Here is a 56,752-nt window from a genome sequence, read left to right on the forward strand (position 1 = left end):
CAGGTGCAGGAGCTTTCCCGAAGCGTCCGCGCCTGCGGTCAGCCGCCACGCCTGCCCGAACTTGGTGGCGAACAGCGCGACGAACAGATACGGCAGATTCATCAGGAGCAGCTTTTTCGTTTTTTCACTCATCGCGCCCGCTCCTGTTCCTTATGCCTCACCCGGTCAACGGTATTCGCCTTGACCAGATCCTTGAACTGCCGGAGCCGCGAGAGGACGGAGGCCTTTTCGTCCGGTTTACCGTTTTCGCCGTAAACTCGGTGAAAGCGGCGGTGAGCGCGTCCGCGTCCCGCGCCTTGAAAAAGACGAGATATTTGGGCGGCGACACGCTGCGGTCTTTTTTGACGGCGTAGTCCACGCCGTATTTTCGCGCCACGCGATCAAAGGAACGGATGTTGCTGTCGGTAATTTCAATGTTGGAAACGCCCGCATTCTGCCCGACGAGCTGCTTCACCGTCTGCCTGCCGTGAGGGACCACGGGACCGGCGCGGGCCTTCGCAATTTTCTTCTCCTTCCGGTGGGTCAGATATTTGGCAATCGCCGCTTTGAGCACCCGGCCCGTGAGCTTCGTGCCGCTGATGATGAGCGTCACGGAGCGGTTTTCGATTTCTTCCTGCAAATAGAACACCTCCTGTCATGGCAAAGCCGCCCCGTTACCGTTCATCTTGGGAAGGCGGCTTTTTCTTTGCCGGAGCCGGTTTCCCGTCGGACCGACTGTCCGGCCTTTTTTTCTCACCCTTTTTCAGGAACGGTGTGAGGACGGTTTCTTTGCTGTCCATGTACATTTCCTCGGTTTTCTGCTGCGCCTGCTGGAGCTTTGAGATGGCGTCGGTCACGTCGTTGAACAGCGAGTGGTACATTTTCTGATAGTCCGGCACGTTACCTCCGCTCCTTTTCCGCGTCCTTTTCCCGGCCCTGTCCCTTGACGGTGAGAATGCCGTCCAGCGTGGTGGCGGTGATGTGCAGCCGTTCCGCCGTGGCAATATCGTTTTTTACAGTTTCGTCCACATTCCTGCCGCAGACCACCAATACATGGGCGCGGCGCAGAAAGTTGCAGGCAATGTCGATGCCGTCCTTGTGTTCCTGCGGGATGGCGTCGTTGAGAAAAAGCGGCAGGAACAGGATCGGGCAGATTGGCGAAAAGCCCGCGTCGTAAATTTTGCGGCAATACCGCGCCGCGTCCTCGGTGTTTTCTATTTCGTCCGCACTCCACGGGGCGGTGATGTATGCGAGGGGTCGTTTCATGATAAAATTACTCCTTTCCGGTTTTTGTTGGGTACAAAAACAGCCCGCGCGGGACGTTTACCGTCCGGGTGGGCCGCTTCCGTACATGTCGTGATTGACCAGCGCCGAGTAGTAGCTGCTGATGGTGGTCGGTGCTTGATACAGCGCGGTCAGGATGTAGCTTCGGATGTTGCAGACGTCGGTGGTGTTTTTATCCAGACACTCCAGCACATATTCGATATGGCTGTCGTCGAGCTTCAAAAGCCTGCTTTTCACCGTTTCGGCGGGCATATCCTCACCGGCGATCCGGATTTCCTTTTTCCGGCTGCACACAGTATCGAGCATGATGCCCACGATTTCATCCAGCCGTTCCGGATCGCACCTCTGCTGCAGAACGTCGTAGGAAATATTCTCTTTGATGATTTCGCGGTAGGTATCTGTCGCATCCATCGAATTAGCCGGGGCAACGGCCTCCGGTTTTTGATCTGCCGGATTGGATTGATAAGGATTTACTCCATACGTATTTGATTTTTTAGGAATATTAGTTCCCTTAGTATTTAATTGCGCGGGGTTTTCCGTATCCGGTTTTCCCATATCCGGGTTATCCAGATACGGCTTTTCCGTATCTGGTAAATCCGTATCCGGCGGCTTGCGCGGCTGTTCGTAGATGGTGTACTCGGTGTCTGTGATGCGCCCGTCCTTTCCGCGAAGCTGGCGGCGCTCCATATAGCCCGCGTTTTCCAGTTCCTTGAGCGCTTTTCCGATGGCGTCCACTCCCTCGCGGCAGATGGAGGCAAGGCCCCGCGTGGTGTAATCCCAATCGTCCGGAAGGGAGAGCATCATGGACAGCAGCCCTTTTGCTTTCAGGGACAAGGCCCTGTTTTTCAGGTGATGGTTGCTCATAACTGTGTAATCCCGCGTCCGTTCAACACGAAAAACCGCCATTTGTATCACTCCCTTCCTCAAACGACTGGCTTAGTTGGTAATCGTGAAATTCAGCGTCAGCTCATGTGACACATTCGTTGTCTTTACCCACGCCAAACCGAATTTAGCGGTAAGCGCCAGATTTCCCGATGCTCCGTTCGCGCCAAGCGTTCCCAGCGGCACTTCCGACGCGAGATCGCCCGTGTAAACGGGAGTTCCCCGATCAACCGCCGTCCAGCCCGAACCGGCTGTGTTACTGATTCCCACGCCGAGCGCGATTCCACTTCCGGTTTGCGCCGCCGTCAGGCTGCTCCAATCCGAGTAGGACGTGGGGGCGCCGGAAGTCGCTTTCAGCCCCGCGACGGAAACCCGGACGGGAAAAGTGGAGTGGTTGGTGATTGGAATGTCCGGCGCGGTGAACGGTGTACTGCTGTTCGGGTCAATCGCGTAACTGACACTGACCGGATGCGTCACGGAGGCGAGTTCATCCGTATGGTAGTGCGTGACAGCCGAGATATTCCCGGCGTTGTCCACGGCGGCTATATGGATGTAAAAGCTGCTGCCGGATGGCCGGGAAAAAGTGAAACTGTCCGATGTGGTTGTAATGCTCCCGTCCGGAACGGTATCAGGGTTGTTGTCCACCACGATGGAGTAGCCCTTTATCCCGGTTTTCAAAGAAGTGGAAATAACCGGGGAATCGTATTTCGCGCCGTCGTTCTGGCCGGTGGCCTCCACATAGTATTGATAGCCGGTGGCGTTGTCCTGCGAGGAATAATTGACGGTATACCGCGTCCAGCCGGAATTGTGCGTAACGCCGGAAATAGCCGGTTTGTCCGGCGCGTCCAAGTCCTGCCCCTTATGATCGTTCCAGCTTGTGTCGGTCGTGATCTGAGCAAGGTAAAACAGGGTATTAGCGGTAACGCGCTGTTCGTCCGGCGTCGCCTCGCCGTTGGAATGGCCAGTCTGAATCATGGCGCAATTCGACCAGCTTGTTAGATAAAAGGTGTTGGTGCCCTGCCCACCGGAGCCGGTGGCCTCCGCGCTTCCGCTATAGGTGTAGGGCGGCTGATACGTCATCCAGACATCCCCGAAAGCAAGCTGATTGGAATGGGACATCGGAACGTTCAAAACCGTACCCACGTCCCCGATTTTCCACGGGTAATTGGTGAGCAGACCCTTTTTGGAAACCTTGATCTGCGAACTGCCGAGAACGGTATAATGCGGGATAGTCTGAATATCGCAGTAGTGGGCGAGTTTGAAGAAGTTCGGCATGGAGATACCGTCGTTCTCCACCATCGTGTCATGCCCGAACAGAACGCCGCGCCCGGTCTTGATAAAGGCGTCGGTTTTACTTTCTGCCGCAGCGGACAAATCCTGACTTGCAAAAGCATCCCACGCGCCGAAATACAGCACGTCGTATTTATAAGTTCCGTCCGGGTTTTTCAGATAAGCGTCAGGGTTGGCGTTGAAATCGGAAATCGACACGGTGTCCACGGAAATGAGGCCCTTGCCGTAACCCTTGGAATCGTATTCGTTCGGCGTTTCCATCCACATTTTCAGAGAAGCCGATTTTGGCAGGGTGTAGCTCTTTCCCTGCCATGTCGTAAAGGAAACGGTCGGCGCAACAACGGGATAGATGTTCAGAACCTTTGCGCTGTCTTTGGATGGGATGCTCTGGGAGGTCGATTCATGCGCGGACTTTGAATAAAGCATGTAGCTGTATGGCTGGCCTTTGTCGCTGTTCGTCCAGCTCAGCGCCACATAGTTCCCAGACGGGTTCGGCGTCGCGGTCAATGTCAGAACCGATGTGGCGGAGGCCGCGAACGCGGGTGAAGCGCCGGACAGCAGAATCCCGGCGGCAAGCAACGGGACGAGAAAAAGCCGCCTGAATGATTGTCTCAAATAGAAACCCCCTTTCGGCGTGGAAGGTTGGCCGGGAAAATCCCGGCCGATTCCCACTCATGTCTTTATGCAAGCTGGAACTGGAAAACAAGCTGATGGTTGGCCGTGTATGCCCCGTCGAACGCGAGGCCGTAATCTGCCGTCAGGGACAGCGCGCCGGAAGTGTTCGGATTCAGCGTCCCGACCTGTAACGGCGAATCATTCACCGCCCAATGGGTGGACGTGCTGTACCCGCTGTTCCAGCCGGAATTGCCCTTCGCGGAAATGCCGAGCGCGATGTACTTTTTGGAATCCGCGAGGTTGAGCGAGCGCCACGCTTTTGCGGACGGATCAACGTCGGTGAAGGTAAGCGTCCCGCCCGAAGCGGCTTTCAGGGATTCCACCGTGGCGATCACCGCGACCTTGGTATTGTTGGTCACTGTGATGTCAGGCGCGGTGAAGGTTTCGGCGTCCGGGCTGATGGCGTAGGCCACGTTGATCGGATGTGTGACGGAGATGGTCAGCGGCGAAATGGAGCCGTTGATCGTCACGTTCCCCGTAATGCTGCCCGTGCCGGTGTCGGTTTTGTCGGCGGCGAGCGCCGGGACTGCCGCCGTCACGCCGAGCACGGCAAAGGTGATGATGCCCGCGAGAACCTTTCTAAACCTGTTTTTCATTTGAAAACCTCCCATAAATTTTTATATCAACCGGACCGTCCGGCTGATTACGAAACGGAAAGACGGATTTTGTAGTCGGCCATCCCGAGGTAAGCCTTAGTTGTTTTGTTATAATACTTGATTGTCGCCGTGACGCTGTAATTTCCGGGTGAAACCTGCTTGGAAAGAGAGAGGCCGTCGATGTGCTGCCCCGGATAGATCGGCGCGGATTTTGCCACGGTTTCACCGTCCAGCGTGATTTCACACTGCATAATGACGGTATTGGAAGCCGGATTTTCCACTTCCCATGTTCCGGCACCGCCTTTCGTCCCGCTGGAAAAGGACGCTTGCGCGCTTACCCTGTCGGTGACGGTGACTTCCTGCTTTTGAAGCCGGGACAGGATTTCCTGCCGGGACGGGGTGCTGCCGCTTCCCGGCTCCGCGCTCCCGGTATCGTCCAGAGACGGAGCAGACGATGATGGAACGGAACTGGAAGGTGGCGGGTTTGGTGCTGGATGCTGATTTCCGCAGCTCCGTAATAAAAGCAGCAGGAGAAGCAGCAACAACAGAAGAATTGCAAGAATGTACGGCCATTTGCGTTTTCGCTTTTCATCCTCTTTTTTACCTTTGTTTTCGTTGATTTTTTCAGTTGTCATGCGGTTTCCTCCTTCATTCAGACATGAAAAAAGGCGCTCCTTTCGGAACGCCTGAAACGACGGTTATTTTACCTTTCCTGATCCCGCTGCCGCTTTTTCTGCCATCCGTCCAGCAACCGGATGATGACCTGCTCCATCTGCTGCGGGGTGTACGATTTTGGAAAATATTTTTGGAGCTTATCAGCCTTGATGGTCAGGTCATTTTTCTCCGGCTTCTTTTCCTCAGACATGATGGCAAGAATACTGTCCTCGTTCAGATGGCCCTCCTGACTGAAGTTTTTCAGCCGTTGGGCCTGCGAGAGCGAGGGGGTGGCCTGTTCGCTTTCGATGGTGTCGAGCAAAAGCGTCTGTTCCTCCGGTTTGAGGTACGACAGCTCCACGGCGGGGGTCATGGCGATTTTTTTATCGTCTACCATCTGCTGAAGCTGCGGCGTCAGCTCGTTAAGCCGGATATACCGCTGGATAGTACGCGCACTATCCTCTGAGTTTTCCGCAATCAAATCACGGGTTTTTATCCCTCGTAAATCGTGGCCAACTTGGCCACCATTTTCAAGAGAAGGTCTACCGGCTTGACGTTTCATGGCATCCAGCTTCATTTTGTATGCCTTGGCCCGTTCGCTCGGCAGAATGTTTTCACGCTGGATGTTGCTGTCAACCATGATGATGGTCGCGGCGTCATCATCCAGATCGCGGACGATGACCGGCATGGTGGGAAGCCCAGCCAGCTCGCAGGCGTGTTTGCGCCGGTTGCCTGAAATCAGCTCATAGCCGCCGTCCGCGCGAGGATGGACGATGGCGGGAACCAACACGCCGTATTCTTTGATGCTCTCCACGGTTTCTTTCATGGAATCATCGTCCCGTACCTGAAACGGATGGTCGGGGAACGGGTGCAGTTCCGAAAGTGGCATGCCCGTGACCTTTTCCCGCTTGGCGTCCTCGCGGGTTTCCTCCGTGGAAAAAATATCATCGTAGCTGTTCAGACTTATGTTTTTGGCGCTGCTTTTCAATTTTTAGCACCTCCTTTGTCAGTTCCCGATATGCCTCGGCAACTTTGCCTTTCGGGTCATGAGTGAAAATACTCCTGCCCTCCGCGCTGATTTCGGCGGCGCGAACGGAATGAGGAATCTCTACATCAAAAACCTTAAGCTTTGAACCGTAGGTATCTCGCAGCAGGGAACTAATCTCTTTGGCGTAGTTGGTACGGCTGTCCACCATCGTCAGCAGAATGTCGTCAATTTTGAGCTTCGGATTGATCTGCCGCCGTACCTTATTGATTGTCTGCAAAAGCTGTTCGAGGCCCTTTACCGGAAGGTACTGCGCCTGAACGGGAATGAGAACGCTGTCGGCTGCGGCCAGCGCGTTGACGGTGAGCATTCCCAGCGATGGCATACAGTCCAGTAGCACGTAGTCGTATTGGCGCTTCACGCCGTCCAGATACTGTTTCAGGATTTTTTCCTGGCTCATGGCGTTGACAAGCGAAACCTCCATGCCGGAAAGCTCGATGTTGGCGGGCATCAGATCGACGCCCTCATCGTGATGCAAAAATCCCTCACCGGGGACGATGATTTCCTCGTTCAGCACCTTGCCCATGATCGTCGCCAGCGTCACGGGCAGTTGATCGGGCTGGAAACTGCCCAAACTGATGGTCAGGGAACCCTGCGGGTCACTGTCCACCAAAAGCACCTTTTTCCCTTCCTGCGCCAGCCCGATGCCGAGATTGGCGCAAGTCGTAGTCTTGCCGACGCCGCCCTTTTGATTGGCAATGGCAATTACATTGGTCATGTGATTTTTTCACCTCCCGCTGAAATCAAAACCACGCGTTGAACGCGTGGTATGCACAAGCCCTGAAAGGGCATAGTACTGGCGCGCGTCTCAAGACGCACTGAAATAGGTTACCAACCGCATTACTTTTACAGGCCGCCGCTAAAGCGGCCTTCTTTTATGCCTTTGATTCCTTGCTACCCGTAAACGGGTCAATATACTCTTTGAAACTTATTTGATCTGAGGCAATATCTTCCTGCAATTGATTTTTGATATATTCTTCAATTGCTTTCTTGTTACGACCCACTGTGTCTACAAAATAGCCACGGCACCAAAAATGTCGCGTTCCATACTTATACTTCAAATTTGCATGCCTATCGAATATCATCAGGCTGTTCTTTCCTTTGAGATAGCCCATGAATTGTGCCACACTGAGATTCGGCGGAATGCTTACCGGCATGTGAATGTGGTCTGGACACGCCTCAGCTTCGAGGATTTCCACTCCCTTCTGCTCACACAGCTTCCTTAAAATCTTGCCTATATCTGCTTTTATCTGCCCATATATTTCTCTTCTGCGATATTTTGGAGCAAATACAATATGATACTGGCATCTCCACTTTGAATGTGATAAACTTTGTATGTCTTTCATGACAAAATCTCCTTTTGTTGGTAATGCGGTTGGCAAACCTGCATCTATTCTAACAAAAGGAGATTTTCTTGTATCTAAAGATTCTTATCCCACCAGCAAAGCTGGTGGTTCTTTGCGCTGAAGCTGCAATAGAAAAAGGACGTTCCATAAGTAGGAACGTCCTAAAATGATATGCAATTCGTCATTCAGCCGGTTTTTTCAGGTTTGAGAGAGGGTTTGACTGAGAGCCACTTCGCCGCAAACCCGCATGAATACTGAGCCTTTGCCTTTTCGTTTTCACCTTCCCGAATAACGCATGTTCAACGAGTGGTACGCAAAGGATATTTCCAAAAAGCGCCGTATCGTCAATAAGCTCAAAGGAAATTCCGGCGTTCCACTTTCGCCCCCGCCCTATGGGTATCAGAAAGACCCGGACAACGCGAAACGCTGGATTGTGGACGAGGAAGCAGCCGTTGTCGTCCGCCGTATCTACCAGATGGCACTTGACGGATACGGCCTTTCTGAAACCACCACCGCGCTGGCGCGGGATGGGGTTCTCAATCCCATGTCCTATTGGCAAAGCAAGGGAATCAATCGCGGCGGGACAAAAAGCTCCGTTTTGCCCACGCAATGGGGGCATACCACAATCAAAAAGATTCTGACCATGCAGGAGTATTGCGGTGATGTGATTAACTTCAAAACCTATTCCAAATCGTATAAGATGAAAAAGCGTATTGCCAACGACGAGGAAAACCGCGTTGTATTTCCCAATGTCAATGAAGCCGTCATTGACCGGGAAACGTGGGAGAAGGTTCAGAGCTTACGCCGTGGCACCCGCCGGAAGAAACCGACGGTCAGCGGCGAACGGAGTATCTTTTCCGGTCTGCTGAAATGCCCTGAATGCGGCGGCAATCTCAACTATCACTTCAATCAGGGAAATCACGACATCAAGTTTTTTAGCTGCTGCAACCACAATACCGGATACCGGAAATGCACCTCCACCCATTACATTCGGTTGGATTTTCTGGAACAGGTGGTTTTGCAGGAAATACACCGTCTCACACAGTTTGCCGACGAGTATGAAGATGATTTCGTAAAAGAGATAATCGGACATTCGGCAAAGACGGCGGCATGTGAACGCTCGCTGCGGCAAAGGGAGCTCGACGGCCTGCTGGCGCGAGACAAGGAATTGGATGTGCTCTTTGAATGCCTCTACGAAGATAACGTGTCTGGCAAGATCGACGATGCACGGTTTTCCAAAATGGCCAAACGGTATGAGCAGGAGCAGGGCGAAAACGCCGCCAAAATCAAAGCCTTAAAGCTGGAGCTCAAAAAGTCCGGCGGCCAGCAGCTTACAACAGACTTATTCCTTGATATTGTCCGGCGCTACACAGGGGCGCAAACACTCACCCAGCGTATGGTGACGGAGCTCATTGACCATATCGACGTGTACCACGCTGAAAAGCAGGAGGACGGGATTACCACCCAGCAAGTGGTCATTCATTATAACTGCATCGGAGCCTTTGAGGTGCCGGATCGGAAGGACATTCCCGAGGTGGATGTTCTCATGGAAACAAGAAAAGGCGTAGCTGTCAGCTACACCTCGGCACAAATCGCATGATACATATTTTGAGCGTAAAAAAGCAGAGTGTCCTTATAGGATACTCAGATCCTATAAGGACACTCCGCATGGTGCGAGAGGCGGGACTTGAACCCGCATGAACGTTGAATGGTTCACAAGAACCTGAATCTTGCGCGTCTGCCAATTTCGCCACTCTCGCAACTCAGCCTGTATATCTTATCATATGAATCTATGCTTGTCAACCTTTTTCAGCCGCTTTTTATAAACTCCGCGAAAGTGATCGGATTTTCAATATTTTGGCAGAATGCAAAATTTACAATCTACGGAAAAGGAAAGGGCTCCCTTCCCTTTTCTCTCCCGGTTTGCGACTAAGTATCCTTTTTGATGGGCGATTCCTTATAGGGATCAAACAGCGCTCCGACAATTAGAATTACCGCAAATACGATTAAATAATAAACAACGGACACTCCGTGGGCAATGCAGGCCGCGACCATCATAAAGATACAACCCAATATCGCCAACAAGGGCATGACGATCCGTTTGAATGCGTTCAAGTCTTTTTCTTTGATCATCAGCATCATAAATATGGGAATATAGCCGGCATAAAGCGTGATAATCGGAAGTTCGGAGGTATCGAAACAGAAAACGCCAAACCATGGATCGGCCGCAAGATTCGCTCCATAGAAATAAAGCAGCCAAACTCCGCAGAACAAAAGTCCCAGCATGGAAGAGTTGCCAGGCATGTTTGTAACAGGATCCACTTGGCGAAATACTTCCGGCAAAGGGCCGGAACCACGGACCGCCAGCGAATACATGCCTCTGGTACAGCCGAGCATCAGGCCGTTCAGTGTGCCAAGGCAGGATATGATGACAAAAACAAAGATCAGGGAACCGCCGACAGGGCCAAAAATATTCTGAAAAGCAAGCTTTGCACCAGCCTGGCCATTTTCCATCAACGTTTTCGCCGGGACAACCCCTGCGAGGCCAATATAATAGAGAACATAAACGGCTACAACAATAAGCGAACCCCAGATCAGAGCCCTGGGCAGATTCTTTTTAGAATCTTTTAATTCCGCATTGATGGAAGTCGCAATGATCCATCCCTCATAGGCAAAGGCAACTGCGACAACGGACGCGAAAAGGCCGCCCCCGGCGCTGGAACCGGTCTCCGCCACATGGGTGAAATTCTGAACGGTCAGACCGTTTGTCAGGCCGATCAAGGTACCTGCAATCGCCATCAGAAGCAAAGGGACCAGTTTGATCACCGTAGTCGCAACCTGGAATTTGCCGGCAAGGACGGGGGACAGGGAATTCAAGGCATAGCTGCCAACCAGATAGAAACAGGAGATTGCCATGCATGCCCCTCCGGTAATGTCCCAACCAAGCAGCACACAGGTAAAGCGTGCGGATACCCACGCCAGCACGGAGGTCATAGTCGGATTGTAGATTGTTGCCATAAACCAGCCAACGTAGTAACCGTATTTTTTGCCTACCGTCATTTCCGCATAATCAACGACGCCGTTGATTTTTTCATACTTTGTGGCCATCACGGCAAACGTGTAGGAACAGACGATCATAATAAATCCGACGATCAGCCATGCGGCAATTCCCATCGGCATATTTCCGCCTGTTGCATTCAGCACCGCCTCCGCCTTAAAAAAGACGCCGCTCCCAATGACGATGCCGACTACCATGGCAATGGCTGTGAACAAGCCATATTTTTTTGTCAAACCGCTTTCCATGAAATCTGCTTCCCCCCAGAATTTCCATTATTTTTTAAATGAAGGATAAAAATGACAAAAATCCAACTTTTCTTAGTATAGCAATTGAAAACGCCGATGACAACATAAAAATTTTTTGCATTTCCAATAAACGCGGGATGTACTGCGCTTATTCCTGCGCAGCGGAAATTCTGGAAAAATCGGGAAAACTGGAGACCTTTCTTCCAGCAAAACAGATTTTTGCCAGGTTTTTTTATGAGGACATGGAAAAAAAAATACTATAATTCTCCAAAAAAATTAAATTTAAGCAATATTCCTTTCTGCGATTTCCTGCCTCTTTTTGCTTTATAAAATGGGGACACTGACCTCAATTCCCAAGAATTCGGGTTGGATGTTAACAGCAGAAAGGGAATGAAACGTGAGAAAGCAGTATCGCATCTTAAGCATGGTCCTTGCACTCACACTGGTTGTTTCAATGTTTACCGGCAACATGGCATTTGCGGAGGAAACCGGTTTATCGGTTATTTCGCTTCACGATTTCGCTTCGGTGACAACCATCGAAAAACACAGCAGAACGTTTTACGAAATCGAGATCGACCAGCCGGAGGTTACGTTGGAGGCCGCGTCCAGCGATGAATCCGTTTTGAAGACCAGCCTTACGGAGGAATCGGAGGATTCCGGGTACTACACGCTTGTTTTGGAAGCTTACAGCGAAGGAGAAGCAACCGTCACCCTGACCGCGTCCGACGGGACGGCAGCATCCCGGCAGATTACGGTTCAGGACACCGGATATGAGTGGGATTATACCGCGGACGCCGACCAGACGGGCGACTTCACCGTTCCGTCCGGAAACAGCCGCTACATAAAGATCCACTATGAAAATCTGAGCGCGGAAACCTATACCTTCCCGACTCTTGTCTCTGATCATCCGGACGACGTCGCCGTCACTCTGGAAGGGTATGAGGACAACGATTATTACTACCGTGTCGATGCGCTGGGAAACGACGGACGGACCGCGTCGCTTTACATCGGCAGTTCCGATTACGTCATCGCACGGAAACTGTGCGGTGTCTCCATCGCGAAAAATTCCGATCTCAGCATGGATACAAGATCGACTTATGTCTGCAGCGTTTTCGATACCTATCATTTTGTCGTTCATACCAAATCCGGAACCGCCCCCGAAGTGACTGCGTACAATGACAACATCACCATTACTCCGGTTGGCAAAGTCGAGGGCGGATACGAATATGTTATGGAAGCGGAGCACGAAGGAGAATCTCTGGTCCAGGCGACGCTGAACGGGGAAACGGCCGCTTTTGCCGTTTCCATCCTCTACGACGACCCGCCGTCCGTTGTTTACGATGAACCGAAAGAGGTTTCCGTTGAGCGCGGACAAACTTACACTTATAAATTTTCGATCATGGGCGGCGGAACGCCCTCCTTTGCGCCGGATCAGGCCGGTGCCTTTACCGTACAGTCGGTGCGGAAGGACGGGATCGACTACTACTGTACGGTTGCGGCCACCGGAGCCGTCGGGTCGAGCTCGTCTCTCCTGGTCTCTTTCCCGGACTCCGATGAAAGCTACACCGTAAATGCCGGAAAAGTAACCGTTGCAAAACAGGTCAGCAAGATTCTGGAATCGGACACCAACCATGATTTCTCCCTGGCCAAAGGCTCCAGCTATCTTTTCAAGATTACGGGAGCAAGCAGTTTTTACGCCGGTTCCTCCGGTATGTTCACCATCTCCAAGGAGAAAACCTCCGGCAAAGACACCTATTACCGAATTACGGCAACGGGCAAGGTTGGAGAGGCGGCCGGGTTCTATATGTACGCTCCGGGCTGCGTGCCGCTGAAGGTGTGCGCGGTCACGGTGGCACCTGTAAAAATCACTTCCGACACCAGCCATGATTTCGAACTTCCCGCAGGCGGAAGCTATCAGTTTAAAATCACCGCGCCGGGCGTCGATTCCATTCAGTTCAACGGCGGCTCCGCAGGCATTGTGCAGCCCGTTCTGGTCAAACATTCGGGGAATGACTTTTACTACAAAGTCACTGCGGTTGGCAAACCGGGGCAGCAGACCGGAATTTACGCTTCGGTCCTCGGGCAGGACGCCGTCAAGATCTGTGTTGTGACGGTTGGACAGATAAAAGTTTTATCCGACACCAACGGGGATTTCAGCCTTGCCGCCGGGGCCTCTTATCAGTTTAAGATCACAGCCCGGGGCGCGTCTTACGTCGACTTCGGAGCGGGTTCCTCCGGAGTCGTCCAGACTTCCCTTGTCAAGCACTCCGGCGACGATTTCTACTTCAAAGTCACCGGGAAGGGAGCCTCCGGCCAAAAGACGGGAATCTACGTTGCCGCTCCCAATCAGGATTCCAAAAAGGTCTGCGTGATCACAATAAAATAAAGCCGATCCCCTTTGGGCCGCCCCCCTTTCGCAATTCCGCAGGGGCGGCCCTTTTTATCCTTCCGCGATTTGTTCCGGTTATATGATTGAAATGCGATTGCTTTTTCGCCGCAAATCATGTACGATGGATACAGGCTGACAGACGAAGCACGGCGCCGGGGGACGGAGTGCGCCGCTTTCGGCTGAGGACGGCAAAAGCCGGAATTGATTACAGGGGGCATTTAAATGAGTTATCGCATTCATTCGCTCTATTTCAGCGCCACGGGAACAACGGAAAAAATCGTGTCGGAGGTTGCAGGACGGCTGTCGGAAAAAAGCGGGGGCCCCGTGGCGGGCCGCGTGGATTTTACCCTTCCGCAGGCTCGGGAAATTCCGTGTTCTTTTGGGGAAAGCGATCTCGTGGTGGCAGGGGTCCCCGTTTACGCTGGCAGGGTCCCGAACGTGCTGCTGAAATACATAAAGTCCGTCCGAGGAAACGGCGCACTGGCCGCGGCGGTCGTCCTCTACGGGAACCGGGACTACGACGACGCGCTGATCGAGCTGCGGGACCTGCTGGCGGAGGATGGGTTCCGGGTGATCGCGGGCGCCGCGTTTGTCGGAGAGCATTCCTTTTCACGCATTCTTGCCAAGGGCCGGCCCGATGAAAAGGACCTGTCGGAAGCGGACCGGTTTGCAGACCTGATTGGCAGCAGGATCGCGGAGGGAAAACTTGGCACGGTTGAAGTGAAGGGGAATACGCCTTATCGAAGCTATTATAAGCCGAAAGACCCGCAGAATAAATCGGTTGATATCAGAAAGGTCCAGCCAAAAACGACGGATGCCTGCACGCACTGCATGACCTGCGCAAAAGTCTGCCCGATGGGGTCCATCAGCGCAGACGACCCCTCCGTTCTGACGGGAATCTGCATTAAATGCGGCGCATGTGTGAAAAAATGCCCGGCCGGTGCAAAATATTTCGACGACCCCGGCTATTTGAGACATAAAACGGAGATGGAAATCGGACTGACCGCACGCAGGGAGCCGGAACTCTTCTGAAAATTTGGACCTGCCGGAAGGAAAACAATATCATGCGCTTTACAATGAAAAAAGGTCCCTGTTCTCCCTATTCAAATCTTCCCCGCGAAATTTATATTTTGTTTGCCGCGAGGATCGTCACCTGCATGGGAGGCTTTATTCAGCCGCTTCTGACCTTGATTTTAACACAGAAATTGGGGTTTTCCGCCGCGGAGGCGGGCGGATTTTCCGCCTTTCTGACCCTGACTCAGGCCCCTGCAGTGATTCTTGGCGGAAAGCTGGCAGACCGGATCGGCCGGAAGAAGATTTTGGTAGGCTGTCAGGTTCTAGGGTCGTTTTTTTATTTTCTCTGCTTCCTGTTCCCCGACCGTGCCCTGATGATCCCATGCATTACTCTTGCGGCGGACCTTTATATCGCATCCATGCCGGCCTATGACGCCATGGCAGCCGACCTTTCCACCCCGGAAAACCGGCAGTCGTCATTTTCCCTGATCTATCTGGGGATCAACATCGGCTTTACGGTCAGCCCGATCCTAGCGGGACTGCTGTTTCAATCCCACCTGCAGCTGATGTTTCTCATCGACGCCGGAACGACATTGCTTTCCACCCTGATCATCGCGATGTCCGTCCGGGAAACCCAATGGAGGGAAAATGCGGAACTCTCCGGGCTGGAGCAGACAAAGGACGATGTTTCCCTGTTCCGGCTGTTTCGGATGCTTCCCGTTCTCTTTTTCGTGATTCTATTCAGTTTTTCCTATCATTTTACCTATTCCCAATGGACTTTTTTGTTGCCGCTCCAGTTTGGGACCCTTTTCGGAAAGAACAGCGCGGTGAACTTCAGCATGATGACGGCGCTGAATTCCCTGATCGTCGTACTGTTCACGCCCATTCTGACTTGGCTGACGCATCGGCGCCGCCCGCTACGGATCATTGTAATCAGCGGCGCGGTATTCGGCACTTCCTATCTCCTGTTCGCCCTTGCAAGATCCATGCCGTTCTTTCTGCTTACCGGCGCTGTCTTCACTTTTGGAGAGATTTTAGAAAGCATCCACTTCAGGCCGTACCTGGCAGACCACGCGCCTCCGCAGTATCTCGGCAGAGTCAACTCGTTCGCAATGTTCGTTCAGGGAACCGGCAGCGCGCTGGGACCGCTGTCCTCGGGGCATATGGTCGGGCATATGGGGTATCTGCCCACATGGCTGTTTCAGGCAGCTTTCGTGTTGATTGGAACAGCAGGGATTCTGATATTGGATGAAAAGGAGAAACGGCTTGAAAACCGTGCGCACAGTCCCGCGTCCGCCGAAGATTCCATTCCGTAAGAAACGCCGCGGGCTTCCCCGCGGCGTTTCCCGTGCAAATACTGCCGTAAGTCCAATTTTTCAGAGGCCTACTCCGCAGTGCGTCGCCGTTTCTTGCCATCCGCCAGGAAACGCACCACAAAGGGAAGAAATACGGAGACCAGGGCGGCATAGCCGAGGTAGGCGTAGCCTTTTTTTACGACCGCCATCAGGCCGAACTGGGCGATGACAAACGCCACCGCGGTAAACAGCAGGGAAAATCCGACGTTCCTCAGGCGGTGTCCGGACTTCCGCTTTTCCGGCTCCCCGATCCGGCGCTCCACGGCGTTGACGCAGCGGGTGACGATCCCGGATACCATATTCACGCCGGTCGAAACGGAGCCCAGGATCATGAGGGCCGCGATGACCGGCGTCAGCACTCCGGTGCCCACGCCGTTCTGAACCAGTACCAGCATGGGGACGGAAGCGGTGGCCAGGTCGGCCGCAAATGCCACGGCCAGCAGGCCGACAATGGTCAGCATCATGGCCAGGGTATTCGTGATGAATATGTAGACGGCGGCATGATTCACCTGCTTTTCGCTGGTCAGCGGCTCCATGTGCTGATACATGACGGACACGGAGGGAAGCTGGAACAGGAAGTACAGGAACGCGCTCCACAAAGCGGCGCCGAACGAGCCGCTCTCCCCGGAGGCGACGCACATGGAGCCTCCGGCCATCTTCGAGGCGGATGCCGTGATCTCTCCCCACTGGGCGATGATATTCGGCACCAGCACCGCAACAAGGCCCGCGATGATCAGCACGGACAGAGTGGAGGCGACCCGGCGCACCATATCGGTGCCGTACAGAGCGATGAGAAAAATGAAGGCGCCCACAAGGAGCGTGCAAAGCCAATACGGAATCTGAAACAGCGTGTTCAGGGTGGAGCCGCCGGTTGCAAAAGCCGCCGCGGACGCGGTGGCGATCATGATGAGATAGGTCAGCTCAAACAGGTTGGAAAACACCGCGCGGTACCTGCCGTAGAAATGGTCGGAAAAGCTGCGGTAATCGTACAGCCTGTTGCGGTAGGCGTAGCGCATGCCGTACCAGAAAAACAGGGCGTACAGGAACTGGGTGAAAACCGGCAGGAACAGGCACCAGATGCCGTAGTTGATAAAGTAGGAATAAATTTGCGCGCCGGAGGCGAATCCTCCGCCGAACTGGGTGGTGAACGCCACAAAAGCGATTCCGACCGCCAGCGGCATCCTGCTTTTGTCGACCAGCAGGGATTTCTTCTCACTCATCGTTTTCCCTCTTTCTTTTGCTTGTCAGGCGTGGTATTCCACGATCTTGCCGGGATTCAGGACCAGCCTCTCATCGAACGCCAGCTTGATGGATTTGTAAAGCCGGATCATGCGGCCGCCGAGAAAGGGTTCCAAAAATTCCAGACGGCCGTTGCCGATGCCGTGCTCGCCGGAAAGCTGCCCGCCCAGCCGCTTCGACAGATCGTACAGCTCCGTCAGGCTGGCGTGGGTCGCCGTTTTCCACTCCTCGTCGCTCATGCCGGAGTCCCGGAGCATCTCCGTGTGGATGTTGCCGTCTCCGGCGTGGCCGCAGGGCTCCACCCGGATTCCATGGGAAAGTGCGATTCTCTTCGCCGCCTTGACGTACTCGGCAATGGCGCTGCGGGGCACGACCACGTCGCACTCCTCCTGCGACACCGAATCCGCCTTCATCCCCTCCAGAATCGCGCCCCTGACTTCCCAGACCGAGGCGATCCGCTCCGGGGTATCCGCGATCATGCAGTCCAGCGCGCCGCTTTCCAGCGCCGCGTCACACGCCGCGTCGCAGGCGGCCTCCAGTTCCCCGGGGCTGGAGGCGTCGTACATGACGATCAGCACGGCCCCGCCCCCGGGAACCGGGAAGGGCTTGTTGAGCGTGCGCTCCACGATTTCCAGCAGTTCCCGCTCCACAAACTCGATGGCGGTCGGCGTGAACGGCAGGTCGAGCACCTTCGGCACCATGTCGGCGCAAGCCTCCAGGTCCGGGAAGGGCATGACGAGCGTGCAGGTGCACTTCGGAGCGGGCAGTAGCTTGAGCGTGACCTGCGTCAGGATGCACAGCGTGCCCTCGGAGCCGATCACCAGATCTTTCACATCGTAACCGGTGGTATTCTTCACCACATTGGAGGAAAAGTTGACGATGGAGCCGTCCGGCAGCACTGCTTCCATGCAGCGGACAAAATCGCGCGTCAGGCCATACCTCACCGCTTTCATACCGCCCGCGTTCGTGATGACGTTGCCGCCGATGGTCGCCGTTTTCTCCCCCGGGTCCGGCGGATAGAACAGGCCCTCCGCCGCCGCTGCCGCCTGAACGTCCAGCAGCAGCGCGCCCGGCCCGCATGTGATGGTCTGGTTTTTCCGGTCCACCGGAAAAATGCGGTTCATCCGCATCAGGGACAGCATGATGCCGCCGTATTTGCAGGTGGAGCCCCCGGCCAATCCGGTGCCGGCGCCTCGCACCACCACCGGGATATTGTGGTCGTACCCGTATCTCATCACGGCGGATACTTCCCCTGTATTCTCGGCCTCCACATAGAGGTCGGGCGGAAAAACTCCATATTCCGGCATTTCATCATGACAGTATTCGGGCAGAATGTCGGGGCCCGCTTTCACCCGTTCGGGGGAAGTGAGGGACTTGATCGCTTCGATGCCCGCGGCATCCAGCTTCCGATAGGGGTAAGGCATTTTACTCCGCCTCCTTTCCCGCGGCGGCAAGCTGCTTCAGCAGCGCCGGAACCGCGTCAAACAGGTTGTCGACGATGCAGTAATTTGCGATGTTGAAAATCAGCGCGTTGGGGTCGGAATTGATCGCCACGACGCACTCGCTGCCGTTCATGCCGGCGGCAAACTGGATGGCGCCGGAAACGCCGCACGTGACGATCAGCTTCGGGCGGACCGTCCGGCCCGAAAGACCGATCTGATGGGCGGTGTCGCCAAAGCCGTTTTCCACCATCGGGCGGGTGAAGCAGAGCTGGCCGCCCAGGGTCTGCGCCAGACGGCGCACGAGCGCCACGCCGTCCCCGTTTTTCGCGCCGCGGCCCGCGACCACCAGAATATCCTCTTCCTCGATGGATTTTTTCCGGATCAAAGGGATGACCTCCAGCACTTCGATCCCGGAGCGCGCCATCGCGTCGCTCACCGGCATCGGGGTCACTTTTCCGTCCGGATGGTCCACTTTTCCGGCTTTGTCCATCACCCGGTAGCGGACCGTGGCGAATTGCGGCCGGGCGTCCGCGATCAGGATCTGCGCCATAATGTTGCCGCCGAAGGCGGGCCGGACCTGGACAAGGTCCGTGTTGAGCCGGATATCCAGCTTCGTGCAGTCGGCAGTCAGACCGGTGTGGAACCGAACGGACAGCCGCGGCGCCAGCGAACGGCCGAGCTCCGTGGCGCCGATCAGCACCACGGAGGGACGCAGCTGCGAGATGCAGTCCGCCGCCGCATCCGCATAGCAGTCCGCCTTGAATCCGGCAAAGCCGGGGTGTTCGTAGACAAAAGCCTCTTTAATTCCATAGGGAAGCAGTTTTTCCGCGTTTTTTTCCGTCCCATCCCCGCCGACCAGCAAGGCGGAGACCTCATACCCTACTTTGGCGGCCAGGCGGCGGGCCTCGCCGATCAGCTCATAGGTGACCGGATGAAGCTCCCCATTCTCCTGCTCCGCGTAAATCAGAATGCCCTTCCATCTGCTTTTCCCGGCGGTATCCTTCCGCGGTTTTTGCTCGAATGCGATCGCGCGGCTGGGACAGACTTTGACGCAGACGCCGCACATCCGGCATTTTTCGTTTACCCGCGGACCGTTTTCCTCCATGCTCAGCGCGTCGAATGGGCATTTTTCAATACACTGTCCGCACAGGTCGCAGGCCGCGGCGTTAAAATGGATCGCCGTCATTTCCCCGTCCCTCCCTCGATCAGTTTCTTTTCCTTCAAAACGGAAACCAGCGCGGCCGCTTTCTCTCCCGCGCTGCCCTTCAGCATCACTTTTTTTGCGTTGACCGGCGGGGCAAACATGGTTTCCACATGCGTCGGAGAGCCGGCCAGGCCGCAGCGGGAAAGATTTTTTTCCGGCAGGTCGTCAAAGCCGCAGACCCGGGGTCTCGCGCTTGAGCCGGTAGGAGGGCAGACGCGGCACGCAGATATTTTTTTCCACCGTGATGAGGCAGGGCAGCCGAAGCCGGGACCTCTGCGTGACGGTCGCCAGTGTCTGGCGCACCTCGATGCCCGTTTCATCCACCGCCAGGATCTCGCTGACCCACGCGGCGTGGGGGATTCCGAGATGCTCCGCGACGGCGGGGCCGATCTGAGCCGTGTCCCCGTCCGTGGTCTGCCGTCCGCAGAGGATCAGATCGGCCTTGCCGAGCAGGCGGATCCCCTGGGAAAGCGTGTAGGAAGTCGCAAGCACGTCGGACCCGGCGAATTTCCGGTCTGAAAGGATCACGGCGTCGTCCGCGCCCATCCGGTAGGCATCGCGCATCATCTGTTCCGCCTGCGGCGGTCCCATCGTCAGGACCGTGACCCTTCCTCCCATCCGTTCCCGAAGACGCAGGGCCGTCTCCAGCGCGCTGAGGTCATACGGGTTCGTCTTGGCCTGGGTGCCAAGGCGCTTTAACGAGCCCGTCTCCCGGTCGATTTCCACCTGCGAGGTGGCGGGGACCTGCTTCATGCAGACCAGAATATTCATTCCTGCTAGTCAACCCCTTTTGCTAATTTACTTTAAAGTTCTAAAGTGTAAACTGCTAAAATTTTAACACAGGACGGACGCGATGTCCATCCCTAATTTAAAATTCGACTTATTTTCAGAACAAAACGGATGCTCAATGCTGAAATATATCCGGGAAATCCGCACAAACTAACGTAAAATTCTCATAAAATCAGTCTTAGAAAGGACGTGCTGCAATGACCGGACCGTATTCAAAGCTCTTTGAACCCATCACGATCGGCAAGCTGACCCTTAAAAACAGGTTTTCCATGGCTCCCCTCGGCATGGTTTCCATGTCGGATTCCCAGGGAGGCTTCACTCAAAACGCCCAGGAATATTATGTCGAACGCGCAAGGGGCGGCACGGGACTGATCGTCACCGGCGTCACCAACGTGAATTATGATGAAATGGAACCGCTGGCGCTGCCCTGTGCCTCCCACAACCCGCTGTGGTTCATGAAAACCACAGCGCCCATGAACGAGCGCATCCACGCCTACGATTCCCGCATCTTTCTCCAGCTCACCGGCGGATTCGGCCGTGTGGCAATCCCCCACCTCATGAAAAACGCCATCGCCCCCTCCCCGCAGGAAAACCGGTGGGACCCTTCCATCATGCACCGAGAGATGAGCCGCGAGGAAATTCAGGAACTCATCAAATCCTTCGTCACCTGCGCCGTGGTGGCAAAGCAAAGCCATTTCGACGGAGTGGAGATCCACGCCGTGCATGAAGGCTATCTGCTCGACCAGTTTGCCATCGCGCTCTACAACAAGCGCTCCGACGAATACGGCGGAGACCTGCGCGGACGCCTGAAAGTGGCGACCGACGTGGTGAAGGGCATCAAGGCCGCCTGCGGAGACGATTTCACCGTTTCTCTCCGCTACAGCCTCAAGAGCTTTGTCAAGGGCATCCGTCACGGCGCACTGCCCGGAGAAAAATTCGTTGAACAGGGTAAAGACATCCAGGAGGGCGTGGAAGCCGCCAAAATTCTTGTGGAGGCGGGTTACGATATCCTCAACGTGGATGCCGGCACCTATGACTCCTGGTACTGGAATCATCCGCCGATGTATTTTGAAAAGGGAATGTACCGGGAATTCGGAAAAATCCTGAAAAAGGAAGTCAATGTGCCCATCATTTTGGCGGGGCGTATGGACGACCCGAAAATGGCCTGTGAAGCGCTGGGCGTCTGCTGTGACATCATCGGCCTGGGCCGCCCGCTGCTGGCCGACCCGGAGCTGCCCCTGAAAATCCGGACCGGACGGACGGACGAGATCCGGCCGTGCATCTCCTGCCAGCTGGGCTGCCTTGCCCGCCTGGCGCAGGGGCTTCCGCTGTCCTGCGCCGTCAACCCCGCCTGCGGCCGAGAGAAGGAAACGGCGCTGACGCCGGCGCTGTGCAAAAAGAACGTTTTGATTATCGGCGGCGGGCTCGCCGGCATGGAAGCGGCCCGAGTCTGCGCCCTGCGCGGCCACAAAGTGACGCTGCTTGAAAAAGGCCCAAGACTGGGCGGCAACGTGCTGCCCGGCAGCGTGCCGGATTTCAAGGAGGATGACCGCCATTTGATCGAATGGTACGAAACCGAGCTCGGAAAGCTGCCCGTGAAAATAAAACTGAACTGTGCCGCCGACAGGGAAACGGTCGAGCGCTTCAATGCCGACGCCGTCATCATCGCCATGGGCTCCACTCCCGTCCGGCTTGATTTTGGAAACAAGAACCGGATTTTCACAGCCGAAGAGATTCTTCTCTGCCCGGAAAAGGCCGGCAGCGATATCGTGGTTGTCGGCGGCGGGCTGGTAGGCTGCGAGACGGGTCTTTGGCTGAGGCGCATGGGCAACAAAAACGTCACCATCGTCGAGGCGGCACCGGAAATTCTGGGCGGTGGAGCCGACATGTGTTTCGCCAACTACGATATGCTGAAGGACCTGCTTGCCTTTGAAAAGATTTCGGTGTTTTGCTCCTCTGAAGTGACCGGTGTGGAAAACTCTTCCGTCACGGTGCGGTCAGCGGAGGGCGAAAAAAAGATCAAGGCGGATACGGTGATGCTGGCCGTCGGCTATCGGCCCGAGACGGTTCTGTACAACGAGCTGCGCGGCTGTGCGAAGGAAATTTACAACGTGGGCGATTCCCGGCACGTGCAGAACATCATGCACGCCATCTGGGACGCGTTTCAGGTCGCGCGGGAACTGTAAACTGGCGCTCCGCCAGCCGTAGCCGCAAACGGCCAACGAAAGGCCCGAACGCTGTTTGTGACAAAGAAAAATCCCCGGAAATCCTCATCTCTGCCGGATTCCTCGGGGATTTTTATTTTATAATGCTATAGGACTCGAAAGCGCGCAGCGGTAAAATCCGCCTCCGTTGTTCCCCGACCGGATTCTCATCTGGAGCAGGTCAAGCAAAAAGACCGCCTTCCGGCGGTCTTTTATTGGTGGACGTTATAGGACTCGAACCTATGACCTTTCGCACGTCAAGCGAACGCTCTAGCCAGCTGAGCTAAACATCCAAGTTTAAAGCGCTTGATCATTATAACGTATCTCCTGTCGAAAATCAAGTAAAATCATAAAAAAATCTAAATTATTTGAAAGTCTTGTTTTCGACATTCAATTATCATATAATAAATTTCAAATAGGAGGATGATCCATTATGTCGATTGGTCTTGTGCTGGAGGGCGGCGGCATGCGTGGGTGGTACACTGCCGGCGTTCTTACCGCACTGACGGAAAACGGGATCGATTTTCCCTGCGTTTATGGCATTTCCGCAGGAGCGTCCAATGCTCTCAACTACATCAGCAAACAAAACACAAGAGACTTCGGCCGTGCCATGATCCGCTATTCCGCTGAGGAGCGTTACATCAGCGTAAGCAATCTGCAGAAGACGGGATCTCTGTTCGGATTCGACTTTATATTCGGAGAGCTGTTTCATTCGCTTCTGCCCTTTGATTACGAAACTTTTTTTGATTCGCCGGTCCAGCTTAAGGTGGGCGCGACCGACCTGAAAACGGGGCAGGCCGTATTTTTCGATAAGGCGCAGCTGGATGAGGAAATGACCGCCGTGCGGGCCTCCTGCTCCCTGCCTTTTCTCTCGAACATCGTCACTTACCGCGGCTATGAACTCCTGGATGGCGGATGCACCATGCCGATTCCGATCGAACGCTCCATCTTCGACGGAAATGAGCGCAGCGTGATCGTACTTACGCGCGACTTTTCCTATCGGAAGGGGCCGAATCCGGAATTTCCAAGGTCTGTTCTCCATGTAAAATACGGAGACTACCCTCTTTTCGTCGATGCCATGATGAAGCGGCCCGAAACCTATAACAACGAACTCGACGTGTGCCGGCGGCAGGAAAAGGCAGGAAAGGCCTTCGTCATAAGGCCGAGCAGCCCGATCGTGATCAGCCGCTACGAAAAAGATCCTGAAAAGCTGAACAAAATCTATGAAATGGGTATCCATGACTGCGAAAATTCTCTCAATAATCTGAATAAATTTTTAAATTGAGGCTATTCCTAGAATTGACATCATAGGATCCGTCCGCCTGCGCATAATACATCAGGGGTGAAAACTATATGGCGGATCAATTGAGGCGCTTACTGGAATCAGACGGAAAGGCAAAGGAATACTTTGACGGACTTCCGTACTACACAAGGGACGAGGTCAAAAAGCACGCCGAAGAAATTGACTCGGCGGCATCCCTGAAGCTTTTTGTCGAGACTTTTACGCAGGACGATTCCTTCCGGGGCGCCTGAGTCCGCGAATACGCGGAGGCGCAAAAATGGGAACATTCTATGAAAACAACCCTGATCTGAGGGATTATTTTGAATCCCTCCCGATTGAAATTAAGGACCGGATTCTGGAATCCGGCGTTGAGATTTCAACGCTCGGAGAACTGATGAAGGTGGCCGAGCACTTTGAGCAGATGAATAAAATATAAGCGGACCGGGAATTCCTGAAATATCTCCGCTTGAAAAAGCCGAAGCAGCCGTACCACATGGTATTGGCTGCTCGGCTTTTTCAATTCTGATCAACGCTTTTCATACGAATATGGATTGATTGGATAAAATTGGGAAATGTAATATCTAGGATTCAGTTCCGGAGAAATCAAAAGAAATTCATTGGTGCGACGGCCTTTTACAAAGTCCTATGGGAGGAAAAAGACAAATGTTTAAATTGAGAGCCGCAGGCAAAGAGCTATTCTGCATGGCAGCTTCGTTTCTCAGCGTCACCTCCCTGACTTATGTGCTGAAGACAAGGAACGATCCTCTTCTGATCAACAACAGTGTTCTATCCGCCGTTTTTTTCTTGGCGTTCGCAGTACTGTTTTACAAAGGGGCCAATCTGGCCCGAAGGCGCCTGCTCCTATGCTCCGCAGCCCCGGGCCTCGTGCTTGGCTCCATGCTCGTTGTTGGCAGTGAAGTGGACCAAACCGGGCGGCTGAGCCTTCGCTCCCCTCATCTCTATCTTGCTTCCGCCGGAGCGGCTTTACTGCTGACGGTTCTGATTGAATTGCTTTTCGTCAAAATGGAAAAATCCTTGTCCGTCCCTCCGCGTTTCCCCATGGCGGGCACAAGATCCTTTCTGTTGCAGTGGGCGCTGATTTTTTTATGCTGGCTTCCGTGCTTTTTCGCCATCTATCCCGGAGTCTACGCCTACGACGGACCGATTCAGCTGGCTCAAAGCCTGGCCAACGATCATGTGCTGGTGGCCCAGCACCCGATTGTGCATACGCTTTATCTGGACGCCTGCTTCTCCGCCGGCCTCCGCTTCTTTGGGACAAACAATGCCGGAATGGCGATCTATTCGATTTCCCAGATGCTGATTCTTTCCGCCGCGCTCTCGTTCTGCTGCCGCGTTCTCGCCCGGCGCGGCGCTCCCCTCGTTCTCAGAGCGGCGGCGCTTCTTTATTTTGCGCTGTTCCCGATGAACCCCGTTCTGGCGATGAGCACAACAAAGGACACTCCCTTCGCCGCCGCCCTGCTGGTTTTCATCCTGGCCGTATGGGATCTTTCTGAGAACCCCGGCGCTTTTTTTTCCTCTCCCCTCCGCCCGTTTTTGTTTTTTCTCTCGGCGTGCGCCATGTTTTTGCTCCGCAACAACGGCGCCTATCTGTTCGCGCTCTCCATCCCGGTCTGGATCCTTCTCCTCCGCGGGCACCGTGTCGGCATTTCGCTCCTCTGCGCGGCCTGCCTTGCGTTTTACGCGGTGTTCACCGGCCCGGTCTATTCCCTTCTCCACGTTATCCCGGGGGATTTTCACGAGGCGCTGAGTATTCCGGCCCAGCAGCTGGCCCGCTCCGTGATCGACCACGGGGATGAGCTCACACCCGATGAGCTTCAGACCGTATTCCGGATGATTCCTGAAAAGCAGCTGCGCGGTTACGCACCCCGGTTCGCCGATCCGGTTAAGAATGCCTTCCAAACGAAATACGTCCTGAACAACAAAAAGAAATGCCTGAACACCTGGATCAGCATAGGATTGAAATGCCCCGACAGCTACACGAACGCGTTTCTGTGCAACAGCCTTGGATTCTGGGACCCCGACGTCGACTATCAGAGCGGCTGGGCGCAGAATCCCTTCCCCTATGTCGAGTTTCAGAATAAGCCGAATTTGCCTCCGGATTGGTTTCCGGTCACGCGTCACAGTTTTCTGCCGGGACTTGACCGGTTCTACGAAAGTGTCGCAACCGGCCGCGCCGTCGACCGGGTGCCCGTTCTTTCCCTGCTGATCAGCCCCGCGCTGCCGTTCTGGGTTCTTGCCTGGAGCACCGCTTTCTGCGTTTTCCGAAAGCAATACTCCAGTCTGATCGCACTCGCGCCGCTTTTCGCCTTCTGGATCACATTGCTTCTGTCGCCCGTCGTCCTGCTGCGCTATGCCTTTCCGTTTCAGATATGCATGCCCGTGATGACCGCACTGGCGCTCCGGCCGAAGCGCGGTCTAAACGACCAGCCTAATCCACAAGCCGGTACGCTCTGAGCAGGATCGGCTTCTGCCCTTCATAATCCCCCGGATAAAACAGAACCACCGGAACGCGGTCAACCGCCTGGTGGAGGTTGCAGAGGATTTTATAAGAGCGAAGAAGCTGACAGCATTTACCGACGCCGGTCAGAAACACAACGGCCTCCTTCGGGGTGTGTTCCTGAATATATCGGATCGTCAGGCTTTCCTCTTCATTGATCAGCAGCAGATTTCCGATCGCTTTGACAATCCGTTCCATTCCCTTTGTCTTTTCAAATTTAAAGCACTGCTCCAAAAGCCCTTCCCGCTCCAGCAGATCGATCAAAATGTCGTACAGATCAAATACAACCAGCTCATAACCATCAACGCTTTTGTTATTCCTCTTGATCATGCATGCAATCCGTTCCCGGACAACCAGCTCCGTTTCCGCCGGGTAGTCGAACACGTAATATCCGGCTCTGCTCCCGGATTTTCCGCCATGGCGGAAATCCGGATCCTGGATGATCTGTTCCACGGCGTCCAGCCGTTCTTCAATACCGTCCATTATCCTCCCCCGCTCAGGTATTGATAAAAGTTCATTTCTAAAATATATGCCGCATGGGAGGATGATATATGGCCCGCCGAAAGATAATTGCCAACCGGGGCAGCCCGCGGGTAATTACAATCTTTTTCGCAGAGCGGGCAAATCGCTTTTCTCTTCCGTTCCACGCGCGATTCTCCCTATGGAATCGCGGTGAAGAAGAAAAAGCAGCGAAGCTCCGGCAAGAAAAACGAACCCCGCTTCCAGGCCGCCGTACCGGAAAGCCGGAAACAGGAAGAAAACTGGAATCGCCAAAGCTCCCAGAGCCAGGTATTTCGTCACAATTACAACACACAGGCCGATGAGTTCGGCAATCATCCCCGCGACCGGTGAAAACAAGATCAAATAAGTGCAGAAAACGGCGACGCCCCTGCCGCCGCGAAATTTGTTCCAGAATGGGAATCCGTGCCCCAGGGCAGCTCCCAAGCCTGCGTACAGAATGGCCAGCCGTCCAAGCTGCGGAAAAAAAAGATACCGGCAGCTCATGCAGGGCAAAACCGTTTTCAAAACGTCGCCCAGCAAAGTCACAGCCGCCCATTTTTTTCCGAACAGTCCCAAGATATTCGCCGTGCCGGGATTTCCTGAGCCAATCCCGCAGGCGCTTTTGCCCGTTTTCCATCGGGCCACGGCTTCGGCGGTCAGAAAACAGCCGCAGAAATAGCCCGTCATAACGCAAAAGAACCTCATGCCGATCAGAATCCTTTCCAGAATAAGCTACGGTTTCCCTGTTATCATCATCTTCTATTGTATACAAAATTCCGGGTAAAATGAATACAGAGCATATCAGAAACCTAAAAATGGCGAATGAATCTTTCCATTTTACAGATTTTACCGAATATGCTCTGTCTCTTATTCCTCAAGGCAGCTGTTCAAGTCCGTCTTTGGGGTCGATTCATGCAGGCTCTTTCAAACAGCCCTCCGGATCCGGATTAAAAATCAGCTTTCCACAGCCCGTGAAGATTGCAGTATTCATAAACCGTTCCGCTCTCCGCGTTCTTGAATTCAGCGACCGGCTGCATGCCGGGCTGCAAATATTTTAATTCCACCCTGTCGCCGGAGACAAGGGCAATCCACTCAATGTGATGCTCCGGCAGCATCGGATGCAGCGTTGAGCCAACGGCGACTTTAATCTTTCCGTTCTCTCTCGTTACGACCGGCACGTGCTTCTCCTGAGCGGCATCGGTGCTGTTGGCCGTGAGTTTTGTCATATTCTGGCCGCAGCAGACAAGCGTGCCGCCGCCGTTTTTAATTTTTACAACCATATTCCCGCATATTTCACAACGATAGAATTCTACATTTGCCATAGTAATCTCTCCTTTAAATTAAATCAATTTTTATTCGAACGCCACAACGGCGTTATTGTTTTTGATGCGCGGCAGGATCGTCTCCAGCACGCGGAACCGATGGTTCAGGTCCTTTTGCTCCAGATAGGCAACCGACAGGTCCTGTCCCACGACAAGATCCATATTTGCGGGTTCGGAACAGACCAGCACGGCCTTTTCCTTTCCCAGAGCAGTGGATTGATACACCTTGCCGTCCAGCATTTTCCGGACCCGGTCAATTTCCAGCAGTCCGGTTCCCGGCTGAATCCTCTGCAGATCAAGATAAAGGTCGGGGCTGAGGGACAGCGCGTAAGTCCCGAAAATCCCGCTGGAAGCGAAATGTTCCAACCCGGCGGCAATATCCGCAAAGGCATTTTCGCCCGATTTCCAATCGGAGCGTTTGATTTTTTGAATTCCCGGCGCGGTCATAAGGCCCTCATATCCAAGGCCCGGATTCCCAAAATAGAGGAAAGTATCCTCCAACCTGGCACAAATCGAAGCCGCGCGGACCGCCTCCGTCAGATCGGTCGGGAATCCCAGCCGGGCGCTGTTTTCCAAGTCCCTCGCCAGCAGGGTAAAATCATTGTAAACGGAAGGAATTTCAACGTACTTTCTCCCGTTGGTTGAAAGAAAACCTTCACTTTCAACCTCTTCAACTTCTCCCGTGCGATCGACTGAGATACTTTCCACGCCGATCCCAAGCGGGCCGAAAATATGTAAAAAGCGCCGGCCGGTTAAAGCCTTCCGCGCCGTCTCCACCACTGCGGCATCGATTTCCTGCCAAAGTTCCGCCGAAACCGGAGAACTCTCTCTTGAAAGATAACTCATGTCTCTTCTCCCTTCACCGTTTCTATTCCAGCAGATTTCCCACCGTCGGCTTCTGGTCCGAGGCAGCCGGACCCGTCGTCGGTTCTGCAATTCCTAAATTCTCCAGCATTTCACGGACTTCCGATTCCCCTGAGGAAAAAAGCTCCGCTTCTTTCGGGTCAAGCGTTCTCAAAAGCGTCATCAATTCTCCGACATGCGCCTTTTCCTCATCCCGAATATCCGCAAGCACTGTTTGAGCCGTCACATTGTCCGTAGCCTGAACGTGCGCATCGTAAAGGTAGATCGCTTCCAGTTCGCCCGCGATATCCAATCGGATCGCCTGAACCAGTTCCTCATCGCTCAATTTTCGTTCAACATTACCCGAAAAAGGGTTTGCAAATGCAGGCATTTTAGCTATCCTCCGATCTAATTTAATAATCATTCTTTATTTCTGTCGATATTATATCATCTCCGTTTTTAAATTGCAAGCCTTTTCATCAAAAAAATAATAAATTTTTTACCCATACAAAAAACGCCGTTTAAAACGGCGCGTGAAGTGAAATTCAGCATTCGGTTCCCAGAAGCGCGGCGCCAAGAATGCCCGCATCATTGCCCAGCTGCGCTTTGCACAAAACGGTCTGCCTCTCAGCATTGCGCGCATAGTTTTCGGCGGCGACCGCTTTTCTCAGAGGTTCCATCAGGAATTCGCCCTCGTTGCTGATTCCTCCGCCGATACAGAGAATATCCGGCTGAAAAACGTTAATGCAGTTGGCCACGCCGCAGGAAAGATAAAAGAGGTATTGATCAACGACTTTCTTTCCGGTTTCATCGCCCGCCCGCACTGCTTCAAAAGCGCTTCTTCCGTCGACCTGATCCGGATCTCCGGCGATTTTCCACAGCAGCGAGCTTTTGTCTTTCCGCATGGCCTCCCGTGTCATCGCAACCAGCCCGGTTGCTGAGGCATACGCCTCCCAGCAGCCCCGCCGGCCGCAGGTGCAGAGCTTTCCACCCGCCACAATCACGGTGTGCCCGATTTCACCGCCCGCAAAATTGCTTCCGGCATAAATCTTTCCGTCGATAATAATCCCGCTGCCGATTCCTGTTCCAAGCGTGATGGCAACGGCGTTCCTAGCGCCTTTGAGAGCGCCGGCCCTGAACTCGCCGAAGGCCGCCGCATTGGCATCGTTTTCCAGAATGACATCTTTTTTCAGCCGATCCGACAAGAGCTTCCGAAGCTCCAGATTTTCAAAAAACAGATTGTTGGAGTACTCGACCACGCCGCTGTCCCGGTTGACCGTGCCCGGAGTCCCAACTCCCACATACGGGATGTCATCCACGCTCAGCCCGGCGGCCCCCAGAGCTTCCTGAACGGTCGCGGCAAGCTGCTCACAGATTTCCAGAGGTTTGCAGGGGACAGACGTTTTCCTCTTTGCCCGCGCTACGATCCGGTATCTCTGATCGACCACGCCGGTCGCGATATTGGTCCCCCCAAGATCGATTCCAAGATAATACATGAAAGTTCCTTCCCTCTTCCCGTAATATTCATTAGTATAGCATCTCTTCCGAAACATTGTAAACACGCCTTGGCGGAATACAAAAAATAATCCACTTGCTTAAAACCTGTGCTATAATGGTACAATAAGTTTGGAATAGAATTGGTAAACGGAGAAAAATGCATGACATATGAAACCCTGCCTCAGAGCATGAAAAACGAATATACCCGGAGCTATTGGGACCGTCTGCAAAAAAAGCGCGGCACGCTCGCTTTCAAACGGGCCGGGGATATTATGGCCTCCCTGGTTATTTTGCTGGTGCTTTCACCGATCCTGCTGCTGCTGGCTCTGGCGGTCAAGCTGGATTCGCCGGGACCTGTTTTTTACCGGCAGATCCGAGTCGGCCGCTATGACCGTGACTTCAAAATCTTCAAATTCCGCACAATGGTCCAGGACGCGGACAAAATCGGCCCGGCGGTCACGACCGGCGGGGATGAGCGCATCACAAGGGTGGGAAAGCTGATCCGCCGGTGCAGGCTGGATGAATTTTCCCAGCTGCTCAACGTTTTAAACGGCACCATGAGCCTGGTCGGCCCCAGGCCGGAGGTGAGACGGTATGTGGAAGCCTACACTCCGGAAGGAATGGCGACCCTTTTAATTCGGCCCGGGATCACGGCGCCGTCCAGCATCGCTTTTAAAGATGAAGACAGGCTGTTGGTTTCTTCCGGGGACCCCGACCGGATTTATATCGAGCAGATACTGCCGCCAAAAACGGAACTGAACCTGCAATATCTGCGCGGCATCAGCGTTGCGGCCGACATGAAAATCATGGTTCGGACCATAGCGGCTGTAATTTAAGCCATATTTTCAGGGAAAGTCACATATGATTGGGTAGAACAGCGGGGGATGAAAAGTTGTTTTGCCACATGGGAAAAACCCTGAAAACAGTCCTGCTTCTTTTCCTGGCGGTCATCCTTCTGACGGCTTCCGCCGGCTATGTGCACCGGGCGGTGCCGACGCAGGCACAGGAAGAAAAGAAGTCGGATCACATTAAATATGTCGAATTCAATGTTTCCTATCTCGCTCTGAAAAAGGCGATGAACCTGGATATTGAATCCCACAAAAAGGGAGGCAGCCTCAATTGGATTCAGATTCTGGCATACCTGGGCGCGAAATACGGCGGGGATTTCAAACGGTATAGAAGCTCTGACATGGACGCCTTCGTAAAGAAGCTCCAGACCTCCGGCATAGATGAAATCACAAAGGACATGAAATATTACAAATATTACTTTGAGGCCTACACTGCCGTGCTGGGCGGGCTTCTCGGAAAATACCGGGAGGACGGAGAGGAGAAGTACGGCCTGATCGGCTATTCGCCGATTGCAAAGACTTTCCCTTACACAGACTGCGATGATTTCGGCGCACAGCGCACCTACGGCTACTCAAGGCCGCATCTGGGCCACGACATGATGGCCGCCACGGGAACTCCGATCATCGCGGTGGAATCCGGGGTTGTGGAAGCCCTGGGATGGAACCAGTACGGCGGCTGGAGAATTGGGATCCGCAGCTTTGACTCCAAACGATATTACTATTATGCCCATCTGCGCCAGAACCGTCCCTATGCCGCGAATCTGGCCGTCGGCCAGACCGTCAAGGCGGGCGACGTGATTGGATATGTCGGCCGCACGGGATACAGCACCAAGGAGAACGTGAACAACATCAAAGTCAGCCACCTGCACTTTGGATTGGAACTGGTCTTCGACGAGAGTCAAAAGGAAAGCAACAACGAAATCTGGGTGGATGTCTATGCCCTGACAAAGCTGCTGCGGCAGCATCAGTCTGAGGTGTATCGCGTTGCGGAAACGAAAGAATACTACCGGGTTAAGAATATAGAAATTGAATAGCTCATGATTCTCATTGATTTTGCCGCTGTGTCATGTTATAATGAAATCTGTGACTTTGCCGCTGTGGCGAAATTGGCAGACGCAAGGGACTTAAAATCCCTCGGTAGCAATACCGTGCCGGTCCGAGTCCGGCCAGCGGCACCAGCGTAGAATCTCTCCAAACCCAGTATTCATGAGGGTTTGGAGATTTTTTTTGCCCTTTTGCGCTTCGCTGAATTTAAGGAATCCGTGGAATTTGCCGTCTTTTTCTGTAAGGGATGTGTAACCTTCGAATCAAAACTCAGGTGCGTGTAGATATTGGCGGTTGTCTCACGATCACCTTTGCGGGGCAGGCCTCAAAACAAGCAATCTGTACCTTTTCGTTTTCCAGAAGCTCACGGCAAAAGTTTTTTCCGCGCGCGGTGAAGAAGTACATGCCGTCCGGCTCGTAATGAATCGCACTGATGTTCCGGATTTGCGGGTTGCCCTGCGTGTCCACGGTTGCAAAGCTGAGCACGCCGATCAGCTTCAATTTTTCAAGACAGGTTTTCGCATCCATTATGCTCACCTCATGATAATTGGATTGGGGTATTTTCTCGGCTTCACGCCGGGAAAACCGCCGACCGGGTAACCGAGAGTGATATGCGCTTTTGCTTCAAGATGCTCTGGAACATTCCATTTGCGCAGAATCTCTTTACCGAATTCATTATCGAATATGTCTTCTACAACACCTTCAAGACATGAGCCAATTCCAAGCGAATAAGCAGCCAGGCATATATTGCTTGCCATAATATAGCAGTCCGCATCTGCGAACCAAAACCTTTTGGGGCCAAATAAAGTGACTACCGTGGGCGCGCTGTAGAACGCGCTTGCAATCGTAGGATCATCGGCAATGCTAGGCTGGTCGGTCGAAATATACCTTCCGGGGGAAGAAATGCTAACATGAGACAAGGATTTTTTAATTTTCCCCAGCTGTTCATTCATTGCGGCATCCTGACACACAACAATTTGTGTGGTCTGCCGATTGCCCGCATTGGGGCTGAAGGAAGCAGCATACAAAATCTGCTCCAGTATATCGTCCGGCACCTGCCTGTTTTCATATTTTCGGATTGAGCGGCGCTCCATCATATTCTTGATAACTTCGTTCACGCTTTGATCTCCTTCCAACACTGCGGGTCGGGCGCATATAGATTGCCGTGGTAACCGAAGGCGACGGCCGGGCAGCCCCGGCAGAACCGCAGCAGCTCGCATTTTGAGCATTTTTCAAATTTCTCATATTCACGGTATTTATCCATTTTAGCGCCCGTAAACAGGTTATAAAGATCGTCCGTCAGGGCATTTCCCACCTTGCTCTCCATCCGGCGGCAGGCATATACCGCGCCGTCCGAAAGGATTGTCAGGTGGCAGTTACCGCAGTTACAGCCGTCATAGACATATTCGTCATTGGGATAATCCGAGAGATGAAACAGTCCTTTTTCATATTGAAACAACGTCCACAGGTGATCTTTCAGGTTAAATGTTGTGCCGCTGTCTTTATACTGCTCAAATTTTTCCCAGCAGCGCTCCATCATCTCGCGATATTCCTCCGGGGAGCAGCAGTTGTCCCGGTCGGACATGGATGGGCAGTAACGGGCAAAAGCGAAAATGTCCACGTTACTTTCTACGACGACATCCACAAGATCGGGAATTTCTTTGCTGTTCCAACGGGAAACCGTTGCCATAACAGCAACATCGATTCCGGCGTTTCGAAGGATCGGAACAACCGCCAGCGTTTCATCATAGGAACCTGGGCGGCGGATACGGTCATGTGTTTCACGCAGCCCGTCAAGAGAAAGCTGGTATTTTCGGCAACCGCAATCGTGCAGGCGTTTGCAGACCACGTCGTTCAAATGAAACGGATTGCCGAGAATGGCAAAGGGGACATTCTCAGTTTTGAGCTTTTCGGCGAGCGTCCAGAACTGCGGATGCAGAATCGGGTCGCCTCCGGTGATATAAAGATATGAGAGCCGTTTTGCCTTCTGGCAGAAAGTTTTGATGTTTTCAATGACCATATCCATCTCAGGCCCTGCCATTTCCTTGAACTTGGCATGGCTGCCGAGAGCGTAAATATAGCAGTGCTTACACCGTTGATCGCAGGCCTCGGTGATGTGCCACTGAAACGCAAAATATTCCATTTGGTTTTCCTTTCTGATTCTAGTCAGGGGCAGAAAAACATCCCCGCAAGCCACGCCTGCGGGGATGCCTTGCCGGAATTATTTCTTGTCGCCGGCGCCACAGGCTGTACCGCAGGCAGCTGGTTTTTCCTCCGGCTTTTTGTCACCGGCGCCGCAGGCCGTACCGCAAGCGGCTGGTTTTTCCTCCGGTTTCTTGTCACCCGCGCCGCAGGCCGTACCGCAAGCGGCTGGTTTTTCCTCCGGTTTCTTGTCACCCGCGCCACAAGCTGTGCCGCAAGCGGCAGGAGCTTTTCCTTCGGTTTCTTTCTTGTCAAACAAATTTTTAAGAGACATCACTCAAGTCCTCCTGATCAGAATTCAGACTTTATGCCCAGTCATTGATTTGACTGCATTCTCTGTCTGTGATTCCATTGTAGCGTGCAAAAACAGGCATGAAAAGTACGCACCTTTCTATTACCCAGTTACCTTTTTATAACCTTTGCGTGTTTATGGGCTTTTTCAACTCAAAATAATTTCGGGTATTCTTCATCTTCCTGATTGGCTTGACAGGCAGGCTGCGCAACAGTATGATATGGTATATAATATTCAAATTGAAACCTGTATTTATATTGAAACTAAAGGGGGTGGAGATGTCCATATGCTTACCAAAGAAGAACTGCCCGCCTGTCCGGTTGCAACGATCGTACAGTTGATCGGAAACAAGTGGAAACTGCTCATTATCCGAAATCTTCTCGCAGGAACACAACGCTTTAATGAAATGCGCCGCACGATTCCCGGCATCAGCCAAAAGGTTCTGACAGATAACCTTCGTTCTCTTGAAGAAGACGGACTTGTCACGCGCAGGATTTTTGCGGAGGTCCCGCCCCGTGTGGAATACTCCCTCAGCGAGCTTGGCAGGACACTGAAGCCGGTCTTTGATTCTATGCAGGCCTGGGGCGAAGGTTATCAGGAACTCGTTAGAAATAGTGCGGAAAAATAAGCATGTTATGGACACGAAGGTAAGAACATAAGTTAGACACTTAGATCAAAAGTGTCCAAACCCGCGTGAATAAAGGGTCAGACATAGAAAACAGCGGCTGATATTTAGACATTCTGAAAGAAATGTTCTAAACATCAACCGCCGTTTATTTTGTGTCATTTGCTCATTTTAGATGCAGACCCTATTATTCACAATTGAACCGTCATCCCCAATGCTTTAAACAAACGGCGCTCAGTTTGTCGTATATCTTCGCGTCTTTCCACGCGGTGAACGCGTTCTTGTACACGCCGAAGCAGTCGGTATATATCTCGTGATTCTTCATGACGGGTTCCACCTTGCCGGTGATGTGAACCATGTTCTCCACACCCTCGCTCAAGCTGCCGAATATGCCCGCGCCCGTCGCGCCCAGAACCGCCGCGCCCACGAGGCCGATAGCCTGTCCGACCGGGCGCGGCAGCCGGATACCAGCTTCCCGAAGAATTTCAAACGCGAATAGCATAATTAACGCTTCCACAAAAGCGGGAAATGGCGTTCCTTCGCGTGCTTTGGCTATAGTAAACAACAACGTGGTGGGCAGCAGTTCTTGATGAAAGGCGGTCAGAGAGATGTAAACAGCGGGACCAAACACGGCGATGAGGAACGCGACAAAGCGCAAAATTCTCGTCAGACTTGCATACAACGGACGCGTATAATAATCCTCGGCCGTCTGAAAACTTTCGATAAACAGCATTGGCGCCGTCAGCACAAATGGTGTGCCGTCCACCACAATAGCAGTGCGGCCCTCCAGAATACGCGCCGCGACCACGTCCGGTTTCTCGCTGTATCCTATGGTTGCAAATGGAGAAAACGGCGCATCGTCAATATATTCCTCAATGTAACCGGATTCCAAGATCGAATCCACATCCAGGTGGCCGATGCGGTATTTGACTGTATCCACCACTTGGGGATCGGCTACGCCATCTAAATAGATCAGGCAAATATCGGTTTGGGTTTTTCGACCGACAGTCATATGGTCCACGCGAAGATGTTCGTTGCGGATCTTACGCCGGATCAGCGACGTATTGGTGCGCAGATTTTCGGTGAAACCCTCGCGTGGTCCGCGCACAACCGTCTCGGACTGGGGTTCGCTGACACTTCGTTTTTCCCAGCCCTTTGTGCTGATGACAAGTCCGGTTAATTATGCCGGGATATCATCACACGGTATTTGCATCGATTTCTGAAGAATTTGCAATGCACTCCATCACTATGACGGCAGCTTCCAAATCCTTTAACTTAGCGGGTATGCAGACGTCCTGTGTTATTATACCTAATAAAGAACTGCGCGATGCGTTCCATGCCGAGCAACTTCTGGATGAGGTAAATCCGAAGAGCAATATTCTTGGTTATGAAGCAACCAGACTGGCCTATACAGAGTGTGGAGAGTGGTTTGATCGGGCACTTGCTGTCATAGACCATAACCGTCAGACCGTTGTGGACTTCATGGCAAAGGAATTTCCGGAAGTGATTGTTACGCCGCTAGAAGGTACGTATTTACTCTGGATGGATATCCGTCCTTTGGGTATTGATTATAAACATCTGGCGGAGATTCTTCGCACGGAAGGCAAGTTATTCTTTGATGATGGCTACATATTCGGTACACCGGGAGAAGGATTTGAGCGCTGGAATCTGGCATGCCCGACCCGCTATGTGGAAGAAGCCCTTCTGAGATTAAAGGGAGTACTGAATAAGCATAGAAAAGACTGATGTGAAAATTTTAAAGGCATCTGGACAGAAAAAGGAAATGGCTGGAATATCTGTCCAGGTAAAAATAAATTTTCGGAGGAGAGTATTATGGATTCACTAATTATTTACGGGAGTCATCTTTGTCCTAATACACTGTATTCTATTATAAAGTGCAAGGATAAGGGAATACAATTTCGTTTTAAGGACATCTCAGCCAATCTTGCAGATTTGAAGGAGTTTTTGACGATTTGGTCAGAAGATTCGGATAAGTTATTTCAGCAAGCGAAAGATCAAGGAATGATCGGCCTTCCGTTATTTATTCTGCCAGATGGTACAAAAACGAGAGATCTTAATGGGGTTCTTGCCCAAAAATAATGTATAGTAAAGAAGGATGGTTAAAAATGACAAAGAATTTTTCAACAAAGAACGCACCGGCTGCAATAGGACCGTATTCACAGGCAATTCAGACAGGAGATACCGTATATGTTTCAGGTCAACTCCCAATTGATCCAACCACGGGTGAGTTTCCTTCCGATGATGTGAAGGTTCTTACACAGCAGGCGCTAGATAACATTAGAGCAATCCTGAAAGAAGCAAATATGGACCTTTCCAATATCGTAAAGACTACGGTGCTTCTCGACAGTATGAGTGATTTTGCGGCTATGAATGAAGTGTATGGAAAAAACTTTGCGAAACCGTATCCCACAAGAGCGGCATTTGAAGTGGGAAAACTCCCGAAAAATGCAAAACTGGAAATAGAGGTCATAGCTGTCAGGTAAATATCACAAGAGCTGCAACTATAATGCGAATCACGCGGGGACCTTCCGCTGCGTGGTTCGCATCTTTAATTAAAAAGACTTATTTTCTTAAAGGTACAAGGGCCCGCTTTAGGTCGTACTTTAATAAGTCGCATTGAAAACTTAATGTTCTGAAAATTTTTGAATGGACCAAATAGGTGTCAAGTAAGAAAGGTTCTTTTATGAAGCCGTTGATCACATACCTAAAATAATAAATCTTAAACTGCTTAAATTTTAAAGGACGTGAGCAGTGGCGATGGCTGTCACAATCATAAATTTTGGATGGGATCGATTGATTCATTTGCACTCTACGACTTAGGGAGCATCCCTTAAACATCCCTTAAACGTGCAAAATAAAACGCAAAATCTGATTTTGCAGAAATCGGGATGTAACCTGCATTTATCCTCCTAAAAGTTTCCGATTGTAAATAAAAGGACAACGGCAGATCTGCCTTGTCCTTTCGCATTATGCTAAAGCATATGTATTATTCGGTTTATCAGAGCATTTTTTTGACTATCAAGATAAAGTTAGGCCAAATATTCTCCACAGTCGTGATTGTTATATTGCTTCTTAATTTTGATAACGACGGATTCATCAGGCTGCGTAACTTCCTCAACAATTTTATATTTTGTACGGTTACGTTCCAACTTAACTTTATAATTATCCAATTCTTCTTTGACGCTCCGGACCGCGGCATCATGACCGACGTCCTCTTTCAACTGAAAGTGGATCGTCTGTTCTAAACAAGCGGATATAATACGCTTCATTGATATTACCTCCTCTTTCTATAAAAATGATAACACAAATTTTTTTCTGTAAGCAAGTAAAATTACGATCCGCCTTCAAAGTTTGTCAATTTTGCGCATTTAGTGTGTAAATGAAATTAGTGAAAATATCCACAACAATTAATCGGCCAAAGCAAAAGATCTGAACGGTATCTACTATAAAGAGCATGATCTATTCAAGGCGTCGGCCATGGGTTTTAATAAACTCAAACACGGGGAGATACCATGTTTTTCTGTATTACCGATAAGAAATGCAAGGATGAAATCCCCGCACGTAAAGCCGGCAGAAAAATATCATTCATCTAACATAATCCGATTACACGAGCACATATCCGTCTCTCTATGAAGCTAGGGCCTTGACATCTGGATATAGTTGGGACCTTATGTCGGGAAACGACCCCTAGTAAGAAACTCGCGCCTGGTTTCTTTAAAAAGTGTATTCTCTGCCTAACAATGCAAACTCAGGTTGAAGGACAACCGCCTTCAGATAATCCATCGATTGACTATTTTTGCATTTAATGTTATAGTAAAGCGAACTCAAATCACACTTTGATTTGAGAGTGTCATCGGAGGGCTTTGATTAAAAGGCCGGATAAGATGTCGGGTTTTGCCCGGTATTTTATCTGGCCTTTTTCATGTTTGGAGGGAAAAATCAAAGGAATGAGGAGAATTTGATTTTATGCAAGACTTGTTTCAGGAGGACTGTAATATGGAAACTCAAAACGCGAGTTTTAAGCAAATCAACAAAGAATTTGTCAGGTATGTGGTTCCATCCGTTATAGGAATGCTCGTCCAATCCCTTTACACTGTTTTAGACGGCGTTGTCGTCGGGCAGGGAATCGGCGAGATCGGGCTCGGTGCCGTCAACATCGCGTTTCCTTACGGCATGGTCACGATTGCGCTGGCGATGCTGATCGGCATAGGCGGCGCCAATATTTATTCTATTTATAAAGGCCAGGGAGAAAAGGAAAAAGCCAATAATATCTTTTGCCAGTGTCTTGTCATATCCGCCGTGATTGGCGTCGTACTGGCCCTGGTGGGATTCCTCTTCCGCGAAAATCTGGCCTTGCTGCTGGGGAGCAACGAAGTGTTTCTTCCCTCCGTCACCGCTTATCTGAAATGGCTGGCGCCTTTTTCGCTGCTGCAGATGGTAACCTTCGGTGTCTCTGTTTTTGTCCGCAACGACGGCGCTCCCAAGCTGGTCATGGCGGCTTCCGTCACGGGCGCTGTCATCAACGCGGTCCTTGACGTCATCTTTATTCTCATTCTGCATTACGGTGTTGAGGTGGCGGCGATCACAAACGGCATAGGGCTGCTGATAGAAACCTCATTCTACATAACCCATTTTGCACGGAAGAGGGGCTTGCTGCGGATCAGGAGGCCGGATTTTGATCTTGCCGATATCAGACGGATATTCAGCAACGGTCTTGCCACTTTCCTGATGGAATTCAGCCTGCCCGCCGTCACCGTTTCCTTTAACCTCGCAATCATCCACACTGTCGGGACGCTTGGTGTTGCCGCCTATTCCATCGTAGGCTATGTGTGCGCCGTTATCAACATGTTTCTTGTGGGTGTCACGCAGGGCGCACAGCCCCTGATGAGCTTTTATCATGGCAAGGGCGACCGGAATACCTTTTCCCACATATATCGCCTCGGCATACGCATCAATATCATTGCCCCGGTGCTGTTGGTCGGCCTCTGCATCGCCTTTGGAAACGGGATCGTTTTCCTGTTCCATTCGGGCAATTCCGAATTGACGGCGCTGACGGTCCATATGCTCCGCCTGTACCCGACGGCGCATATCGCAATAGGGGTTACGCTGATGAATATCCTCTTTTTCCAGACCACGGAACGGAACGCCTATGCCGCCCTGATTTCTTTTCTGCGCTGCGTCGGCTTCATACAGGTGTTTCTGCTGCTGTCCGTTTTTCTGTTTAACGGCAAAGGGCTTTACCTTTCCTTCTTAGCCGGCGAGCTGTGCCATCTGGTCATTTCGCAGATACTGGTGCGGCGGACGAAACGAGCGGAAGACAAGGCCACGGGAGTGCCGGCTGCCCTTTTGGAAACGACTGAGAACGCAGGATATTTCATTACCATCAGCCGCGAATATGGTTCGGGAGGACGCATGATCGGCCGCAGGGTGGCCCAGGCTTTGAACGTTCCTTTCTACGACAGGGAAATCATCGGGCTGGCCGCGGAACATGCGAAATTATCCGTGGGAACCGTCGAGCAGTCCGAGGAAAAAATGACGAAGGGCTTTGAATACGGGCTGTACATCGGCCGCAAATATATGCCGATTCCCGATCAGGTCTTTCTTGCACAAAGCAAAGTAATCGATGAGATCGCGGGCAAGGGTTCCTGCGTAATTGTAGGGCGGTGCGCGGACCATATTCTGCGGAATAAGGAAAACTGCATCCACATTTTTATCCATGCACCTTTCGAGCAGCGCGTCCACCGGGCCGTCGAGGAATACGGGCTGCCGGCGAAGGATGCGGAGCAGGCGGTACGGAACAACGATGCGGCCCGGGAAAGCTACTATAACCATTATACCGGTGCGGAATGGGGCGACGCGCACAACTACCATTTATCTATCGACAGCGGCATCGGAATAGACCGGTGTGCGGAATTGATTCTCTGTGCCGTAAAAGGACAAATCAGATAAATTAGCCTTGTATGTCGATAAATGAAGCTCTCGGCAAATCCCGGAAGGGACGTTGGCTAGCCGCCATCGCAGAAGAAACACCTCGCGTCCACAGGGCATTTCATAACAACGCTGAACCGAACCTGCTGCCGACGCCGAATGGTTCTGTACGAAACCAGCTGCGTAATCGACGTAAAGCAGTCGGGACCAGTCAGCAAAAAACCTGCTCTCCTGAAGGAAAACGAACTGGATAAAATCAAGTTAAGGAACTGAAGGTCGTGTCAAACTTGTCCCCCTTTTAGCGGGGCCTTTTTATTCGGCTGGGCCGCCTCCGGTTTCGCCGGCTAAGTCAGCACTTTATTTTAAATTGACAAACAAAACTAATCCGCCGGTACATTTCCGGCGGATTAGTTTATCGGCCTTCTTTCAGAAGTTGTTTATTACGGTCATGCTTTGCAATGAAATCCGCGGTGTCGTTTTAAAGGTTAAATGAGTTTTTGCCAGCTTTGCAAAGAATCCTCAACTACTTCATGAACGTGTTCAAAGTCTTTCGTTTCTATACAATCTATAATCCTCTGATGATACTGAGGGGCTTTAGAATCAATCTTTTCCAACTTGACCGTCTCGCCGATAGAGCTTTGAAAAATACTGTAAACCCCTTTGAGAATGTAACCGAAAAAAATATTATGGCAACTGTCAATCAAAGACATATGGAACTGATAATCCATTTCCTGCGCTAATTCATACTGACCTTTTTTGACAGCCTCTGCCATAGATTGAACATTTTCCTTCAGTTGAGCGACATCATCCGGAGAGGTCTTTCGAATTGCCATGCGCACGGTTGCATCATCCAGTACTTCGCGCAGCTCCAGCAGTTCAGTGTTACTGCTTAGTTTTGATATAACACTGTAGACAATAGTGTCGAATGTAGACTGATTCAACTGAGAACAAACATAAGTCCCGTCCCCGCGTCGAATTTCCATAATCCCCATCGTCGTAAGGATTTTTATAGCTTCCCGCAGCGAATTGCGGCTGACCTGCAATTCGCTGATCAGTTCATATTCATTTGGAATTTTCATTCCAGGTTTATAATAACCTTTAATAATCTGTTTTTGCATATATTCAATAATCTGACGTACGACAGTCTTTTTTTCCGAAGCGCGCACGCCGTCATGCCTATTTTCTATAGCCATTTTAATTTCCCCATTTGCAATTGTTTTTTGAATTATAACACAAAATGAAATAAAGCGATAGACTATAGAGTATTGATAATAGAAAATTTTTAGTTCCTTTCAGTCAATGAAATTCATAATCGACAACTATTCTGTGATCAATTACCTGAAATACGAATTCGCGTACCTTTAAGTGCAAGGGATGTACAAGGTACTTCTCCAATGCTTCTTTACTTTCAAATTTCTGATTCAGGCACATATCATAAAACCGCTCTTCCCGGTTGTAGTTATGTCCGGTTTCAGTCGAGATCACGCCCGGAATCTTCTCGCTAATTTTCTGAAATTTTTCAGCAAGCTCCTGGGCGTTCTCGTTTCCTGTTTTTCCAAGTGCTTCAGATTTCATTTTAAAAAAAACAACATGCGTAATCATCACGCGTCCATTTCTCCTTTTATTTTAACAAAACAGTTTCCGTCCCACTGCCGCGATATTTTCAGCAGTGATGCCATTTTTATTAAGTAAACGATTATAGGGGGCAGATTCTCCAAACCGATCCTGAATGCCGACTCTGCGCACAATTCCCTTACCCATATCGGCAACCACCTCACAGACGGCACTGCCTAACCCGTTAATGATATTATGATCCTCAACTGTGATAATTTTTCCGGTTCGCCCAACAGCAGCTCTAACTGCTTCCGTATCCAATGGTTTGATGGTATGCATGTCAATCACCGAAGCGTGGATTCCCCTGTCAGAGAGAAGGTTGGCTCCCGCCAGTGCGACACTCATGACATCTCCGTTCGCAATGATGGTAATATCGTCTCCGTCCATCAATTTTTTTGCCCGGCCGATTTCAAAGGATTCATTTTCATTATAGATTTGAGGGATGGGGTCCCGGGTAAAGCGTAAATAGACAGGGCCGTCGTATTCAGCCGCGGCGCGGATCAATCTACGGGTAGAGTTATAATCGCACCCCATAATCACTGTCATATTAGGAATCGTTCTGAGAATTCCCATATCCTCAATTCCCTGATGGCTCGCACCGTCGTTCGCCGGCGTCAGCCCACCGTGGGAACACGCAATCTTGACATTAAGCTTCGGATAGCAAATTTCCTGGCGAATCTGTTCACACATTCTCATGCTGCCGAACACGGCATAGGTGGTTATATACGGAATTTTGCCGCAGGTTGCCAGACCGGCGGCAACGCCACAGGCGTTTTGCTCCGCAATGCCAACATTTATATGCTGTTCCGGCAGCTCCTTTGCAAAATCAAGCGTTTTACAAGATTTTCCGATGTCACAGTCCACCACGTAAATATTGGAATTCTTACGACCCAGCGCCAGAATTTCATCGCCGTATGCTTCTCTGGTGGCGACGGATTTTTGGGATTCGCGCATTTAAAATCCTCCTTCCAAATCCTGCATTGCCCGAAGATACTGTTCTTCATTGGGGGCCATGCCATGCCACATCACAACGTTTTCCATATAAGAGACACCTTTACCCTTGACCGTTTCGGCAACGATGCATTTCGGTGCGCTGTTTTCGCTGTCTCGCACCTTGTCGAGAACATTCAGAATTTCCTTCATATCATGTCCGTTAATGGTATAGCTCTCAAAGCCAAAGGCTTCAAATTTTTTTTCAAGATCAAGGTTTGGCATAATTTCCGCGCATACGCCATCATTCTGAAGACGGTTCCGATCCAGAAACACAATCAGGTTATTCAACTGATATTTAGAAGCGGTTTCAGCCGCCTCCCAGATCTGGCCCTCATCGCTCTCTCCGTCGCCTAAAAGGCAGAACACACGGTAATCTTTATGGTCGCGCTTTCCCGCTATCGCCATGCCGGCCGCAACACTGAGGCCCTGCCCCAAAGAACCCGTGGAAATATCGACACCGGGGCAACGTTTCATATCCGGATGCCCCTGAAGGATTGAGCCTTCCTTCCTCAGGGTCGATAAAACGGAAAGGTCATAATAACCCCGCAGGGCAAGGCAAGTGTAAAGCACAGGGCATACATGGCCTTTTGAAAGGACAAAACGATCTCGATTCGGATCTTTCGGATTCTTAGGGTCCAAACGCAGCTCGCTGAAATATAGTGCCGTCATAATATCGGCTGCGGAAAGAGATCCGCCCGGATGGCCTGACTGCGCCTGATAAATCATGGTGATAATGTTTTTCCGCACTTCTTTTGCTCGCGCTTCCAACTCCCGGATTTTTTGCGCGTTCGCCATTCTTATCAGCTCCTTACCTCTCCATCAATTCTTTAATTTTGCTAAACCCGGATTCGCCGATCTTATAAACCGGGACATTCAGCGGATCATGAGAAAGCAGACTCATGGAAATCTGCGCAAACACAATAACATCCACTTCACTTTGGAGTTGATAGAGAGCTTCACAGACCATCTCATCATGCTTCGCGCGATCACCGGCGCAGAGTAAATCAAAGGCTCCGTCTACAACACGATTGACGAGTTCCACATCTTTACCCATCTCCGCTGCTTTTTCCAGAATGACACGTCCAATGGCAGATGGACTGGTCGGCACGGTTCCCAGAACACCGATTCGCTTACCGTTCTTTGCCGCCGTCTCCGCCACAGGTTCCTCAATATTGATCATCGGTATGCTCAGCAACGGGCGGATAATCTTTGTAGCTTCATTCACTGAGGTACAGGTAACAAGAATTCCGTCAGCTCCGCTGGCTTCCGCCGCCTTTGCATAATTCAACATGCGGGAAGCCGTTTTCGGGGTCATCCCATTGTCGTCACGCGTCGCTTTCAGCAGACTGTCATCCATAATATTATAAATTTCGATATTCGGATTTTTCTGTGCAAACGGTTTGCCAAATGGATTAAAAATAATTTCCATGAAATTGTTAACGGTATTAATGGTATAAAGTTTCTTCATTTATATTTCTCTCCAATAAAATTATTTTTCAGCTTTGCTTTCCTCAACCATAATCATTATTGTGCAGCTGAATTATCCGGCTTTTTCCTGATTTGAAATGCGATGGTAAGCACAATGATACAGAAAAACAGCAAAGCGATAGGGCGGGTGAAGAAAACAGCGGGATTGCCAGAACTGACCGTCAGAGCTCTGCGGAAATTGGAGTCAATCATATTGCCCAAAATGATTCCCAAAATAATTGGTGCAGGTGAATACCGCATCTTATCTAAAAAGTATCCGAAAACGCCGAAAATCAGGACAATCAAAATATCAAAGGATCTATTGTTGATCGCATACGCTCCGACAATTGAAAGGACCCCTACGATCGGCATCAGATAAACTTTCGGCACCTTTAGAATCTTTGACATGGGTTTTGCCAGAAACATTCCCGCGATCCACAATGTCAGAACGGAAAGAAAAAGCAGAGCGGAAATATAGTTTATAAAAGTCGGATTGTCGCGCATAAGCATTGGCCCGGGACGGATATTGTGAATCATTAGCGCACCCAGCAGCACGGCTGCCGGCGGAGAGCCTGGAACCGCAAGGGTCAGCATGGGGATCAAAGCGCCGCCAATCGCCGCGTTATTTCCAACCTCAGGCGCAATAATGCCTTCAAAAGAACCATGCGTATATTCTTCAGGATGTTTGCTTGTTCTTTGGGCGGTATTATAAGAAACCCAGGCCGCTACATCTTCTCCTACCCCTGGCAGGGCTCCAATGCCGACACCGATCAAAGAAGACTGGATGACTACGCGGATATGTTTGATAACCACCTTTAGGCTGTTTAGCTTTTCTTGCGCAGTATCCCTTGCCAAACTCACCTCAGCTTCTTCCTTATGAGGAACGAATGCCTTAATAATTTCCGGTATGCTATAAAAACCGATCATGGCAGGAACCATGCTGACGCCGCTCAGTAAATCACTGTTGCCGAAATTAAACCGAGGAGCACCCTGCATGCTGTCCGTTCCTATCATAGCAATTAATAAACCCAGCATACCTCCAAGCCAACCTTTCAGCGGAATGTCATCTGTTACAATCGATCCGCAGATCATGACGCCGAAAAGTGCCAGCATGAAATACTCAGGGCTAGTAAATTTTAACGCAATTTGGGTCATGGGCGGAGAAATTAGGGCTAGAACCAAAACGCCGACAAAAGTACCAATAATAGAGGCGGTCCGCGTCACCTTAATTGCGGTTTCCGCTTTTCCTTGCAGTGCCAAGGGGTGTCCTTCCAAAGCTGTTGCGGCCGCTGAAGCGGTACCGGGAATATTTAGAAGAATTGCAGACATGCTGCCCCCATAAATTGCTCCTACATAAATGCCCATCAGCACCGCAAAAGTATAGGAAATGGGGAATTGGTAGGTAAGACCTGTTAAAAGTGCGATCCCCATGGTAGCGGAGAGACCCGGTAATGCTCCGATAATCACGCCGAGAAATGTAGACAGCAACAGAGTAAGCAGGAGCCGAATGTCCATCAGTGTGATAAACTGCTGAAATAGTCCAACCAAATTCTGCAAAGAGATATCCTCCTCATAAATATATTTACGGTGATTCCGAGAAGGGCACCGTAAGGACCTTGTAACTCCGAGAGTCATTTGGGGAAGGGGTGTACTATCATTCGGCGATAGTCGGATGCAAAAAGCACCGGTTTTACGGCAGAGGAATCATTGCCAGAGTTCCAAAACAATAAGTGACCGCTGCTGAGGAAACCGCTGCTACAAGAAGAGATATCATTATTTTTTTAAGGCTTTTCTCGTTTAAGACTACCATCTGCACCGCCAAAAGAATAAAGGTGGCAATCATAAACGGAAATCCTTGAAAGTGCGGAAAAACATCAAACATCTGACGGCAAGCAGGAATCAGACACAGAATATAAACGGCTATCGTTCCAATGACGAAAACCGCAATCGCTGTCTCCGGGTTTTTAATAAATTCCACTGCTTTTTCTTTTGTAAAAAAGTCGAATTTCGCCCCGGATTTACGCGCAAGCCGAAACAGCATTATTGCACAGAACATGATAGCTATCGCAATAATAACGGGAAGAAACGCGGGAGACGTATACCAGTACAGAATGGCATCCTTTACGTCATTCCCACTTACTTCATTTGCAAAATCTTTTTCAAACGGATTAAAAAACATCCGGACGCATTCCAGCATCGTCCCCACGGAGACGATAATCAATATTAAGCTGAAAACCAGATCGACTTTACGTAAGGTCTCTTTTTTCATGCGATCTACACTCCCGTCAAAAGGTTACCATAATCGGGGGAGCGGAAAGCCAAAGTATCCGCTCCCACTAATAAACCAGGAAAAAGCAGGTCAGGGCTTCGGAATATTATATTTTTCAGGACTGAACTTGGCCTGTCCCATGTTATAAAGATCCCAGCAGAGCTTACTTTCTGTGTCGGCCGCCATTTTGCTGGCTTCGTCGCCGGTCAGCCCATACAACGTACACAGCTGCTCATCAGCAAACTTTTTAATCTCGTCACTTTTCATTGCCTTGTCAAAAGCGTCTGTTAAAACGTCAACAACCGCGGAATCCGTGTCGGCTGGAACCATGAAGCCCAGGAACTGTTTCAGAGGCAGGTATTGCTTGAGAGCTGGAACATAGGAAGAAACTGCTTTCACTGTTCCAAATTCAGGGAAATTCCAGTCATCGTTATCCATAACCGCAATCGGGATCAAATCGCCGCTGCGGACAAACTCCTTTACCTCGCCCGCGGAAGCGCAAACGCAGTCAGCTTCATATGAAACCGAACCTTTAATGGCATCCCCCGAGCCATTGTAGGGGACCCACTTAAATGGCACATCGCCGTAAGAATCGAACAATTTTGCAAGCGCAAACCACAGCCCTCCAGTTGTTCCGGCAATAGAAACGCTTTGGGGCTTATCTTTCAGAGCATTTAGAATTTCGTCCATGCTTTTATATTTGGATTTTCTGTTGACACAAAGTACACCCGGCGAGCCAGCCGCAATAAAGAATTTCCAGTCTTTCGAAGTCTGATCGGAAGTCGTCATAATCGGAATTGTCAGAGGAGTTTCAGATGTTCCGCAAAGCGTGTAGCCGTCATGCTTGGCTTTCCAGGCATAATCCACACCGATGGAGCCCGCGCTGCCACCCGTCATATTTGTGGAGACGATTGTTTGTCCGAGCGCTTTGCTCATTTGGTTCATCAAAGCCCGGTTCCAAACATCCGTACCGCCGCCCGCGCTAAACGGGATAATATTCTGCAGTGACCGAACCGGGAAATCCGCCTTTGCGGCCTGCGAATTTTGGTTTGTTTGAGAACCCGCTGAATTTCCACCGCTATTTGATGTTGAGCAGGCTCCCATAGAAAGTGCCATGGAAATCGCAAGAACCGTCGCCAGTGCTTTTTTCATGTAACTGCCTCCCTAAACAATCTTTAAATTTTCTCTTACTTTCTCCAGGTCTTGCAGCATCTCACAAATTTGTTCAAAGCGGATACGGGTTGGGGTGATGCCTATTCCTATCTTCAGAAAAACGGGTAGGCAAAGCCGGCATCATACCGCCACCACACCACGGAAAAATCAAATCTCAGCCGTTTCGAACCATGTGTCCTGCAAATAATCAACCGATTTTCGCTGTTCTTGCTACATCGCCTCCTATTCATACTACGTAGTATGTATTATATTTCAATTCAATTGTGAATGATGTGATGTGAACGATGTAAAAAAACAAGTAAAATACATAGTACGTAGTACCAATTTTGTAATTTTTAGTATATCAGACGTTCTGTAGAAAGTCAATATATTTTATTTAATTTTAATAAAATATTATGATATCGGCAGCTCTTTTTTAATCAGAAATAAAATGCCCAAAATAAAAAGACGGCTGTATTTTTACGGAAAACACAGCCGCCAAAGGCTAATTTGCAGGGCATTATGCGAAAGAAGTTTCTATTATACCCGCCAAACTATTTTATACAAAAAGTGCAATAAATCGCGCGACACCAATCATTACCTTACCCCGAAGGCTCTGTGAATCAAGCCGGCCCTCCCCCGTGAAAATAAAATCTGCACCGGCGGCCAAACTCTCAAAATTCACCGTATCCAAAACAGTGTCAATTCATGGCTGAAGGCTCGCCCCGAAAAAAGTTACCATGCCCCCATACCGTCAGCAGCACCGGTACCGGAAAGCTGTGAAATATCCCGCTCCAGCTGTTCGCAAATGACTTGCGGCAGATGCCTGAGTCCGGAATCCAGGAACTTTACCATCGTTTTGTCAGTCCCCTTCTGAGGACCAAACACATATGCCGCGCCGTTTTTTTCAAACAACGGATTGTCGACATCGCACATGGCCACAATCCTCACCTTTCGAAGCAAGGGAGAAAGCCCCGAAAGGTCGATCTTGAAAATTTGAGAAAGCGTACCTCCCACTGGATAAACGCAGTCAAAAAGTCGTTCACACTTCCCTCTCGCCGCCTGCAACGGGAATGGAAACAATCTGTGCAGCCGTGTCTGCGGCTTTGACGGAACGCCCACGATCTCACAGATTTCCGACGAACTCATCGTCCCTCTAAAGGAATCCGGGATTAGAATATTTCCTCATAAACTGATTTTCCACTTAAAGCATATCACGCGCATTCACAACATTAATGGGTTTTCCTTCCTGAAATGCTTTTAGATTCGCGACAGCAGCATCCATTAAGCGTTGGCGGCTTTCCTTCGGTGCCCAAGAGATATGGGGTGTAATCAGGCAGTTTTTAGCTTTCAGAAGAGGGTTGTTCTCTTGAATCGGCTCTACTGAAACAACATCCAGGCCGGCAGCATACACCTTGCCGGAGTTTAGCGCTTCTGCCAGGTCTTCCTCTACGATCAGCGGACCACGTGAATTATTGAGGAGAATCACGCCATCTTTCATTTTCGCAATGGTGTTTTTATTGATGATGCCCTGCGTGGAAGGAAATAGCGGGCAGTGCAGGACAACCACATCCGAAGTGCTCAGAAGTATGTCCAGTGAGACATATTCGGCAAGGCTCTTCCCTTGCGGGTTGGGATATTCGTCGTACGCGATGACCTTCATACCCATTGCTTTAGCAATTTTTCCTGTCGTCTGCCCGATCTTCCCAAAGCCGATAATACCCATGGTCTTATTGGCAAGCTCAATTAGAGGATAATCCCAGAAGCACCAGTCAGGGCATTGGCTCCAGCGGCCTTGATGCACCTCCTTATCGTGATGTGCGACATGGTGGCAGATTTCCAACAGCATGGCAATAGCGAACTGTCCAACTGCGGCCGTCCCATAAGTTGGAATATTACACACCGGAATACCACGTTTTTGTGCCGCCGCCGTATCTACGACATTGTAGCCGGTAGCCAGAACACCAATGTATTTCAGGTTGGGGCAGGCCGCCAGCGTCTGTTCCGAAATAGGGGTTTTGTTTGTAATTACGGCCTCCGCGTCGCCAAGGCGGGAAACGGTCTTCTCGGGCTGCGTGCGGTCGTAAACTGTAAGCTCGCCCAACTTTTCAAATTCTTCCCAGCTTAAATCACCAGGATTTTCAGTATATCCGTCCAAAACAACGATTTTCATATGGTTCCTCCTGATTGAATCAATCTTATCACACGTTTTTTAACCCAGTCTGCCTATGAGCCCGTTTAATTCAGACTTTCTGCATTAGTCAGACCTTCACAAACTGTTGTGCGTATTCCTTATTCCTGTAAATGTCGAAAAAAAGGAATATGTCTCTCACCGATTCACTTTTCAATTGAAACCGTTCACATCCTGCACAGTATAACATTTAGAACTCATCAGTTCAATGCTTAACTTAATAATTCTCTTCAACCACCGCAGTATAATTGACCTAAAACATCGGAGAAAATTGATTTCTTCAAAACCGCTATAATGACGCAGAGAAATGCGCTACCCTAGGCTCTTTATCTTACGGACAGTTATGCGTGTCTTCTTTCCGAGCCGGGAACCCTAAAACGAAAATTAAAGAAAAAGGACCTCCTGTTGCAAATATAGAAAATACGACAGGAGGTTTATTAAATGACGGAAAAAAGGGAACAAAGGAATGCCGTAGGCGCGAAAGACGCTTCGAAACAATTTTGCAATAGGCGATTGTTCAAAGCAACTGCCGGAAAGGCAAAGGAATACGCCCTGAAACGGCTTAGAAAGCCCAATCAAGGCGTATTTTTTGCATTATTTGGGAATAGGTTGTTTCGCAACAACCCCATCATTTAGTAGGCAGCCAGGCCTTCACCGCGTTCGCGCTGCCGTTCATTCACGAGCCTCACAGAAATTCAGCCCAAAAATCGGTCATAGAATAGCCGCGATGGAATTTACAAATTTAGGAACAGCGGTTGCAAGCGCGGAGACAGTCAGAATCAGGCAGAAACCATAACTGATTGTCATACAGATTTGCAGCACGCGGGGTGTCTTCGTTCCGGCATTGATGTCTTTCCTCCAGAGAAGCATACATATAAACAGGCCGGAAACCGGTGTTGCAACCGCGGTTGCAACGTTGGAAAGATAAATCAGCTGAACGGGCGAACCGTTGTAGCTGAAGGCAATAACCGCACAGATAATCAGAACGATCATGGAACCCCATCGGATACTTTTATCCGCCAGATTTGTCGGCTTGTTAAATCCGGCATTCAGCAAAACAACCGTACGCTGCGTATTGCCAAGCAGCGAAGAGAACGCCGCCCCAAGCAATGCGATTCCCATGATATATCGCGCCGCATTTCCCAAGACGGGAACCAGCATGTCGGCCAGCTGCTGAGGGCTGTTCAGCACTTTATGCGTCGGGTGAAGCACGATGGCGCCCACCAGTACCATGGCGCCGCTGATCAGAATGACTTCGACAATATGTGCAATGGTATCGGTCGTCATGACGCCGTTGGTCAAATCCTCTTTCTTCCATTTCTTTTCCGCACCCAAATAGGTTCCGTAAACTCCGGTTGTGACGGAAGCGTTGGTGCTGATGAAAGCCAGGGAGAGCGCCAAGCTGCCGGCGGGGAAATACCAGTGGGTTAGGCCGCTTATGGCCTCTCCGCCGGAAAAGTCGCCGGTACCGATCAGAGTGGCGTAAAACGATACTATCATGCCGAGAATGCAAAGCAGGATCGCCTTTTCAACCTTGGAATAGACGTCCTTTGCGAAATAGCAATAGATCATAACCGCAATCATAATAATGGAACCAAGTTTCCAGTTGATCCCAAACAGAAGAGTCATGCCAGCACCTGTGCCGGAGATATTTCCCATCGTAAAGAACATGCATGCAAGGAAGCTCGCGACCCCGACAAAACCCGCCGCAAATTTCCCATAGTAATGGCGGATTGCGTGAATCGCCGGCAGACCGGTCAAAAGGGAAATGCGGTATGTAGTAAGTAAAAACGAAGTGCCCATGAATGCGATGGGAATCAGCAGCCAAAGCATCGCATAGCCATAGTTGGAGCCCAGCATGGAAGCCGTGGTGATTGCGCCGGGGCCAATGACAATGCCGGTCAGAACAATGCTTGGACCAACCCTTTTCAAAAGTTCTTTCGCAGGGAGCCTTTTTGTAGAAGCCTCATTTATTCCTTCCTCCGGAGGGGTTGGTGTATTCTCATTCAAAACCTTTCATCTCCTTCTCAATCCTGTCCCCAAAGAGTTTTCCCCGCAAGAGATGCTGCACGGAATTCACAGGATCGTTTGTTTCGGATAAAACTCCTTCACCCATAATGAATTTCTCCAATTCTTTTTAGAATATGAAGTCCGAAGCTCCGCATAGGCAATCTGGAAGAAAAAACGATTTAACGAAAAGACCTTTGCCGCCGGAGGCCCGGCCAGCCATTTCGGGCCGGAGCCGCGCGGCAATCTCCTTTCCGTCAGACAAGGTTGACCTTTTCCACGCCGGAATCTTTCAAGGCCTGAGTTACTCTGTCTTTTTCCTCCTGGCTCAGCGGGATCAGCGGGGGGCGCATCAGCGGCAGAGAAAAGACTTTGCGCTGAACGAGGAATTCCTTCATGCGGGCATGCGCTTCACCGCTCGGCTGGCCAATTCCGTAGATAGCGCTGGATGCCGGGAACAGCTTTTCATTGATTTTCTTTGCCGCGACCAAATCGTTCGTCTTCATCGCTTGGTAAAGTGCGGTTACCAGTTCCGGCACGCAGCCGGAAAATCCGACGAGACAGCCATCAATGCTCTGGATCATGGTGGAAAGCAGGTTTTCGTCGTGGCAGGTGATGAGGCTGATTTCCGGAGCCTCTTTTTGCAGAGTGCGCACGTCCCTTTCGTATAAAGGCATGTCGCGCGTGCCCATTTTAACGGCTACCACGTTCGGAATCCTCACCATTTTCAACAGCAGGTCGATCGGGTAAAATGCCTTGGTGTTCGATGGATACAGATGAAGGATAATCTTAATGTCGATCGCCGCGGCAATGTCCTGAACGAACTTCAGAGCTGCCTCCGGCTTCACGCCGAACCTGAGCCACAAATGCGGCGGCATCAGCAGGATCCCGTCCGCCCCCGCTTCCTGTGCGGCTTTCGCGTGCTCAATGGCCTCGAACGTTCCCTCGGCCGAAACACCGGAGACAACCAGAGCTCTGCCCTTTACCTGATCTGCGGCGATCTTGGTGATACGGGCTCTCTCTTCCGGAAGGAACCCGGTGATTTCACCCGTGTGCCCGTTTGTGACGAGGCCCTTGATTCCGGCATCCGTGTAGGTAAGAAGCCAGTCGATATAGTTGCGGAATTCTTTCTCATTGATCGAATAGTCCGCATTCAGAGGAACCATAATCGCCGGGAAGACGCCGCCCCATTTTTTTTCCATAATAAAATACCTCCAGTCGATAATTTAAGAAAACGTTTTCTGCTTTCTGTTTTTTATTATAGAAAACCTTTTCTATGTTGTCAATATCATATATTTGAATTTTTGTACGAAAATATTGTCTAAAACACACAAACAAGGCCTCCCCAAATAGGAGAGGCCTTGTTTGTGTGTTTTCCAATGTCAGAACAGTTTTAGATTCCGGACGGACTGGCGTTCTACAATCGAAGCGTCCATAGTGATATTTTTATCTTCTTCGCCGTTTACAATATAATCCACGGCCATTTTCCCCATTTCATAGTGAGGGATCCGCAGGGTGGTAAGCGGAGGATGCATATATTTCGCCTCCGAGATATCCCCAATGCTGATGATGGAAAGATCTCTCGGAGTTTTCAGCTCCAATTTTCGAATGGCGCTCATCGCTCCCACCGCGATATTATCATTGGCACAGCAGATGGCTGTGCAGTCATTCACACGCTGCAACAGCCGCTGGCATGCGTTAAAGCCGCCCGTCTGCGAAAAATCGCTTGTGACCGTATATTCGTTGGGGCAGTCGAGACCGGCGTTCCGCATGGCGCTCTGATATCCGCGGAGGCGCTCCATGGACGTAAACACTTTCTGCGGCCCGCCGATAAAACCGATCTTTCTGTGGCCGCGCTCTATCAGATATTGAGTAATGGACCGGCCGGCCTCAAAATCGTCGATCATCACATAAGGCATACTGACTCCCTGCGGCGCCAGGGTGATGATGCGCAGCCCGTATTTTTTATGCCGTTCCATCTGCTGGAGAAGCGTTCGCTTATAATCTTCCTGATCGAGGCCGCCGCCGGTCAGAATAATCCCCTTGACTCTGTGTTGCCATAAAAGATCGTGATACGTCAGTTCGTCGCGGGGATTGCGCCCCGTATTGCAGACAAAAGAGAGGCAGCCAAGCTCACTTGCGCGATTCGTAACTCCTTTTGCGATTTCGCCGAAATAGGAGTCGGAGATATCCCTCACAATCAGCCCTATAATATCGCTGGCATTCTTGCGAACTCCCTGGGCAGCCTTGTTGGGACTGTATTGTAAAGCTTCGATCGCTTTCAGGACCTTTTCCCGCGTATCCGAGGCGACCGGGTACGCAACATTGTTGATGATTCGGGAGACCGTAGTTACGGACACTCCCGCCTGCCGCGCCACATCTACAATTGTAATGCCACGGTTCATGGCTATTCTCCCAAATATGTATTTTTTGTCTCAAAGGATATTTTTATCTGTCCGCATTATTAATTATATTAGAAAAAAATGAAATTACAATAACTTTTCGAAAGATTCTTGGCGCCAAATTGAAATAGCGACAAACAATCGCCGGCCAAGTTTGAAGTGATAACCTGTATCGTCTCCCGTTCCGACTGCGCGAACACGATGTAGATATTAAGCATCGGAAGGTATTGCCGCAGATGAGGTAATCCGTGTTGAATTTGATGATAGAGAGCCTGATCATATCCGGAAATTCCTATACCCGGACATCTTCCCGCAGCGGATTGGGAACAGACATGGTATAAGGCATATACAAAATTCGCATATAATCCGAGAGGTTAATTAAGCGCTAAACCGAATTCAGCTTAAAATCAGGACTCTGGAAAAAAACAATACATATGATATAATAACTTTAGAGAAAGCTCAAATTATGAATCAGGAGGCGAGCGTTATGCTTGGAGCTGGTCTGTTGAATATTGGAAGTCTTGTACTTGGGCTGATCGCATGGGTACTTCCCGCAGTGAATCTCGCTCAGGCCAAAAACTCTGATTGCAGGAACTGGGCCTTATCCGTGGTTAGCGTTAGTGCCTGCGCTGTTGCGCTGTGCATGCAGATCTTCTACAGTGAGCATCTAGTTAAAATACAAGACTGGTCAGCACTGATGGACACATCTCATTCAACGGCATGGATCTCCACGATGCTGCTCGTAGTTACCATCGTACTAAACACGATCACATTTGTCGTTTACCACAAGAATATCAATAACGGCAATGAACGCTAGGTTTGTTTATAGAAGTCTCGTCTATGAAAAATAATAAGAGGAATAAGCATATAATATGGGCTTTCCGGCTTGCCGCTCTCGCCGCTTGCTCCATATGGCTTTACCGGGGAAACACCTCAATTCAAACCACACAGGTCAGGATCAGCAGTGAAAGGATTCCGGTATCGTTTGATGGATTTGTCATCGTTCATGTATCCGACCTGCATAACGCTGAATTTGGGAACAAT

58 protein-coding genes, 3 tRNA genes and 3 pseudogenes (2 of these 64 running past the window's edge) are annotated in these 56,752 nt (G+C 51.0%); 20 read left to right on the forward strand and 44 right to left on the reverse strand.

Annotated features, from left to right (window positions below; all coding sequences use genetic code 11):
- The 11 genes and pseudogenes from EQM14_RS11025 to tnpA form a co-directional block, all read right to left on the reverse strand.
- Positions 1-132: pseudogene (locus EQM14_RS11025) on the reverse strand (VirD4-like conjugal transfer protein, CD1115 family) (its annotated part extends 1,410 nt beyond the left edge of the window); the annotation flags it as partial.
- Positions 129-619: pseudogene (locus EQM14_RS11030) on the reverse strand (PcfB family protein). The pseudogenes EQM14_RS11025 and EQM14_RS11030, both read right to left, overlap by 4 nt.
- A gap of 34 nt (positions 620-653) precedes the next feature.
- Positions 654-878 carry a hypothetical protein gene (locus tag EQM14_RS11035; RefSeq protein WP_128743092.1) on the reverse strand — a complete coding sequence of 75 codons (225 nt, stop codon included), beginning with the start codon at positions 876-878 and terminating at the stop codon, positions 654-656.
- A 1-nt stretch (position 879) separates the two neighbouring features.
- Positions 880-1,245 (reverse strand): DUF7768 domain-containing protein, encoded by a 366-nt coding sequence (locus EQM14_RS11040; protein WP_114175736.1) that lies wholly within the window; start codon positions 1,243-1,245, stop codon positions 880-882.
- 57 nt (positions 1,246-1,302) lie between these two features.
- Entirely contained in the window at positions 1,303-2,169 is an 867-nt protein-coding gene (locus EQM14_RS11045) for a DUF6017 domain-containing protein (RefSeq protein WP_128743093.1), read from the reverse strand.
- 30 nt (positions 2,170-2,199) lie between these two features.
- Positions 2,200-4,050 (reverse strand): DUF5057 domain-containing protein, encoded by a 1,851-nt coding sequence (locus EQM14_RS11050; RefSeq protein ID WP_128743094.1) that lies wholly within the window; start codon positions 4,048-4,050, stop codon positions 2,200-2,202.
- Positions 4,051-4,115: 65 nt separating this feature from the next.
- Positions 4,116-4,706: a hypothetical protein gene (locus tag EQM14_RS11055; protein ID WP_128743095.1), complete on the reverse strand. Its 591-nt coding sequence runs from the start codon at positions 4,704-4,706 to the stop codon at positions 4,116-4,118.
- A 47-nt stretch (positions 4,707-4,753) separates the two neighbouring features.
- The gene (locus EQM14_RS11060) at positions 4,754-5,341 is read right to left on the reverse strand and encodes a hypothetical protein (RefSeq protein ID WP_128743096.1); all 588 of its coding nucleotides are present in this window, start codon (positions 5,339-5,341) and stop codon (positions 4,754-4,756) included.
- Positions 5,342-5,409: 68 nt separating this feature from the next.
- Positions 5,410-6,348 carry a ParB/RepB/Spo0J family partition protein gene (locus tag EQM14_RS11065; RefSeq protein ID WP_128743097.1) on the reverse strand — a complete coding sequence of 313 codons (939 nt, stop codon included), beginning with the start codon at positions 6,346-6,348 and terminating at the stop codon, positions 5,410-5,412.
- A complete protein-coding gene (locus EQM14_RS11070; protein ID WP_128743098.1) occupies positions 6,305-7,123 on the reverse strand; it encodes a ParA family protein in 819 nt (272 codons plus the stop codon). The genes EQM14_RS11065 and EQM14_RS11070 overlap by 44 nt, the downstream gene beginning before the upstream one ends.
- A 157-nt stretch (positions 7,124-7,280) precedes the next feature.
- Positions 7,281-7,751, reverse strand: coding sequence for an IS200/IS605 family transposase (gene tnpA / locus EQM14_RS11075; protein ID WP_128742696.1), 471 nt, complete (start codon positions 7,749-7,751; stop codon positions 7,281-7,283).
- Between the two features lie 295 nt (positions 7,752-8,046).
- Here tnpA and EQM14_RS11080 point away from each other — a divergent pair, with 295 nt between their 5' ends.
- Positions 8,047-9,351 (forward strand): recombinase family protein, encoded by a 1,305-nt coding sequence (locus tag EQM14_RS11080; protein WP_128743099.1) that lies wholly within the window; start codon positions 8,047-8,049, stop codon positions 9,349-9,351.
- Between the two features lie 69 nt (positions 9,352-9,420).
- Here EQM14_RS11080 and EQM14_RS11085 read toward each other — a convergent pair.
- Both EQM14_RS11085 and EQM14_RS11090 read right to left on the reverse strand, forming a co-directional pair.
- Positions 9,421-9,511: transfer RNA gene (locus EQM14_RS11085), tRNA-Leu, on the reverse strand.
- A 169-nt stretch (positions 9,512-9,680) separates the two neighbouring features.
- Entirely contained in the window at positions 9,681-11,054 is a 1,374-nt protein-coding gene (locus EQM14_RS11090; protein ID WP_128743100.1) for an APC family permease, read from the reverse strand.
- Positions 11,055-11,451: 397 nt separating this feature from the next.
- Between EQM14_RS11090 and EQM14_RS11095 the strand changes: the two genes are divergently transcribed.
- The 3 genes from EQM14_RS11095 (at position 11,452) to EQM14_RS11105 (ending at position 15,773) form a co-directional block, all read left to right on the forward strand.
- Entirely contained in the window at positions 11,452-13,440 is a 1,989-nt protein-coding gene (locus tag EQM14_RS11095) for a hypothetical protein (protein WP_128743101.1), read from the forward strand.
- 225 nt (positions 13,441-13,665) lie between these two features.
- Entirely contained in the window at positions 13,666-14,475 is an 810-nt protein-coding gene (locus EQM14_RS11100; protein ID WP_128743102.1) for an EFR1 family ferrodoxin, read from the forward strand.
- Between the two features lie 32 nt (positions 14,476-14,507).
- Positions 14,508-15,773, forward strand: a complete 1,266-nt coding sequence (locus EQM14_RS11105) for an MFS transporter (protein WP_128743103.1) — start codon at positions 14,508-14,510, stop codon at positions 15,771-15,773.
- A 68-nt stretch (positions 15,774-15,841) separates the two neighbouring features.
- Here EQM14_RS11105 and EQM14_RS11110 read toward each other — a convergent pair whose 3' ends face one another.
- From EQM14_RS11110 to EQM14_RS11125, 4 genes and pseudogenes are all read right to left on the reverse strand, one after another.
- Entirely contained in the window at positions 15,842-17,032 is a 1,191-nt protein-coding gene (locus tag EQM14_RS11110; RefSeq protein ID WP_128743104.1) for a YkvI family membrane protein, read from the reverse strand.
- Positions 17,033-17,056: 24 nt separating this feature from the next.
- The gene (locus tag EQM14_RS11115; RefSeq protein WP_128743105.1) at positions 17,057-18,475 is read right to left on the reverse strand and encodes an FAD-binding oxidoreductase; all 1,419 of its coding nucleotides are present in this window, start codon (positions 18,473-18,475) and stop codon (positions 17,057-17,059) included.
- A gap of 1 nt (position 18,476) precedes the next feature.
- The gene (locus EQM14_RS11120; RefSeq protein WP_128743106.1) at positions 18,477-19,679 is read right to left on the reverse strand and encodes an electron transfer flavoprotein subunit alpha; all 1,203 of its coding nucleotides are present in this window, start codon (positions 19,677-19,679) and stop codon (positions 18,477-18,479) included.
- Positions 19,676-20,468: pseudogene (locus tag EQM14_RS11125) on the reverse strand (electron transfer flavoprotein subunit beta/FixA family protein). The gene EQM14_RS11120 and the pseudogene EQM14_RS11125 overlap by 4 nt, the downstream one beginning before the upstream one ends.
- A 215-nt stretch (positions 20,469-20,683) precedes the next feature.
- On the opposite strand from EQM14_RS11125, the gene EQM14_RS11130 reads away from it, so the two are divergent.
- Complete coding sequence (locus tag EQM14_RS11130; protein WP_128743107.1) at positions 20,684-22,672, forward strand: oxidoreductase; 1,989 nt, start codon at positions 20,684-20,686, stop codon at positions 22,670-22,672.
- A 234-nt stretch (positions 22,673-22,906) separates the two neighbouring features.
- Here the strand turns inward: EQM14_RS11130 and EQM14_RS11135 are convergent.
- Positions 22,907-22,983 (reverse strand) — tRNA-Val (locus EQM14_RS11135).
- Between the two features lie 140 nt (positions 22,984-23,123).
- On the opposite strand from EQM14_RS11135, the gene EQM14_RS11140 reads away from it, so the two are divergent.
- The 4 genes from EQM14_RS11140 (at position 23,124) to EQM14_RS11150 (ending at position 26,447) form a co-directional block, all read left to right on the forward strand.
- On the forward strand, positions 23,124-23,975 hold the full coding sequence (locus EQM14_RS11140; protein ID WP_128743108.1) for a patatin-like phospholipase family protein: 852 nt from the start codon (positions 23,124-23,126) through the stop codon (positions 23,973-23,975).
- Positions 23,976-24,043: 68 nt separating this feature from the next.
- A complete protein-coding gene (locus EQM14_RS11145) occupies positions 24,044-24,223 on the forward strand; it encodes a hypothetical protein (protein ID WP_128743109.1) in 180 nt (59 codons plus the stop codon).
- Positions 24,224-24,249: 26 nt separating this feature from the next.
- Positions 24,250-24,408: a hypothetical protein gene (locus tag EQM14_RS16390; RefSeq protein ID WP_164919051.1), complete on the forward strand. Its 159-nt coding sequence runs from the start codon at positions 24,250-24,252 to the stop codon at positions 24,406-24,408.
- Between the two features lie 227 nt (positions 24,409-24,635).
- Positions 24,636-26,447: a DUF6020 family protein gene (locus tag EQM14_RS11150; protein WP_128743110.1), complete on the forward strand. Its 1,812-nt coding sequence runs from the start codon at positions 24,636-24,638 to the stop codon at positions 26,445-26,447.
- On the opposite strand, the gene EQM14_RS11155 is transcribed toward EQM14_RS11150, so the two are convergent.
- From EQM14_RS11155 to EQM14_RS11180, 6 genes are all read right to left on the reverse strand, one after another.
- Positions 26,422-26,973: a DUF1788 domain-containing protein gene (locus tag EQM14_RS11155; protein WP_128743111.1), complete on the reverse strand. Its 552-nt coding sequence runs from the start codon at positions 26,971-26,973 to the stop codon at positions 26,422-26,424. The two genes, EQM14_RS11150 and EQM14_RS11155, sit on opposite strands and share 26 nt — an antisense overlap.
- 114 nt (positions 26,974-27,087) lie before the next feature.
- On the reverse strand, positions 27,088-27,678 hold the full coding sequence (locus EQM14_RS11160) for a glycerol-3-phosphate acyltransferase (RefSeq protein ID WP_243112510.1): 591 nt from the start codon (positions 27,676-27,678) through the stop codon (positions 27,088-27,090).
- A 260-nt stretch (positions 27,679-27,938) separates the two neighbouring features.
- Positions 27,939-28,313, reverse strand: coding sequence for a desulfoferrodoxin family protein (locus EQM14_RS11165; protein WP_128743113.1), 375 nt, complete (start codon positions 28,311-28,313; stop codon positions 27,939-27,941).
- Between the two features lie 30 nt (positions 28,314-28,343).
- The gene (locus EQM14_RS11170; protein ID WP_128743114.1) at positions 28,344-29,159 is read right to left on the reverse strand and encodes a family 1 encapsulin nanocompartment shell protein; all 816 of its coding nucleotides are present in this window, start codon (positions 29,157-29,159) and stop codon (positions 28,344-28,346) included.
- Between the two features lie 22 nt (positions 29,160-29,181).
- Positions 29,182-29,547, reverse strand: a complete 366-nt coding sequence (locus EQM14_RS11175) for a demethoxyubiquinone hydroxylase family protein (RefSeq protein WP_128743115.1) — start codon at positions 29,545-29,547, stop codon at positions 29,182-29,184.
- A gap of 154 nt (positions 29,548-29,701) precedes the next feature.
- A complete protein-coding gene (locus EQM14_RS11180) occupies positions 29,702-30,652 on the reverse strand; it encodes an ROK family protein (RefSeq protein ID WP_128743116.1) in 951 nt (316 codons plus the stop codon).
- 162 nt (positions 30,653-30,814) lie between these two features.
- Here EQM14_RS11180 and EQM14_RS11185 point away from each other — a divergent pair, with 162 nt between their 5' ends.
- From EQM14_RS11185 to EQM14_RS11195, 3 genes are all read left to right on the forward strand, one after another.
- Complete coding sequence (locus tag EQM14_RS11185) at positions 30,815-31,489, forward strand: sugar transferase (RefSeq protein WP_243112511.1); 675 nt, start codon at positions 30,815-30,817, stop codon at positions 31,487-31,489.
- Between the two features lie 29 nt (positions 31,490-31,518).
- A complete protein-coding gene (locus tag EQM14_RS11190; protein WP_243112512.1) occupies positions 31,519-32,535 on the forward strand; it encodes a M23 family metallopeptidase in 1,017 nt (338 codons plus the stop codon).
- A gap of 57 nt (positions 32,536-32,592) precedes the next feature.
- Positions 32,593-32,679: transfer RNA gene (locus EQM14_RS11195), tRNA-Leu, on the forward strand.
- Positions 32,680-32,815: 136 nt separating this feature from the next.
- Here the strand turns inward: EQM14_RS11195 and EQM14_RS11200 are convergent.
- The 4 genes from EQM14_RS11200 to acgA form a co-directional block, all read right to left on the reverse strand.
- The gene (locus tag EQM14_RS11200) at positions 32,816-33,073 is read right to left on the reverse strand and encodes a pyridoxamine 5'-phosphate oxidase family protein (protein ID WP_128743117.1); all 258 of its coding nucleotides are present in this window, start codon (positions 33,071-33,073) and stop codon (positions 32,816-32,818) included.
- A gap of 5 nt (positions 33,074-33,078) precedes the next feature.
- A complete protein-coding gene (locus EQM14_RS11205) occupies positions 33,079-33,663 on the reverse strand; it encodes a nitroreductase family protein (RefSeq protein ID WP_164919052.1) in 585 nt (194 codons plus the stop codon).
- Positions 33,660-34,688 (reverse strand): radical SAM/SPASM domain protein, ACGX system, encoded by a 1,029-nt coding sequence (gene acgM, locus EQM14_RS11210; protein ID WP_128743119.1) that lies wholly within the window; start codon positions 34,686-34,688, stop codon positions 33,660-33,662. The genes EQM14_RS11205 and acgM overlap by 4 nt, the downstream gene beginning before the upstream one ends.
- A gap of 78 nt (positions 34,689-34,766) precedes the next feature.
- Positions 34,767-35,006: an ACGX-repeat peptide gene (acgA, locus tag EQM14_RS11215; RefSeq protein WP_243112513.1), complete on the reverse strand. Its 240-nt coding sequence runs from the start codon at positions 35,004-35,006 to the stop codon at positions 34,767-34,769.
- Positions 35,007-35,325: 319 nt separating this feature from the next.
- Between acgA and EQM14_RS11220 the strand changes: the two genes are divergently transcribed.
- Complete coding sequence (locus EQM14_RS11220; protein WP_128743121.1) at positions 35,326-35,667, forward strand: winged helix-turn-helix transcriptional regulator; 342 nt, start codon at positions 35,326-35,328, stop codon at positions 35,665-35,667.
- Positions 35,668-35,869: 202 nt separating this feature from the next.
- Here the strand turns inward: EQM14_RS11220 and EQM14_RS11225 are convergent, their stop codons facing one another.
- Positions 35,870-36,829 (reverse strand): spore germination protein, encoded by a 960-nt coding sequence (locus tag EQM14_RS11225; RefSeq protein ID WP_128743122.1) that lies wholly within the window; start codon positions 36,827-36,829, stop codon positions 35,870-35,872.
- 17 nt (positions 36,830-36,846) lie between these two features.
- On the opposite strand from EQM14_RS11225, the gene EQM14_RS11230 reads away from it, so the two are divergent.
- From EQM14_RS11230 to EQM14_RS11240, 3 genes are all read left to right on the forward strand, one after another.
- Complete coding sequence (locus EQM14_RS11230; RefSeq protein ID WP_128743123.1) at positions 36,847-37,410, forward strand: aminotransferase class I/II-fold pyridoxal phosphate-dependent enzyme; 564 nt, start codon at positions 36,847-36,849, stop codon at positions 37,408-37,410.
- Positions 37,411-37,497: 87 nt separating this feature from the next.
- Entirely contained in the window at positions 37,498-37,764 is a 267-nt protein-coding gene (locus tag EQM14_RS11235) for a glutaredoxin (protein ID WP_128743124.1), read from the forward strand.
- A gap of 26 nt (positions 37,765-37,790) precedes the next feature.
- Positions 37,791-38,168, forward strand: coding sequence for a RidA family protein (locus EQM14_RS11240; protein WP_128743125.1), 378 nt, complete (start codon positions 37,791-37,793; stop codon positions 38,166-38,168).
- Positions 38,169-38,714: 546 nt separating this feature from the next.
- On the opposite strand, the gene EQM14_RS11245 is transcribed toward EQM14_RS11240, so the two are convergent.
- Positions 38,715-38,954 (reverse strand): hypothetical protein, encoded by a 240-nt coding sequence (locus tag EQM14_RS11245; protein ID WP_128743126.1) that lies wholly within the window; start codon positions 38,952-38,954, stop codon positions 38,715-38,717.
- A 727-nt stretch (positions 38,955-39,681) separates the two neighbouring features.
- On the opposite strand from EQM14_RS11245, the gene EQM14_RS11250 reads away from it, so the two are divergent.
- Positions 39,682-41,634: a cytidylate kinase family protein gene (locus EQM14_RS11250; protein ID WP_128743127.1), complete on the forward strand. Its 1,953-nt coding sequence runs from the start codon at positions 39,682-39,684 to the stop codon at positions 41,632-41,634.
- Between the two features lie 464 nt (positions 41,635-42,098).
- Here the strand turns inward: EQM14_RS11250 and EQM14_RS11255 are convergent, their stop codons facing one another.
- From EQM14_RS11255 to EQM14_RS11305, 11 genes are all read right to left on the reverse strand, one after another.
- Positions 42,099-42,806: a FadR/GntR family transcriptional regulator gene (locus EQM14_RS11255; protein WP_128743128.1), complete on the reverse strand. Its 708-nt coding sequence runs from the start codon at positions 42,804-42,806 to the stop codon at positions 42,099-42,101.
- Positions 42,807-42,909: 103 nt separating this feature from the next.
- A complete protein-coding gene (locus EQM14_RS11260) occupies positions 42,910-43,215 on the reverse strand; it encodes a Dabb family protein (protein ID WP_243112817.1) in 306 nt (101 codons plus the stop codon).
- 24 nt (positions 43,216-43,239) lie between these two features.
- Positions 43,240-44,181 carry a transketolase family protein gene (locus EQM14_RS11265; protein ID WP_128743130.1) on the reverse strand — a complete coding sequence of 314 codons (942 nt, stop codon included), beginning with the start codon at positions 44,179-44,181 and terminating at the stop codon, positions 43,240-43,242.
- Positions 44,182-45,015 (reverse strand): transketolase, encoded by an 834-nt coding sequence (locus EQM14_RS11270; protein ID WP_128743131.1) that lies wholly within the window; start codon positions 45,013-45,015, stop codon positions 44,182-44,184.
- A gap of 13 nt (positions 45,016-45,028) precedes the next feature.
- Complete coding sequence (locus tag EQM14_RS11275; RefSeq protein ID WP_128743132.1) at positions 45,029-45,688, reverse strand: aspartate/glutamate racemase family protein; 660 nt, start codon at positions 45,686-45,688, stop codon at positions 45,029-45,031.
- 56 nt (positions 45,689-45,744) lie between these two features.
- Positions 45,745-47,244, reverse strand: a complete 1,500-nt coding sequence (locus tag EQM14_RS11280; RefSeq protein WP_164919053.1) for a tripartite tricarboxylate transporter permease — start codon at positions 47,242-47,244, stop codon at positions 45,745-45,747.
- A gap of 133 nt (positions 47,245-47,377) precedes the next feature.
- On the reverse strand, positions 47,378-47,956 hold the full coding sequence (locus EQM14_RS11285) for a tripartite tricarboxylate transporter TctB family protein (protein WP_128743134.1): 579 nt from the start codon (positions 47,954-47,956) through the stop codon (positions 47,378-47,380).
- 90 nt (positions 47,957-48,046) lie between these two features.
- Positions 48,047-49,108 carry a tripartite tricarboxylate transporter substrate binding protein gene (locus tag EQM14_RS11290; RefSeq protein WP_128743135.1) on the reverse strand — a complete coding sequence of 354 codons (1,062 nt, stop codon included), beginning with the start codon at positions 49,106-49,108 and terminating at the stop codon, positions 48,047-48,049.
- Between the two features lie 559 nt (positions 49,109-49,667).
- Positions 49,668-49,802 (reverse strand): glycerate kinase, encoded by a 135-nt coding sequence (locus EQM14_RS17025; protein ID WP_164919054.1) that lies wholly within the window; start codon positions 49,800-49,802, stop codon positions 49,668-49,670.
- Positions 49,803-49,843: 41 nt separating this feature from the next.
- Positions 49,844-50,257 (reverse strand): glycerate kinase, encoded by a 414-nt coding sequence (locus tag EQM14_RS11300; protein ID WP_128743136.1) that lies wholly within the window; start codon positions 50,255-50,257, stop codon positions 49,844-49,846.
- Positions 50,258-50,312: 55 nt separating this feature from the next.
- Positions 50,313-51,281 carry a D-2-hydroxyacid dehydrogenase gene (locus EQM14_RS11305; protein ID WP_128743137.1) on the reverse strand — a complete coding sequence of 323 codons (969 nt, stop codon included), beginning with the start codon at positions 51,279-51,281 and terminating at the stop codon, positions 50,313-50,315.
- Positions 51,282-51,740: 459 nt separating this feature from the next.
- Here EQM14_RS11305 and EQM14_RS11310 point away from each other — a divergent pair, with 459 nt between their 5' ends.
- Positions 51,741-51,935, forward strand: a complete 195-nt coding sequence (locus EQM14_RS11310) for a hypothetical protein (protein ID WP_128743138.1) — start codon at positions 51,741-51,743, stop codon at positions 51,933-51,935.
- Between the two features lie 75 nt (positions 51,936-52,010).
- Here the strand turns inward: EQM14_RS11310 and EQM14_RS11315 are convergent, their stop codons facing one another.
- The 3 genes from EQM14_RS11315 to EQM14_RS11325 form a co-directional block, all read right to left on the reverse strand.
- Positions 52,011-53,309, reverse strand: a complete 1,299-nt coding sequence (locus EQM14_RS11315; protein ID WP_243112514.1) for an NRAMP family divalent metal transporter — start codon at positions 53,307-53,309, stop codon at positions 52,011-52,013.
- Between the two features lie 254 nt (positions 53,310-53,563).
- Positions 53,564-54,508: a dihydrodipicolinate synthase family protein gene (locus EQM14_RS11320; RefSeq protein WP_128743139.1), complete on the reverse strand. Its 945-nt coding sequence runs from the start codon at positions 54,506-54,508 to the stop codon at positions 53,564-53,566.
- 180 nt (positions 54,509-54,688) lie between these two features.
- The gene (locus EQM14_RS11325) at positions 54,689-55,711 is read right to left on the reverse strand and encodes a LacI family DNA-binding transcriptional regulator (RefSeq protein ID WP_128743140.1); all 1,023 of its coding nucleotides are present in this window, start codon (positions 55,709-55,711) and stop codon (positions 54,689-54,691) included.
- Positions 55,712-56,174: 463 nt separating this feature from the next.
- Here EQM14_RS11325 and EQM14_RS11330 point away from each other — a divergent pair, with 463 nt between their 5' ends.
- Positions 56,175-56,525 carry a hypothetical protein gene (locus EQM14_RS11330; protein WP_243112515.1) on the forward strand — a complete coding sequence of 117 codons (351 nt, stop codon included), beginning with the start codon at positions 56,175-56,177 and terminating at the stop codon, positions 56,523-56,525.
- Between the two features lie 23 nt (positions 56,526-56,548).
- Positions 56,549-56,752: the beginning of a metallophosphoesterase gene (locus EQM14_RS11335; protein ID WP_128743141.1), read on the forward strand. It continues 654 nt past the right edge of the window; the window shows 204 of its 858 coding nt (coding positions 1-204); it begins with the start codon at positions 56,549-56,551; its stop codon lies off the right edge, out of view.

Source organism: Caproiciproducens sp. NJN-50, assembly GCF_004103755.1.
Classification (GTDB): Bacteria; Bacillota; Clostridia; order Oscillospirales; family Acutalibacteraceae; genus Caproicibacter.

Excerpts from the sequence above, each read along its gene's own strand:
- EQM14_RS11040 (WP_114175736.1), bottom strand. The coding sequence starts at position 1,245 with ATGAAACGACCCCTCGCATACATCACCGCCCCGTGGAGTGCGGACGAA.
- EQM14_RS11045 (WP_128743093.1), bottom strand. The coding sequence starts at position 2,169 with ATGGCGGTTTTTCGTGTTGAACGGACGCGGGATTACACAGTTATGAGC.
- EQM14_RS11055 (WP_128743095.1), bottom strand. The coding sequence starts at position 4,706 with ATGAAAAACAGGTTTAGAAAGGTTCTCGCGGGCATCATCACCTTTGCC.
- EQM14_RS11060 (WP_128743096.1), bottom strand. The coding sequence starts at position 5,341 with ATGACAACTGAAAAAATCAACGAAAACAAAGGTAAAAAAGAGGATGAA.
- EQM14_RS11070 (WP_128743098.1), bottom strand. The coding sequence starts at position 7,123 with ATGACCAATGTAATTGCCATTGCCAATCAAAAGGGCGGCGTCGGCAAG.
- tnpA (WP_128742696.1), bottom strand. The coding sequence starts at position 7,751 with ATGAAAGACATACAAAGTTTATCACATTCAAAGTGGAGATGCCAGTAT.
- EQM14_RS11080 (WP_128743099.1), top strand. The coding sequence starts at position 8,047 with ATGTTCAACGAGTGGTACGCAAAGGATATTTCCAAAAAGCGCCGTATC.
- EQM14_RS11090 (WP_128743100.1), bottom strand. The coding sequence starts at position 11,054 with ATGGAAAGCGGTTTGACAAAAAAATATGGCTTGTTCACAGCCATTGCC.
- EQM14_RS11100 (WP_128743102.1), top strand. The coding sequence starts at position 13,666 with ATGAGTTATCGCATTCATTCGCTCTATTTCAGCGCCACGGGAACAACG.
- EQM14_RS11105 (WP_128743103.1), top strand. The coding sequence starts at position 14,508 with ATGCGCTTTACAATGAAAAAAGGTCCCTGTTCTCCCTATTCAAATCTT.
- EQM14_RS11110 (WP_128743104.1), bottom strand. The coding sequence starts at position 17,032 with ATGAGTGAGAAGAAATCCCTGCTGGTCGACAAAAGCAGGATGCCGCTG.
- EQM14_RS11115 (WP_128743105.1), bottom strand. The coding sequence starts at position 18,475 with ATGCCTTACCCCTATCGGAAGCTGGATGCCGCGGGCATCGAAGCGATC.
- EQM14_RS11120 (WP_128743106.1), bottom strand. The coding sequence starts at position 19,679 with ATGACGGCGATCCATTTTAACGCCGCGGCCTGCGACCTGTGCGGACAG.
- EQM14_RS11130 (WP_128743107.1), top strand. The coding sequence starts at position 20,684 with ATGACCGGACCGTATTCAAAGCTCTTTGAACCCATCACGATCGGCAAG.
- EQM14_RS11140 (WP_128743108.1), top strand. The coding sequence starts at position 23,124 with ATGTCGATTGGTCTTGTGCTGGAGGGCGGCGGCATGCGTGGGTGGTAC.
- EQM14_RS11145 (WP_128743109.1), top strand. The coding sequence starts at position 24,044 with ATGGCGGATCAATTGAGGCGCTTACTGGAATCAGACGGAAAGGCAAAG.
- EQM14_RS16390 (WP_164919051.1), top strand. The coding sequence starts at position 24,250 with ATGGGAACATTCTATGAAAACAACCCTGATCTGAGGGATTATTTTGAA.
- EQM14_RS11150 (WP_128743110.1), top strand. The coding sequence starts at position 24,636 with ATGTTTAAATTGAGAGCCGCAGGCAAAGAGCTATTCTGCATGGCAGCT.
- EQM14_RS11155 (WP_128743111.1), bottom strand. The coding sequence starts at position 26,973 with ATGGACGGTATTGAAGAACGGCTGGACGCCGTGGAACAGATCATCCAG.
- EQM14_RS11160 (WP_243112510.1), bottom strand. The coding sequence starts at position 27,678 with ATGACGGGCTATTTCTGCGGCTGTTTTCTGACCGCCGAAGCCGTGGCC.
- EQM14_RS11165 (WP_128743113.1), bottom strand. The coding sequence starts at position 28,313 with ATGGCAAATGTAGAATTCTATCGTTGTGAAATATGCGGGAATATGGTT.
- EQM14_RS11170 (WP_128743114.1), bottom strand. The coding sequence starts at position 29,159 with ATGAGTTATCTTTCAAGAGAGAGTTCTCCGGTTTCGGCGGAACTTTGG.
- EQM14_RS11175 (WP_128743115.1), bottom strand. The coding sequence starts at position 29,547 with ATGCCTGCATTTGCAAACCCTTTTTCGGGTAATGTTGAACGAAAATTG.
- EQM14_RS11180 (WP_128743116.1), bottom strand. The coding sequence starts at position 30,652 with ATGTATTATCTTGGAATCGATCTTGGGGGGACCAATATCGCGACCGGC.
- EQM14_RS11185 (WP_243112511.1), top strand. The coding sequence starts at position 30,815 with ATGACATATGAAACCCTGCCTCAGAGCATGAAAAACGAATATACCCGG.
- EQM14_RS11200 (WP_128743117.1), bottom strand. The coding sequence starts at position 33,073 with ATGGATGCGAAAACCTGTCTTGAAAAATTGAAGCTGATCGGCGTGCTC.
- acgM (WP_128743119.1), bottom strand. The coding sequence starts at position 34,688 with ATGGAATATTTTGCGTTTCAGTGGCACATCACCGAGGCCTGCGATCAA.
- EQM14_RS11220 (WP_128743121.1), top strand. The coding sequence starts at position 35,326 with ATGCTTACCAAAGAAGAACTGCCCGCCTGTCCGGTTGCAACGATCGTA.
- EQM14_RS11230 (WP_128743123.1), top strand. The coding sequence starts at position 36,847 with ATGCCGGGATATCATCACACGGTATTTGCATCGATTTCTGAAGAATTT.
- EQM14_RS11235 (WP_128743124.1), top strand. The coding sequence starts at position 37,498 with ATGGATTCACTAATTATTTACGGGAGTCATCTTTGTCCTAATACACTG.
- EQM14_RS11240 (WP_128743125.1), top strand. The coding sequence starts at position 37,791 with ATGACAAAGAATTTTTCAACAAAGAACGCACCGGCTGCAATAGGACCG.
- EQM14_RS11245 (WP_128743126.1), bottom strand. The coding sequence starts at position 38,954 with ATGAAGCGTATTATATCCGCTTGTTTAGAACAGACGATCCACTTTCAG.
- EQM14_RS11250 (WP_128743127.1), top strand. The coding sequence starts at position 39,682 with ATGGAAACTCAAAACGCGAGTTTTAAGCAAATCAACAAAGAATTTGTC.
- EQM14_RS11255 (WP_128743128.1), bottom strand. The coding sequence starts at position 42,806 with ATGGCTATAGAAAATAGGCATGACGGCGTGCGCGCTTCGGAAAAAAAG.
- EQM14_RS11260 (WP_243112817.1), bottom strand. The coding sequence starts at position 43,215 with ATGATTACGCATGTTGTTTTTTTTAAAATGAAATCTGAAGCACTTGGA.
- EQM14_RS11265 (WP_128743130.1), bottom strand. The coding sequence starts at position 44,181 with ATGCGCGAATCCCAAAAATCCGTCGCCACCAGAGAAGCATACGGCGAT.
- EQM14_RS11270 (WP_128743131.1), bottom strand. The coding sequence starts at position 45,015 with ATGGCGAACGCGCAAAAAATCCGGGAGTTGGAAGCGCGAGCAAAAGAA.
- EQM14_RS11275 (WP_128743132.1), bottom strand. The coding sequence starts at position 45,688 with ATGAAGAAACTTTATACCATTAATACCGTTAACAATTTCATGGAAATT.
- EQM14_RS11285 (WP_128743134.1), bottom strand. The coding sequence starts at position 47,956 with ATGAAAAAAGAGACCTTACGTAAAGTCGATCTGGTTTTCAGCTTAATA.
- EQM14_RS11290 (WP_128743135.1), bottom strand. The coding sequence starts at position 49,108 with ATGAAAAAAGCACTGGCGACGGTTCTTGCGATTTCCATGGCACTTTCT.
- EQM14_RS11300 (WP_128743136.1), bottom strand. The coding sequence starts at position 50,257 with ATGAGTTCGTCGGAAATCTGTGAGATCGTGGGCGTTCCGTCAAAGCCG.
- EQM14_RS11305 (WP_128743137.1), bottom strand. The coding sequence starts at position 51,281 with ATGAAAATCGTTGTTTTGGACGGATATACTGAAAATCCTGGTGATTTA.
- EQM14_RS11310 (WP_128743138.1), top strand. The coding sequence starts at position 51,741 with ATGACGGAAAAAAGGGAACAAAGGAATGCCGTAGGCGCGAAAGACGCT.
- EQM14_RS11320 (WP_128743139.1), bottom strand. The coding sequence starts at position 54,508 with ATGGAAAAAAAATGGGGCGGCGTCTTCCCGGCGATTATGGTTCCTCTG.
- EQM14_RS11325 (WP_128743140.1), bottom strand. The coding sequence starts at position 55,711 with ATGAACCGTGGCATTACAATTGTAGATGTGGCGCGGCAGGCGGGAGTG.
- EQM14_RS11330 (WP_243112515.1), top strand. The coding sequence starts at position 56,175 with ATGAATCAGGAGGCGAGCGTTATGCTTGGAGCTGGTCTGTTGAATATT.